Origin of the sequence: Williamsia herbipolensis (genome assembly GCF_000964005.1) — a bacterium.
In the GTDB taxonomy this organism is placed as follows: Bacteria; Actinomycetota; Actinomycetes; order Mycobacteriales; family Mycobacteriaceae; genus Williamsia_A; species Williamsia_A herbipolensis.
In genome coordinates this window covers 57,672-113,682 of the sequence record NZ_JXYP01000001.1, presented here as the reverse complement: position 1 = coordinate 113,682, position 56,011 = coordinate 57,672, and the positions used below count along the sequence as shown (strand labels likewise).

The window sequence follows — 56,011 nt, the reverse complement described above, 5'->3', positions numbered from 1 at the left end:
GGTTCGAGCCAGCAGGCGGTGTCGTTCGCCGCGCAGGGCGTGATGTCCGGCGCCTACGACGTCGTGATCGCCGCGGGCGTCGAGTCGATGGGTCGGGTGCCGATGATGTCCGACATCCGACCCGGCGCCGACCCGTTCGGCGAGGCCTTGGCGCAGCGCTACCCCGACGGCTTCATCCCGCAGGGCTACAGCGCCGAACTCATCGCCGCGCGATGGGATCTCAGCCGGACCCAGCTCGACGAGTTCGCCCTGTCGTCGCACGAGAAGGCCGCCGCCGCGACCAAGGCCGGACGATTCGACGCCGAACTCGCGCCGATCGCGGGACTCGACCACGACGAGATGATCCGCCCCGGCGGGTCGATCGACGGTCTGGCGCAGCTGCGTCCCGCCTTCTACGACGAGGCCATGGGGCGCCGCTTCCCCGACATCGACTGGCGCATCACCGCCGCCAACTCGAGCCCGCTCTCCGACGGCAGCGCGGCGCTGCTCATCATGTCCGCCGAGAAGGCGCAGCAGCTGCACCTCACGCCGCTGGCGCGCGTCCACACGACGACGGTCGTCGGCTCGGACCCCATCCTCATGCTCACCGGCATCATCCCGGCCACACACAAGGTGCTCGAGAAGGCCGGCCTCGCCATCGGCGACATCGACCTGTTCGAGGTCAACGAGGCCTTCAGTCCGGTGGTGCTCGCCTGGGCCCACGACACCGGCGCCGAACTGGCGAAGACGAACGTCAACGGTGGCGCGATCGCGCTCGGACATCCGTTGGGCGCCAGCGGCGCCCGGCTGATGACGACGATGGTCAACGCCCTGCACCAGACCGGCGGCCGCTACGGCCTGCAGACCATGTGCGAGGCGGGCGGCCAGGCCAACGCCACGATCATCGAGAGGCTGTGACGAGCTAGGCGCCCAGCGCCTTCTCGATGGGGGTGTCGCCGCCGGTGAACTCGATCATGCGACCGACGGTCGAGGGCGTGCGCAGGACGGCGGCGATCACCTCGGCGACGTCGGCGCGGGCGACCTCGGTGCCCGACTCGGCGCCGTCCTCCTTGGTGCGGATGGTGCCGGTGGCGTCGCCGTCGGCCAGCGAGCTCGGCGCGACGATGGTCCAGTCGAGGTCGCTGGCCCGCAGGTACTGATCGGCGTCGCCCTTCGCCTCGGCGTAGGCGTAGAACGAATCGTCGGGCGAGACACCGTGATCGACCGATGCCCCGAAGTACGAGACGAGTGCGAAGCGCTTGATCGAGGTGGCCGAGGCAGCGTCGACGCAGCGGATGGCGGCGTCGCGGTCCACCGCGTAGGTGCGGTCGGGGTTGCCACCACCGGCGCCGGCGGCGAACACGATCGCGTCGTGTCCCTCGAAGGATTCGATGATCTCCTCGGTGGAGGCGTTCTCGATGTCGATGATGACCGGCGCGGCGCCGGCGCCGGTGATGTCGTCGGACTGCTCGGGCTTGCGGATGAGCGAGCTCACCTGGTGGCCGTCGTCCACGAGCAGTCGCGCCAGGATGAGTGCGATCTTGCCGTGGCCTCCGACGATGGCGATCCGTGACATGTCTGCTCCCGTTCCCGCCCTCGGGCGGTGTGTGTTCGTCTCGCGACGCGTGCTGTGGGGCGTCGCGATCCGGCGATGCTCGCCGCGCGTCGGCGCCCTCCCCCGGCGGCCTGCATCACCGGACCACCCACGCTAGCAATCGCTGGCGTCGCGCCGGACTCTGCGCTAGTTTGTTTTGTGTTGCTAAGCACATACGTGTAGACCGAAACCGGGGAGCTCACCGTGACACTGTCGCTGGACCGAAACACCGACGCCGTCGACTATCCGTTCAACCGACCCGACGATCTCGAGCTCGCACCCGAGTACGGCGAGATCCGGGCGAGCAGCGGGCTGGCGCGTGTGCGACTCCCGTTCGGTGAGATCGGCTGGCTCGCCACCCGCTACGACGATGTGCGCACCGTCCTCGCCGACCCCCGATTCAGCCGCGCCGTCGCCGCCGACCACGACGAGCCGCGCATGCGCGAGGGCCGCCAGAACTCGGGGATCCTGTCGATGGACCCGCCCGATCACACCCGCCTGCGCACCCTCGTGGCCCGCGCCTTCACCCCGCGACGCATCGAGAACCTGCGTCCGGCGGCCGCCGCCATCTGCGCCGACCTCGTCGCGGACATGCGCGCCCAGGAGGGCCCGGTCGATCTGGTCGACCGGTTCGCCCTGCCGCTGCCCGTGCGGGTGATCTGCGAACTGCTCGGCGTGCCCCAGCGCGATCAACCGCTGTTCCGCCGGTGGAGCGATGCCGCCCTGTCGACGACGTCGCTGTCTGCGGCGGAGTTCGACGCCAGCCGTGAGGAGTTCCGCGACTACATGCGCGGGCTGCTCGCGGTGAAACGCGCCGAACCCGCCGACCACCTCATCTGCGCCCTGATCGACGCGCGCGACGGTGACGCGGGCACCGGCACCGACCGGCTCAGCGAGCTCGAGCTGATCGATCTGTGCAACGGCATCCTCGTCGCCGGACACGAGACCACCGCCTCGCAGATCCCGAACTTCATCCTGTTCCTGCTCGCCCACGAGGGCCGGTGGCACGAACTCCACGACCATCCCGAGCTCGTCGCGGGTGCGGTCGAGGAGCTCATGCGCCTGGTACCGCTGGGGATCGGCGCGGGCCAGGCCCGCTACGCCCTCGACGACGTGGAGCTCTCCGGTGTGCGGATCCGCGCGGGTGAGCCGGTCCTGGTGTCCATCGCCTCGGCCAACCGCGATCCGGAGGCCTTCGACGATCCCGAGCGATACGACCCGACACGTCCCCGCGCGGGTCGCGGCAACGCCGGACACATCGGCTTCGGCCACGGGGCCCACCACTGTCTCGGCGCCGCACTGGCCCGCGTCGAACTGCAGGAGGCATTGCGCGCGCTGACCGGCGCCTTCCCCGATCTCACCGTCGAGGCCGTCGACTGGAAATCGCAGATGGTGGTGCGCGGTCCCCGCGGGTTGACCGTCTCCTTCTGACGCCCTCTCCGGCCCACACCGACGCCGTCGCTCGTCCGTGCAGATGCACCGATCGACCCCGTCGCCGACGCGCACGGCCCGCGCGTGATCACTCGCCGTCGATGGGTCATCATTGCTTCGGTTCGGGTGGCGACGACGCCCTCGACGACACGGCGGGGGGCGTCATGCGCAGGAGCTCAACACTCGGTTCGATCCGGTCGGGTTCGCCGGTACGGGCAGCCGTCATCGTCGTCGTGGCGATCGCCGCGCTGCTCGGCGTCGGCGTCGTGGCGCCCGCCTCGGCGGCCACACCGGTCCGCTACGTGGCGCTGGGCGACTCGCGCGCGATCGGTGCCGGGATCATCGAGTCCTTCGATCCCCAGGGCTGCGGCCGCGGTGGCGGCGGCTACCCCGAACGCGTCGCCCGCGCACTGCGTCCGGCGTCGTTCACCACCGTCGCGTGCCGCGGCGCGGTGACCACCGAGATCACCGACCGTCGCCAGACGACGCCGCTGCCGATCGTGCGCTCCGTGCCGGTCCAGTCGGCGGCCCTGCGGCCCGACACCACGCTGGTCACCCTGTCCATCGGCGGCAACGACATCAACTGGGGCTCGCTGATCGGGCCGTGCTTCTCGTTCGTCCCGGGCAAGGACGCACGGTGCCGCACCAACGCGACCGTCGCGGCGAACATCACCGAGAAGCTCACCGCACTGAGCGGGTCGATGGATCGCGTGCTGGACGTCGTCGACGCGAAGTCGCCGCGGGCGCGGGTCCTCGTCGTCGGTCACGGCGGCTACTACGGCCTGCGCGGTTGCTACCCCGACGCGCCGTTCAGCTCGGCCGACGCGGTCTTCGTGCGGGACTTCTTCACCCGCTTCAACGGTGTGCTCTCGGCTGCGGCGCGTCGCCACGGCGCGGTGTTCGTCGACGTCGCCGGCCCCGCGGTCGGGCACGACGCGTGCACCCCGGACGGCGTGCGGTGGTTCAACGGCAAGATCCCGCGCGGCGACGGCCTGTCCGATCACCCCACGCAGGAGGGCAACGCCGCCATCGCGCGTCTCGTACTGGCGGCCATCCGCCGGTCCTGACCCGGTGCCGGATCACACGGGGCGCGTCACACCGGGACGCGGGTGAGCGCGGCCGAGTGATCGAGCCGGTCGAGCGCACGCACGGCCACGATGGTGGCCGTCGAGAGCTCCTGGGCGTCACGCGAGAGCACCTGAGCGACGGGACTGGCGTCGGCGAGGCTGTCGTCGTACTCGCCCTGCTCGCCGCGTACCACCGACCGCAGTGACATCACCGACGCCCGCACCCCGTCGGCGCCGTCGACCACCGCACGCGCGAGGTCGCCGGTGGGTCCACTCGCCGGGTCGGCCGACGCCGCGAGCATGCCGGCACGCACCAGCGCATGTGCGGCGCGATCGCAGGCCTCGAGCACCCGCACCAGCCGCGCGGTCCCGCGGCGCGCCCTGCTGGCCGGCCCCATCCCGAGAGGCCGTGCGGCGGTCTGCAATTCCTGGAGCGCGGTGTCGAGGCGACGTGCCACCGGGACGAGATCCACGCCGCTGCCGGGCTCCACGACCGAGGTGATGGAGTCGTCGATGACGTCGCCGAGAGCGTCGAGGTAGGCGTCGACCTTGTCGCGCACCGTCTCCCGCGTCCGGGTGGGCAGGATGAAGTAGGCAGCGGTGATGCCGACCGTCGCCCCCACGCAGGTCTCGGCGATACGCAGTTCGAGCACGGCGATCGAGAAGGTGCCGAGCAACCCGTAGAGCATCGCCAACAGCACGGTGATGAAGAAGACGAGCAGCCCGTTGGCCACGGTCACCAGATAGAACGCGCAGAACACGCACACCACGATCAGTGCCAGCTGCACCGGCGCGCGGTTGCCGACGACCGCGGCGAGGAGCACACCGGCGAACACGCCGCCCACGGTGCCGACGATGCGATGGCCTGCGCGGGTGAGGATCTCGCCTCGCGTGGTGGTGCCGGTGAACACCACGAACGCCGACAGCACCGCCCAGTACCACCGGTTCGGCGACACCAGCTCGCCGAGCACCGTCGCGACCGAGGTCGCGATCGCCACCTGGATCGCGGTGCGGGTGCTCGGTTCGAGTCGGTCGAACTGTGCCCGCAGGCCGCGGTGTCGAGGTGGCACGGGGCTGTCGTCGGCGGCGGTGGCTGTGTCGTCGGTTGCGGGGGCCGGTGCGGTGCCGGTGCGGGTGGGCAGCACCGTGGCGGGTTCGTGCGCCTCGGCCGTGGCCAGTGCGTGGGCGGTCACCCGGTGAACGGCGATGTGCGCGCGCACCGTTCGGGCCGCGGCACGAATCACGATCGAGTGCTGATCGCTGTCGGTCGCCGCGGCCTCGGCGCGGGTGACGATGCGGCGCGCGACCGTGAGGTCGTCGGAGGTGGGGTGGTTGCGCAACACCGACCGCACCGCGAGCAGCACCTGCGCCACCGCGGGCCGTTCGGCGAGCACCGACCGCGCCGTCCCCGCGCGTGGACGCATCGCGAACGCCAGCTGCTCGGTGGCCTGTTGGGCGTCGAAGATGCGGCGGGAGAGGTCTTTCCCGGTCACCGACACGTGTGCCGCGGCGACGTTGCGGTCGAGCCAGTCCTCGATCATGAGCGCGGTGTTCGCCAGGCGCTCGAGGGCGTGCCGCACGGCGTCACTCGACGCGGGCTCGGCGTGCCTCCCGACCGGGGTGGCACCGGGGACGTTCGTGGGGGCGATGAGATCGACCACCGCCAGCGACGACGCGCGCAGCGCACGGGTCAGGCGGGTCAATTCGGCACCGGCCCACTCGTGTTGGAACGCGAAGCGGACGGTGAGCGCGCACGCGACACCCACGAGCACCGACCCGATGAGCTCGGGGATCTGGCCCGGTGTGGCGCGCAGGAACAGGGCGAAGAAGTAGGCGATGAACGACCCCATGCCGAGCGCGAACCCGCGCGGCCCGAAGCGTCGGACCCACACCGCGCCGAACAGCACCGCCACGAAACCGACGTCGGCGAGGACGCCGTGCTGGGCGAGGAACGTCGAGACGGTCACCGCGGTGGCCGCGGGCAGGGCGATGAGCGCCGTGGTGAGCAGGCGGCCGCGGGCGGTGCGGTCCTTCACCACGAACGAGGAGAACATCGCGACGACAGAACCGAGCATCGCGACGGTGATGGCCTCGCCGAGAAGGCGCGTCATCGCGACGAGCACGCTGAGCGCGAGCACCAGGGTCAGCGTGGTCTGACTGGCGCTGCGCAACCGCAATTGCCCCGGATCGGACACCACCAGGAACCGCAGTGCGCGATCGATCGCCGGGCGCACCGAGTTGGTCATGATGGCTACAGACTACGGCTCCCCGCGTGCATCGGGGACGCGGTGACGGCGGCCGTGTGACCGGCGTGGGTCAGGAACCGAACGGGACCCCACCGATCGAGATGGCGCGGGTGAAGGTGAGCCGGTCGAACTCGCGGCCGTATTCGTCGATGGCCGAGATGTCCATGCGGCTCTTGGTGATACCCGGGATGCCGGGGACCACGTCGATGCTGATGAACGAGTAGTTGCGGAAACGCACCCGCGACCACTCGACGCTCTCGGCCTGCTTCTTGCCGTCGGCGGTCCACACGTAGCTGTTGGGGACGGTGTTGTCCTTCACCACGTTGCCGCGGTAGCTCTCCGACTCGCCGGGCTGGAAGCCGTAGCGCGGGCGTCCACCGCCGCCGACGGTGTAGTAGACGGTGCCGTCGGTCTTCGCCGAGACCGTCGAGCCGTCGGGAGCGGGCTTGCGCGCCTGGTTGTTCCGGATCGGGTCGGTGCGCTCGAAGATGTGGTTGTGCGCCTGGAACACGGCGTCCACCTGGTACTGGTCGAAGAGCTTGCTCCACGCCGCCCGCACGCCGCCGTCGCTGGCGTGGGAATCGGTGGTCGAGTACGCGCAGTGGTGGAAGAACGCGACGATGAAGTCGATGTTCGGGTCGGCGCGGAACTTCGCGAGCGTGCTCGCGACCCAGCCGGTCTGCCGCCCGCCGCTGTAGCCGGTGTTGGCGGTGATCTCGTACGAGACGTCGTTGGCGTCGAGGGAGAGCACCGCGACGTTGCCGTAGACCACCGAGTACACCGAGGGGCAACCGGCCGGGCCGTTCGTCGGCTGGTCGAGGCGCGCGGCGTGACCGCCGTACCCCTGCGGGCCGTACAGGGCCTCCATGTCGTGGTTGCCGGTCGCGAACATCCACGGGGTGCGCGAGGCGGTCTTCTCGATCGCCGCGAAGTAGCCGTCCCACACGTACGGGTTGAACTTGTCGAAGCCGCTGGGTGCGCTGCCGCTGGGCACGAAGTTCGGCGGCTTGCCCGCGCCCGACGGGTCGGCGTAGGCGATGTCGCCGGCGAGGATGTGGAACGCGCCGTTGCGGGCGGCGATCTGGTTGACGATGTTGGCCGCGTGCTTCACGTTCGGCTGGTTGTCGGCCTTGTAGTACAGGTCGTCGTAGTCGCCGGCCTTGAGACCCGGCGGCTGCGTGGGGGTCTCGTCGACACCCTGGTCGCCCATCATGGTGAACCGGAACGGTGCGCTGCGGCCGCGGCCCAGGGCCGGCGCCGCGCTGCGGACGTCGGTGGTGCGTCCGTCGGCGGTGCGCCAGCGATAGAAGTGCGGGACCCGCGACGGCAGACCGTCGACCGGGGCGTGCACGTAGAACTGCTCGGCACCGAGGATGCCGCCGCTGCTGATCGGGACCTGGCTCACGAGGTTGCGGACCTCGGCGACCGTCGTCGCCCCCAGCGCCGGGGTGGGGCCGTGGTCGAGGAACACCTTGGTGGCGCCCGGGTTACGCGACAGCTGCGCGGAGAACCGGAGCTGGCTCGCGGCGTCGGAGCCGAAGGACACGTGACGACCACCGACGGCGAGCGGCGCGTCGGCGGCGTAGGCGATACCCGAGAACGCGAGGTTCCCGACGCCGGCGGCGGCCGCCGCCGCGGCGCTGCCCGCGAGGAAGTTGCGACGCGAGACCGAGTGTCGCTTCAGGTTGTTCTGATGCCACTCGAACTGCTCGGCGGTGGTCATGTTCGCGGCGACCGAGCGTGGGATTCCGGTGTCCACGGTCTCGCCCGCCGGATTGACCCTCGACGTACCACTGCTGAACGGATTCACGACCATGCATGTAGATCACGGCACCAGCCCGGCACGGCGGTGATCGTCGGGTGTCGCGCCGGTGAACGACGCCTGAACGCTCCTGCCGATACGGGCAACCCGCCCATCGGCCGTCGTCGATGAGGCGGGCTCAGGCCTTCTTCGGCGGCAGGGGGATGAAGTAGCTGGTGCGCTGCTGGTACTCGCGGTAGCCGGGCCGCTGCTCCATGTGCTGTTCGAGGAGCCTCGCGCCGGTCGCGAACACCAGGAAGTACGTCATGGCGATCGGCGACAGGAACGTGACGACGGTGGGCCAGAACGTCATGCACACGAGGAAGGTCCCCCACCACACGCAGGCGTCGCCGAAATAGTTGGGGTGCCGCGTGTAGCGCCACAACCCCTTGTCCATCACCGTGCCCTTGTTCGACGGATCGGCCTTGAACCGGTCCATCTGCAGGTCGCCGACGGTCTCGAACGTGACACCGAGAACCCAGACCAGTACGCCGACCACGGCGAGGTACCAGAGCGTGCCGTGCGCGACCGACGACACCTGCAGCGGCAGCGAGACGAACCACAGCGCGGGACCCTGCGTCGCGTAGATCTTCGTGATCGCGGTCAGTGCGCGGTTGCCACCGGCGTCGTCGAGGAGCTTCTCGTACCGCGGGTCCTCGCCCTTGCCGCGCGACCGTCGGAACATCGACGTCGCCAGCCGCAGACCCCACAGGCCGATCAGCACCAGCACGAGCAGGCGTCGCCACAGATCACCGTTGCCGAGGATCGCGGTGATCACCGCGATCACGACGAAACCGAGTCCCCAGGTCACGTCGACGACGTTGTGCCGACCGATCGAGAACCCGATGGCGGCGGTGATCGCCAACAGGATGATCACACCGGCCAGGCTCGCGCCGGTCACGATGCCGAATTGGCTCCAGTCGAAGGTCATCTCACCAGCCTGTCAGACGTCGCCGATCGGCGAAATCGCGAACTGTCAGAATTCGCGAACCGGGGGCATCGACGAGCGACCGCGGGCGTCGGGCCGCACCGACAGGATCTGGTCGACACCCATCCGACCGTCGCGGAACGCCATGCCGCCGCCGACGAGGTAGAGCCGCCAGACGCGCGCGGTCTCCTCGCCCACCATCGCGACGACGTCGTCCCACCGCTTCTCGAAGGTGTCGTACCAGACGTCGACGGTGCGGACGTAGTGCTCGCGCATCGCGTGGACGTCGCGGACCTCGAGTCCGGACTCCTCGATCATCGCGACGGTCTCGCCGACCGGCCGCATGAACATGTCGGGGGCGATGAACTGTTCGATGAACGGGCCGCCACCGGGGTTGTCGCCCTTTTTGCGCGACATCTGCTGGATGAGCACCCGACCGCCCTCGACGACGTTGTCGTGCAACGCCTTCGTGTACGTGGGGTAGTTCTCCTGACCGACGTGCTCGCCCATCTCGATCGAGGCGACGGCGTCGAACGGGCCGTCGGGGATCTCGCGGTAGTCCTGGATGCGGATCTCCACCCGGTCACCGAGGCCGCGCTCGGCGATGCGGGCGTCGATGAACGCCTTCTGCTCCTTCGAGATCGTGACGCCGGTGACCTTCGCGCCGTACTCGGCCGCGGCGAACAGGCTCAGCGAGCCCCAGCCGCACCCGACGTCGAGGAACCGCATGCCCGGTCGTGCGTCGAGGCCGATCTTGCGGCACACCATGTCGAGCTTGTCGCGCTGCGCCTGCTCCAGCGTGTAGTCCGGTGCGTCGGAGGTGAAGTAGGCGCTCGAATACGCCATGTTCGGGTCGAGCACCATCGAGTAGAAGTCGTTCGACAGGTCGTAGTGGTGGCTGATCGCGGCGCGGTCGCGGGCCAGGGTGTGCAGCTTGCCCTTCACCACGGCCTGGCTCGCAGGCGCCGGAAGCGGCCGCCCGAGGACACCCAGCTTCGACACCGCGCGCACGAGCTGCGCGACGCGGGTCGGGGTGATCGCGATCCGCGACAGGTTGCGTTCGCCGATGACGCGCCACACGTGGGTGAGCGCCTCGTTCAGGTCGCCGTCGACGTCGATCTCGCCGGTGACGTAGGCCTGCGCGGCGCCGAGTTCGCCCGGGCTCCACAGCAGGCGACGCAGCGCCTGCGGGCTGCGCAGGATCACCTTCGGCGCATCGGTGGGGCCGGCGGTGCTGCCGTCCCACGCCGTGAGGTGCACCGGCAGCTCGCCGCCCACATACGGCGCGAGCAGGTCGGCGACGGTGCCGGCCGCCCCGGAGGTGGTGCGACCGCGCACGGTGGAAGTGGTCGTCATCGTCGGTTCTCCTGTCGAGCGTTGTCGTCGTCGTGTGCGGATGCGATCCGGGCGAACGCCGCGCCGACGGCGGCCACCGTACGGCGGGTCCACACCCACGATCGCATCAGCATGAAGTGTCCCGCAGGCCCCATCGACACCCACCGGGCGTCGACACCCCGGTCGGCAGCGCGGACCGTCGCCTGCAGCGACAGGCGTGGACTCGTCCACCGGTCCATGCGACCGTGCAGCACCATCAGGTGCTGGCGGGTCGAGAGGGTGTCGGTCTCGGTGCCGTCGGGCCACCACGGCGCCAGCGCCACGATGGAGTCGACCGACGGGTCGTCGGCCACCGCGGCGGCGGTCCGTCCACCCATCGAGTGTCCGAGCAGGATCACCCGGGTGTCGCCGAAGCGGGTACGGATCTCGTCGAGAGCCCATCGCGCGTCGGCCACCGGGGACCGGTCGGCGCCGTTCCAACCGCGCATCCGGTACTGCAGCATCACCACCGCGGCGTCGGGCATCTTCTTCGCGACCGCGCGGGCGAACGGGCGCAGGCGGGCCGCCGACAACTGGCTGGTCTCGGCCGGGGCGGTGCTGGCGACCTTGCCGCCGTGCAGCACCAGCACCACCGCCGTCGGCGCGGGTGGGGTCTGTGTCCAGTGCAGCGCAGGCCGCATCGCCCCCGGGGTGTCAGAACTCATGACGGTGATTCGACACCGAGGCCGGTACGGATCTGTCACCGGACAGTGGCACCCGCCACCCGCGGATCGGGTCAGGTCTGCGGGCGGACGAAGGGGAAGGTGAGCGTCGGGCGGATGGGTACGCCGCAGAGCATCATCACGAGGCGGTCGACGCCGAGGCCGAGACCACCGGTCGGGGGCATCGCGTAGCCGAGGGCGTGCAGGAAGTCCTCGTCGAGCGCCATCGCCTCCGGGTCGCCGCCGGCCGCGGCCAGCGACTGCCGGGTGAGCCGCTCGCGCTGATCGACCGGATCGGTCAGCTCCGAGTAGGCCGTACCCAGTTCGGCTCCGAACCCGACGAGGTCCCACTGCTCGGTGAGTCGCGGATCCGACCGGTGCTTGCGCGCCAGCGGCGACACCTCGATCGGGAAGTCGCAGTAGAACGTCGGGAACCGGGTCTGCTTCTCCACGAGCGCCTCGTAGAGCTCCATCACCATCTTCCCGGCGGGCATGTCGCCGGTGGTCTCGACGCCGTGCTCGTCGCACACCGCGGCCACCGCGGCGGCGGTGCTCGCTGACGACAACGATGTGCCGCACGCGCGCGACACGGCCTCGTGCACCGTCATGATCGGCCAGGTGCCGTCGAGGCGCACCTTCTCGACATCGCCGGACTCACTGCGCTGCAGCGCGACCGGCTCGCCGTTGACCGCGACGGCCATCGCGAGGATGAGTTCGCGGGTCAGTTCGCGCATCGAGTTGTAGTCGCCGTAGGCCTGATACGCCTCCAGCGAGGTGAACTCCGGGTTGTGGGTGGCGTCGGCACCCTCGTTGCGGAAGTTTCGGTTGAGCTCGAAGATGGCGCCCATACCGCTCACGCAGAGCCGCTTGAGGTAGAGCTCGGGGGCGATGCGCAGGAACAGCTTCTGGTCGTAGGCGTTGATGTGGGTCTTGAACGGGCGCGCCGAGGCACCGCCGTGCACCGTCTGCAACATCGGCGTCTCGACCTCGAGGAACGCATGTGCGTGCAGGGTGTCCCGCAACGCACGCACACCGCGGGATCGCTTCTGCAGCAACTCGACCGCCGACGGGTTGGTCAGCAGGTCGAGCGGACGGTCACGGACCCGGACGTCGTCGCTGAGCTCCGCGGTGAGCTGCGGCATCGGGTTGAGGCACTTGCCCGCCATGGTCCAGTGCGCCATCGCCACCGACAGCTCGCCGCTGCGCGAGGCGATCACCTCACCGGTCACCGCGATCAGATCGCCCGTGTCGACACTGCGCCGGAAGCGTTCGTGCTCACCGGATGCGGCGATGTCGGCGTCGGAGACGATCTGGATCCGGGCCCGGTCGTCCTCGAGCACGGCGAACTCGACGCCACCGAGGTCACGGATCGCGCGGACCCGACCGGCGATCGACACCGTCTCGCCGGTACGCGCGCCCGCCGCGAGACCGGTGTGCGCCGAACAGATCTCGGCGACGCGGTGGGTGCGGTCGACCGACACCGGGTACGCCTCGTGGCCCGACCCGCGGATGGTCTGGAGTTTGTCGAGGCGGGTGCGCTGCTGGTCGTTGAGCTTGGGTGCCGGGGCGCGGGCCACCAACAGTTCGCGTTCGAGATCGGCGACGGCGCGCACGAAATCGGGGTCGTCGCGGACGGGCTGCTCGTCGGGGGTCTTGGTGCCCACCAGGAACTTCGGGCCCATGTGGGGCAGGAAGCCCTCGGCGACACCGACGGCGACGGCGGCGCGCATCACCGTCAGCGAGGGGTGGTAGCAGAGCATCCGGGGTACCCACTGCGGGTGGTATTTCTGGTTCGACCGGTACAGCGACTCGAGTTGATAGAACTTCGAGGCGAAGCTGAGCACGGCGTCGCTGATACGGGTGACCGGGCCCGCGCCCTCACGTTCGGCGCCGGAGAACACCGACCGGAACACCGCGAAGTTCAGCGACACGCGTCGGATGCCGAGGTCGCCCGCCGCCTCGATGAGCCGCGCGACGAGGAACTCGTTCACACCGTTCTCCGCGGCACGGTCGCGGCGCATCAGGTCCAACGACACCCCGCGCAGGCCCCACGGCACGAAGGAGAGGAAACCGCGGATGGTGCCGTCGGCGTCGTGCGCGGCGACCAGCAGGCATCGGCCGTCGACCGGGTCGCCGACGCGGTTGAGCGCCATCGAGAAGCCGCGTTCGGTCTCCTCGCCGCGCCACGCCTCGGCCAACCGCTCCACCTCGGCCAGTTCCTCGCGCGACAGTTCGCCGTGGCGGCGGATCGAGGTGGTGTACCCGGCGGCGGTGACACGGTTGACCGCCTGACGTACCGGCTTCATCGAGGTGCCGCGCAGGGTGAAGTCGTCGACATCGATGATCGCCTCGTCGCCGATCGACAACGACTTGAGACCCGCCGAGCGGTAGACCTTCGACCCGGCCTCGCTCGCCGCGAGGACCGCCGCGTGCAGGCTGTGGGTGCGGCAGTTCTGCAGCCACGCCTGTACCGCCGCCGGCCACGACTCGACGGCACCGATGGGATCGGCGCTGGCGACGCTCACGCTGCCGACGGCGCGGAACGTGACCGCGGCCTTGCCGTCGGGCGAGAAGACCACCGACTTGTCGCGACGGGTCGCGAAGTAACCCAGCGAGTCGTCCTCGCCGTTGCACAGCAGCAGCTGCCGCACGCGCAGTTCCTCGTCGGCGTCGACGAACTCGTTGTCGCGGTTGGCGCGGTAGAGCGTGACCAACGCCAGCACCAGGGCGAGCGCCGACATCCATCCGGCCAGCACGTAGATCGGGTGGTGGCCCTGATGGCCCTGCAGCAGGGCGTCGCTGATGCCGGCACGGTCACCGAACGTCGAGCGCAGCGCCCACTGCGCCTTCTCGTCCCACCCCTGCAGGGTGTGCGGGAACGCGACGGTCAGCACGAAGGTGACGACGAACGAGAGGGCGAGCCCTCCCACGAGCACGCCGAGAGCGGCGCGCACCGAGCGGTGGGCGAGTTCGGCGGTGAAGACGCGGCGCGAGTACATGAACGCGACGAGCACCACGAGACCGATCACGAGCACCACCGAGGCGGTCACCGGCGAGGTCGCGAACGCGTCGTAGTCGCTGGAGGTGTCGATGTTCTCGATGAAGGTGCTGAGCAGGACGAGGACGTCGTCGATGACGGCGAGCACCATCACGGCCAGCAGGGCGGTGTGGGCGGCCTTGAACCGTCGACGCACCGCGCCGGCCAACGCCAGCACGAGGAGGATGACGAAGATGCTGGGGTCGGCGGGAACGTTGAACGCGCCGACGAGATCGGTCAACGCGTCGACGAAGCGGAAATGGCGGAACGGGATCGCGATCAGCGAGACCACCGCGGCGATGGTCAACAGGCGGCTCGACCACTGCGCGATGCGCTCGGCCATCGCGACCCGCCGGTCCGTCGACGCCGTACGGGCCTTCTTCGGACGCGGGCCCGGCACCGGTGACGGCTTCGGACGGTCGGCCTCTGCGCGTTCGACCGAGGGGGCTGCAGACATAAAGTCCGAGCGTAGCAGCGCGGCGAGATGGCCGAGGGCGCACGACGATCCGCCCGCGGGGCGCCACCGAAGACGTTCCGGACGACGCACACCGGGCCCTCCGGCAGCCCTCCCCGTGCTGTCCGTTTTGTCGTTGTCGCAGTGTCGATCTCGGCCATCGGCGCACCATCTCCAGGTGGTCGTGGCCTAAGCTGACGCTCGTCCGCTCCGATCGTGATCGAGCGCCGTGTCGCAGGAGGAAGTCACCGTGTCCGACCGCACCGAGCCCCACGTCGTCGGAAGCCCGGCGGAGCGCGCAGGCATCGAGCTGTCACGCAACGTCCCCGAATCGGTCGGGTACGCCGCGAAACGGCTCCTGCTCGGCAAGCCGATGATCACCGACGAGCTCAAGAACGAGCGGCTGACCAACCCGGTCGCGCTCGGTGTGCTCGCCCCCGACGCCATCTCCTCGACCGCGTACGGCAGCGAGCTGATCCTGGTCGAGCTCCTCCCCTACGCCGGTCTGGCCGCGTTCTCGCTGCTGCTGCCGATCACCGGGGTCATCCTGTGCATCCTGATCCTGGTCGCCGCCTCGTATCGCCAGGTGGTGATGGCCTACACCCGGGCGGGCGGGTCGTATGTGGTGGCGCGCGAGAACTTCGGCCCGCGGGTCGCCCAGATCGCGGCGGCCGCCCTGCTCATCGACTACGTCGTCACCGTCGCGGTGCAGGCGTCGGCGGGAACCGTCGCGGTGGTGTCTGCGATCAAACCGCTCGGCCCCTTCAGCCTCGAGATCACCATCGCCGTGGTCGTGCTGATGTGCTGGGCCAACCTGCGCGGACTGCGCGAGGCCGGCCGGCCGTTCGCGATGCCCACCTATTTCTTCACCGGGATGGTGCTGCTGATGATCGTGGTCGGTGTGGTCCGTGAGGCCACCACCGGCCTCGCGAAGTACGTGCCGTCGGAGCTGCCGGGCACGGTCGAGGTCCATCAGGGCAACGGACTCATCGCCGGCGCGACCCTGCTCATCCTGCTGCGCGCATTCGCCAACGGCGGCTCGTCGCTGACCGGTGTCGAGGCCATCTCGAACACGGTCGGGTCGTTCCGCAAGCCCGAGGGCCCCAACGCCCGGCAGGTGCTCACGGTGATGGCCTGCGTGCTGGGCATCCTGTTGACCGGTGTCGCCTGGCTCGCCTACGAGACCCACGCGACGCCCTACGTCGACGGCTACCCCTCGGTGCTGTCGGAGATCGCGCGACGGGTGTTCGGCGGTGGCGCGCTGGGGTCCACGCTGTACGTCCTGTTGCAGATCGCGACGGCGGCCATCCTGTTCACCGGCGCCAACACCAGCTTCAACGGTTTCCCGGCGCTGGCCAATTTCGTTGCCGCCGATCGGTTCCTGCCACGACAGCTCGGCAAACGCGGCCACCGACTGGTGTTCTCCAACGGCATCATCGTGCTCGCGCTGCTGGCCATCGTGCTGCTCGTCGCGACCGGCGGCTCGGTCAACGCACTGATCCCCTTCTACGCGATCGGCGTGTTCACCGGGTTCGCGATGGCGGGCTACGGCATGACCAAACACCACCTCACGCACAAGGAACGCGGCTGGCGGCGTCGCCTCGCCATCAACCTCGGCGCCGGCGTCGTGTCGACGGTGGTCGTGGGGATCTTCGCCATCGCCAAGTTCACCGAGGGCGCCTGGCTGGTCGTCGTGGTGTTCCCGCTGCTGGTGTTCGGGTTGATCCGCCTGAACCGTGAGTACCGGGCCGAGGCGGCGATCCTCGAGGAGTTCCGCTCGAACCGCCCCGAGCAGGTGAACTACGCCCGGCACACCGCGTTCGTACTGGTCAGCGCGGTCGATCTCGCCGTCCTCGAGGCGCTGCGCTACGGGCACGGTCTGCGCGCCGACGAACTCACCGCGGTCCACCTGATGGTCGATGCCGAGCAGGCCCGCAAACTCCGCAAGCGCTGGGAGCACTACGGGTTACGGACACCGCTGACGATCATCGACTGCCCCGACCGCCGCCTCACCCGGGGCGTGCAGCGGCTGGTGGTCGAGTCGCTGGGGGCGGCACCGCGATCCCATGTGACCGTGTTGCTGCCGCGGCGGACCTACGCACCCCTGTTGGGTCGGTTGCTGCACGACCGCAGCGCCGACAAGATCTCCCGCGCGGTCAGCGAGATCCCGCACGCCGCCGCGACGATCATCCCGTTCGATGTACAGGCCGAGATCCGCAAGGCGTTCCCCGATGTCGTCGAGGAACGACTCACCCGTCGGGTCGAGCAGTTGCAGGCCCGCATCGCCCGCGACGACGAGTCCGCACGCCGTGAACACGATGAACCGGCGGCCGCGTCGACCCTGGCGATCGGCGGGTTGCTGCCCGGTCACCGCGGCACGGTGGAAGGACGCGTCCGCGACACCTTCGACCGCACCATCGACGACGACGAGGTGCACATCGTGGAGATCACCGACGACAGCGGTCTGCTACGACTGCGGTTCGCCCCCGACGACGACCATCCCGCCGGCGGGACCGACATCGTCCCGGGTCAGGTGGTGCGCGCGAGCGGCAAGGCCCGCCAGGGTCGCAAGGGCGTCATCATGATCAACCCGGAGTACGAGATCGTCGGTGGCAGCGACGGCAGTACAGACGGCGACGGGAGTACGGACGGCGACGGCGCCGACGGGTCCGCCGACACCGATCAGGGGTAGGGACGCCGGGCGGTCTCGGGATCGCCGTAGGTGATGGCGCGTTCGCCGCGGCTGCCGCCGATGATGGTCGACGCCCAGCTCGCCAGCGTCCACACGCGGTTGCGGCTGCCGGCGAGGAAGAAGATGTGGATGCCTCCCCATCCGAGCCAGCCGAGGAAACCCGAGAGCCGTAGGGGCCCGGACTCCAGCAGGGCGTGGTAGCGCGAGATGTAGGCGGCGGTCCCCAGATCGCGGTACCTGAAGGGGCTGTCGGCCTTCGCCTTGCCGGCCACCACCCGCGAGATCAGCACGGCGGCATGGTGTCCCGACTGCATCGCGACCTCGGCCACACCGGGCAGCTTGTCGAGGCTCATCACGTCACCGACCACGAAGATGTTCTCGTGCCCGGCGACGCGCAGATCGGGTCCGACCGGGATCGTCCCGCCACGTGCGGGCGTGACACCCGTCGCCTCGGCGACCGCCCCCGCGAACGGGACGGCCTCCACGCCGGCGGTCCACAGCACGGTGTGGGTGTCGATCTGCTCGGTCGCCTTGGTCTTCTTGTCGGTGGTGATCACGTGGTCGCGCGTCACGTCGGTGACGTGGCGCCCGAGGACGGTGGTGACGCCGAGCTTGTCGAGCGTCTTCTGCGCCTTGCCCGACAAGCTCGGGTGGAACGACTCCAGCACCCGCTCGCCCCCGTGCACCAGGATCACCTGCGCCTCGGCGGGATCCATCGAGTCGAACTCCTTCGACAGCGCGCGGATCGCGAGTTCGCGTATCTGCCCGGCGATCTCGACACCGGTGGGGCCGCCGCCGCTGATCACGAAGGTGAGCCAGGGTTTGCGCAGCGCCGGCGTCGGGAGGGTCTCGGCGATCTCGAACGACGAGATGATCTTGCGTCGGATCGCGAGCGCGTCGTCGACGGTCTTCATCCCCGGCGCGAACTGCTCGAACTGTTCGTTGCCGTGATACGACTGCCGCGCCCCGGCGGCGAGGATGAGGTAGTCGTAGTCGATGTCGAAGGTCGACCCGTCGAATCGTCGCGCCGTCACCGTCTTCGCGGTGACGTCGATGTCCGACGCCTCCCCGAGGAAGACGCGCAGGTTGCGGCAGCGCCGCAGCAGGTGTCGCAGTGGGCTGGCGATGTCGCCCTCCGACAGCAACCCTGTGGCGCACTGGTAGAGCAGCGGCTGGAACACGTGTGAGGTGCCACGGTCGAGCAGGGTCACCGACACGTTCGCCCGCTTGAGGCGCCGAGCGGCGAACACGCCGGCGAAACCTCCGCCGATGATCAGGACATTCGGTCTATCACCAGCCATGGCTCAATTCTGCCCTACCGGCCGGCGCGGTCGACGGCGGTGCGGGTCAGGCGTTCGATCTGTGTCGAGTAGGCGACGAGGCTCACCAGATCGACCGACACCTCGGCCTCACGTACCGCGCGAACCTGCTGTGCGACAGCGTCACCGACCGGCCACCCGTAGGAACCGCCGGAGATCAGCGGGAAGGCGACCGACTCTGCGCCCAGCGAGCGCGCCAACAGCAGGCATCGCGCGTAGGCCAGGCGCAGCACGTGCGACCGGTCGTGGGTGGAGGAGTGGCGCGGGCCGACGGTGTGGATCACCCACCGCGCGGGCAGCGCCCCGGCCGTGGTCGCGACCGCCGCACCGGTCGCCAGGCCGTCGGGCAACGTGGTCGCCCGGATCAGGCGGCATTCGTCGGTGATCGCGGCACCACCCGCACGGTGGATCGCGCCGTCGACGCCGCCTCCGCCGAGCAGAGAGGAGTTGGCCGCGTTGACGATGACGTCGCTGCGGAGGGTGGTGATGTCGCCTCGGACGACGTCGATGACGGTCATGGGGTCTCCTTCGGGGGCGTGGTGTCGGCGCCGGTGATGCGGTAGGCGGTGGCGACGAGGTCGGTGGTGGTCAGGCCGGGGTACCCGTGGAGCAGGCGCGTCCACTCCTCGGGGATTCCCGCGGTGCCGGCACAGGCGCCGACCAATCCGCCGGCGATGGCCGCGGTGGTGTCGGTGTCGTTGCCGGCGCGCACGCAGCGTTCGAGCGTCGCGGCGACATCGCCGTCGGCGCCGCAGATCGCCCACCAGGCCGTCTGCAGCGCATGGACCACCCAGCCGTTGTTCGGGAAGTCGGCGGGCGTGCCGTACTGGGCGGCGTCGAGCAGCGGGTGCCAGTGGTCGCGGACGTCGGCGGGCGCGGCGTCGAGCCAGATACGCACCCCGTCGCGGGCACCGGTGCGCACGCCGTGCGCGATCCCGGCCGACCACATCTGGCACGCCTCGCGGGCCCGCACGTCGGCGTGGGTGAGGTCGCTGATCGCCCCGGCGGCGCGCACACAGCCGACCGGGTCGTCGAGGAAGGCCAACGCGACCGGGGCGGTGCGCATCAACGACCCGTTGCCCCCGGTGCGGCCGGGCACCGCCGCGGCCGCCGCGGTCATGGCCGCCGCCGACGGACTACGACGGCTCAGCACCGATCGTGTCTGGTTCCCGATGTCGGGTGGCGAGGTGTCGTACCAGCGCACGAAGGCCGCGGCGATGGTGTCGAGGTCGGCGACACCGGGCGCGAGCCCCTCGGCCACGCACATCGCCATCGACGTGTCGTCGGTCCCCCGGCGCCCAGTCGAACGGGCCGCCGCCGATCATGTCGATCACGACATCGTCGGCCGGATGGGTGAACTCGTAGCCGGCGCCCAGGGCGTCGCCGGCCGCGCTGCCGATCAGTGCCGCGACCGCACGGTCGCGCTGGTCGGTGGTCAGGTGCATGGCGACCTCCTCGTCGACGCGGTCCGGGTGTCCGATCCGCTTTAGATCAACTCTGCGCTAAAGATTAGCGCAGGATCGCGCTATAGTCCAGCGATGGTGTGGCGCGACGACCTCGGCAGGGCGCTGACCGATCATCCGCGGCCATCGGTGGCCGTCGACGTCGCGGTCCTCACCGTCGTCGACGACCGTCTGCACGTCGTGGCCGTGGAGGGCCCCCACGGGGTCGCGCTGCCGGGGACGTTCCTGCATCCCGGCGAACGCCTCGCCGACGCCGCGGTTCGCGCGCTGCGGACGAAGGTCGGGGTGAGCGACCTCGACTTCCACCAACTCGCCCTGCACGACGACCCCGATCGCGACGACCGCGGATGGGTGCTGTCGATGGCACACGGCGCCGTCACCCCCGCGGCCGCATTACCCGCGGGCACCCGACTCGTCGCCGTCGTGGACGGCCGCCCCACACAGCGCCTCGCCTTCGACCACGACGCGATGGTCGCCCACGCCGTCGACGACCTGCGGGCCCGGTACGCCGACCGTCCCGACCCCGATCACGTTCTCGGCGAACGGTTCACGCTGCTCGATCTGCGGCGCCTGCACGAGGCCGTCGCCGACCGGGAACTGCCCAAGGACACCTTCCGGCGTCGCATGCTGCCCTTCCTGTCGGGCACCGGCGAGTTCTCCACCGCCGACGTCGGGCGCCCCGCCGAGCTCTTCACGCCGCGGCCGCCGGACTGATCTCGTCGCCACGAAAGCACGCGAACCGGACACGCCGAGAATCGGACGGGCGGTTCGGTGTCGGGGCGAAACCTCGCCGGGCTAGCGTCAGATCATGAGCATGACAGACCTGAGCGTGTTGCGGACCAAGACGGTCGAGGCCATCGCGCGCGACGCCGCGGCCGGTGAGGGCGACGGCGAGGGTAGCGGCCTGCGCAAGTCGCTGCGCACCCGCGACCTCGTCGGCTTCGGCGTCGGAATCGTGATCGGCACCGGCATTTTCACGCTGACCGGCATCCAGGCCAAGGAGAACGCGGGACCGGCGGTGGTCATCTCGTTCCTCATCGCCGGCGTCGTGAGCATGCTCGCCGCGCTCTGCTACGCCGAGCTCGCCTCGGCGGTCCCCACCGCGGGCAGCGCCTACACCTACGCCTACGCGACCCTCGGCGAGGTGTTCGCATGGATCATCGGGTGGGACCTCGTGCTCGAGTTCGCCCTCGGCGCCGCGGTGGTCGCGCGCAGCTGGTCGGGGTACCTCGCCGACCTGTTCGACCTACCGCCGTCGCTGTTCACCGAGGAGTCGACGGTGAACGTCGGCGCCGTCGCCCTGGTGCTGGTGCTCGGCGTGATCGCCGCGGTCGGGGTGAAGGAATCCGCGCGCGTCACCAACACCCTGGTCCTGGTGAAGGTCGCGATCTCGGTGTTCATCATCATCGTGGGCGCGTTCTTCATCAAGAAGGCCAACCTGATCCCGTTCATCCCGAGCGCGGAGAAGACGACCACCGAGGTCAAGACGTTCGATCAGCCGCTGCTGCAGTGGATCGGCGGATTCGAACCGGCCACGTTCGGCATCTCCGGCGTCTTCACCGCCGCCGCCGTGGTCTTCTTCGCCTACACCGGTTTCGAGGCCGTCGCCAACCTCAGCGAGGAGACGAAGAACCCCGCGCGCAGCATCCCGCGCGCGATCCTCATCGTGCTCGGGTTGTGCACCACGCTCTACGTTCTGGTGGCGTTCGTCGTCACCGGCATGGTGAAGTACACCGACCTCGACTCCAGTGCGCCCATCGCGAAGGCGTTCGACGCCAACGACGCCAGCTGGGCGGGCACCCTCATCGCGATCGCCGCGGTCGCCGGACTCACCTCGGTCACGTTGGTCGACATCATCGCCATGAGCCGTATCGGATTCGCCCTGGGCCGCGACGGCCTGCTGCCGCAGTCGGTCGCGAAATCGTCGCCGCGGTTCGGCACCCCGTTCCGCTTCACCATCGGCACCACGATCTTCGTGGCGATCCTCGCCGGACTGGTGCCGCTGACCGACCTGTCGGAGATGGTCAGCATCGGCACGTTGTTCGCGTTCCTGATCGTGTCGATCGCGGTGCCGATCCTGCGCCGCACCAAGCCGGATCTGACGCGTCCCTTCCGGGTTCCGCTGAGCCCGGTGGTCCCGATCATCTCGGCGCTGGCGTGCATCTACCTGATGCTCAACCTCGTCGTCGCGACCTGGGCACGGTTCCTGGTGTGGCTTGCCCTCGGGCTCGCCATCTACCTGTTCTACGGCCGTCGCAACGCCCGACTGGCCAAGGCGCAGACAGCCGAGCCCACCGTCACCGGCGAGAAGACCCTGGGCTGAATTCTTCTGGGCTGAACCGTTCTCAGTTGGTGCGGATGTGCATCAGGTCCACGTTGTACGAGGTGTAGGTCGTGGCCGTGAAGTACAGGTCCTTGTCGGTCGAGAACGGGTGGATGAACCCGCCGTAGAGCTGCGGGTACCTCGCGCTCGACATGAGGTTCGTCGGCTCCGACCACAGTCCCTGCGGGGACCTCGACTGCCGCAACACGATCGCGCCGCGCAGCACGTCGAGGTAGGTGGCCTGCCATAGGCCGGACTTCTCCTCATAGCGCACGGACAGCTCACCGGTGGGGCCATTGAAGATGGGTGACGCGTTCTCGCCGTTGTTGGTGGGGACCCACTTGCCGTTGATCCAGTACTGGTAGGCCGACTTGTTCAGCACGTCGGCGGTGGGCACCCGCGCCAGGCCCGTGCTGCCGAGCCGACCGTTGGGGGTGCCGAACATGTAGACGTAGTCACCCTGCGGGACCATCGACGACACCTGGAAGTTCGCGAGCCCGAACATGTTGTCCCAGCGCGCGTACTGCGAGTTCGTCCATGTGGATCCGCCGTCGTCGCTCCACGCGAGACCGCCGTAGTTGGTGAACCACTGACCGGGCAGCGTGAAGCTGTTGATCGACATGTAGCTCATGTACTGCCGGTTGCCGATGGCGAAACCCGAGGTCGGGATCGTGGTCTGCTCGGCGTAGTTCACCTTGCGGCTGGCGATGAGTTCGGCTGCGTGACAACGGCTGTCCTGCACCATCGTGTCGATGGACATACCGTCGGCGAGCTTCGTGTCGGCGCTGAAACCGAGGGTGTTCGAGCGCCAGTCGCCACCGTTGGCACCCGGCGGGCGGAACCCACGACCGAAGGTGTCGCCGAACGCGACGGCGACCTTGTTCGGGGTGGCCTTCCACATGATGCCGAGGTCGGTGCCGTTGACCTGGAAACGCTTGTCGGTGCGGCTCGTCGAGCCCTTGCCGGTAAGCTGTGCGACGTAGTTCAGACCGCCGGCGCGCGGGTTGGGCAGCTTCGGCGTCACCGATCCCGGTGTGGTGCCGGGGATGAGGCGCGGCGGACGGGCCTGTCCCGGCGGCGGGGTGCCACCGGGCACGGGCACCGGCAGCGTGAGGAACGGCCGCGGGGTGATGGTGATCTTCGGGATGGGGATGTTCCCCGAACCGGTGGGGACCTGCGCGGCGGGCTTCGGCGGATCGGTGATGTCGGGGCACGGGTCCTTGCAGGGATCCTTCGGCGCCGGCTGCGACGGGATGCGCTTCCGGGAGTTCTGCGGCCCGAACTGAGGCACGGGCTGCAACTTCAGGTACGGGACATTGAAGTCGATCCGCGGCGGGACCTGCGGCAGCGGGCTGCCCGGACTCGGGGGTTGGGGGAGGTCGTTGGCACACCCCGAACTCGGCAACACCACACGGGGCGCCGGTGCGGCGAGTGCTGGGGCCCCGATGGCGATGGGTGCCAGTGCACATCCGGCGACGACGACCGTGAGAACTCTGCGCAGCACGGAATGGTTCCTCTACATCAGGTGACAGACGAGTGAATTTAACATGTGTACAGCAGCGATCACGGATACATCGCGGTCGCTGTGAGGTCGACGCACGTTCGAGACCACCCGGTGACGCCCGGCGCGACTCCCCCGTTCACCTGCGAGTTCGGCGGTGCGACCCCGCGCGGGACCGCGGAGCGGACATACTCACAGCCATGGGTGTGCTGGTGACGGTGATCGTCGTCGTGGTCGTGGTGGTCGCCGTCGGGGTGGTGATCGCCCTGGTGCGGGCATCGCGGGAGAAACCGCCACCCATCCCCGAGGGGTGGTATCCGGATCTGCACGACCCGTCGATCGAGCGCTTCCACGACGGCGCGGCGTGGACCGATCAGACGCGGCCCAATCCCGAGGAACTCGACCGCTAGCAGAGATCTAGCAGCGGCCCAGATCCGACGACGGCGGACGGACCGCGCCGGGACCCGCGGAGGCTCCCGCGGTGAGCTGCCTGGGCATCGGCGTGCCCGGCGAGGTGTCGAGGCGGGCGAGCAGCCAGTCGTAGACCTCGTCGTGGTTGAGCAGGGTGAAGTGGTTCGCCGCGGTGATCGCGAAGCCGTCCTCGTCACGGAAACCGATGTGGCGCTTCTTGTCGCGACCGTTGGCGCTGGGCACCAGCACCAGGCCGTCACCGATGATGCGACCGAGCGGGTGGCGTGGGTTGCGGGTCACCGACGCCGAGACGAAGCAGTGGGTGGCGCCCTCGAGCAGCGGGACCTCCTGTACGGCCGCGACCCGCAGCGCGTCGAGGTCGCGTCCCGACCAGTCCTCGTCGACCAGCGATCCGTGGAAGAGGTCGCGCACGCCTGCGCTGCGGCGACGCAGCAACCGCGCGAACGGCCGCGACTCGGGCAGCTTGTCCAGCGCCGCGGAGAGGTAGTGCACCGACCGCGCCATCGGGGCACCGAGGTGCGGGGTCCCCAGCGACACGACGTGACGGACCCGCGTCACCCACTCGTGACCGTCGGTCGCGGCGCGGAAGCAACCGCTGCGCACCACGAGTCCGCCCATGGAGTGGCCGACGAGCGCGATCTCGTCGACGGGCAACGGCCAGTTCGCCACCACCTCCGACAGCAGGTCGTCGAGTTCGCGACCGTTCTCGGAGATGTGGCGACCGGTGTTGAACCGGACCTGGACCTCGGTGGCGGCGAGGTCGTCGCCGAGGCGCTGCCCGTAGGTGGGCCGACCGCCGATCCGCCAGGCGAGTTCGGTCTCCATCAGTCCGTGGAGGAACACGACGATGCGGCCGGTGGCCCGCGGGAACGCCTCGGCCAGGTCCCCGCGGGTCGGGGCGATCGGGACGCCGTCGACACGGATCGTCATGCCCTCGGCGAGCGGGCTGCCCTGCGCGTCGAGGTGGTCGCCGATGAGGCCGTTGACCGCGGCGATCGCGAACGCGCCCTTCGAGGTCTGCGACGGCGGGCGTCCCCACCCGTCGGCGGTCTGCCCGGCGATCTCCGACGCGGTGTCACACACCGCGGTGATCACCGAGTACGTGCCGGCCGCGATCGAGTCGTGGAGGATCTTCGACGGCGTGACGAAGTCACCCAGGCCCAGGCGCAGCCCGGCGAAGATGTGTTCGGAGAAGGCCGAGTGGACCTTCGCGATGCCGGCGGTGGCGTCGCCGAGTTCGGCCAACGCGAGTCGGGAGAGCTCACGGACCTCGGTGCGCCGCTGCTGAGCCAGATCGTCCATGGGGCTCAGTGTACGACTGTGCACTGAAGTTGTCCGGGACATGTGACGTGGTCGTCGCCCACCGATCGTGGCCGCGTTCGGGCACGATCGTGAAGGTGACCACCACCCGAGAGGCCCCGACCCGCTCGTGGCCGCGCAACGCCGCACGCGGCCTGCTCGGCGGATTCCTCGTCTTCGCCGGCACCGCGCACCTGTTCTTCGCCCGCGACACCTTCCAGGCGCAGGTCCCCGACTGGGTGCCGCTCGACAAGGATCTCGTGGTGCTCGCCTCGGGTGTCGTCGAGATCGTGCTGGGCGTGGCCCTGGTCGCTCTGTACCGCCACAAGGCGATCGTCGGGTGGATCGTCGCCGCGTTCTTCCTGGCCGTGTTCCCCGGCAACATCTCGCAGTACGTGACCGGGACCGACGCGTTCGGCCTCGACACCGACTCCGCGCGACTCATCCGACTGTTCTTCCAACCCCTGCTCATCGCGTGGGCGTTGTGGTGCACCGGCGCGTTCGCGGCCCTGCGGGCGCGGTCTCCTCAGCCGAGGTAGCGGCCGAACCAGTCGAGCACCTGGCCGTAGACCTTCGCCGCGGCCTCGGGCTTGTAGCGCGTGCCGGTGTCGTTGAAGAAGGCGTGGTCGACGTCGGGAACGGTCTCGATCTGGTTGACGAGTCCGGCGGCCTTCAGGGCCGCCTCGGCCTGCGGGCGGGATGCGTTGACGCGCTGGTCGAGACCCGCGTAGATCGCCAGCACCGCGGCCTGCTTCGACCCGGCGAAGTCCGCACCCTCGGGCAGCGGACCGTAGAACGGCACGGCCGCGGCGATGTCGGTGTCGCCCGAGGCCAGCAGCGACCACACCTGTCCCCCGCCGAAGCAGAACCCGATGACGCCGATCTTCTTCCCCGGGACCCGCTGGGCGAGTTCGGCGATGCCGGCCTTCATGTCGGCCACGAATCGGGCCTGCGGCACGTTGCCGAGCGCCGCGGTCGCCCGCGCGGGGTCGGCGAAGGTGCCGGTGCCGCCCTCCTCGGAGAGCAGGTCGATGGCCAGCGACGAGTACCCGGCGCCGGCGAGGCGGCCGGCGATCGTGCGGATGTGGTCGGTGAGGCCCTTGTTCTCGTGGATGACGAGCACGGCGCCTCGGGGATCGGCGGCCGCGGCGAATGCGCCCTGCAGGGTGCCGCTGGGCCCGGCGAAGGTGATCGGTGCGGTCGCGACGGCGGTCGACATCCCGGGCGCACCGGCGGTGAGCGAGGACGACGTGCCCGCGGCGTTGGGTGTCGCTGCCGAGGCGTTGCCCGATGCGGTGTCCGAGGAGGTCGCCGAGGCGGTGGCCGAGTCGCTGCCGTCGGTGCTGCAGGCGGCGAGCACCGCCGTCGCGGCGGTGGCCGAGAGTCCCAGCAGCCCGAGGCGTCGCATCGCCTCGCGACGTCCGAACATGCCGTCGGCGTGGTCGATGGCGATCTCTTCGGCGATGTACTGCTTGAACTCGGTCATCTCGGTCCTCGCGACGGTGGCGTGATGGGGGCTCCCCCACTATGCCTGCGGTCGATGAACGATGTCCGAATTTACCGCGGGGACCGCCGACCATAGGTCGATATACGTTCGTGACCTACTTCGAGGTATCGACACGGTTGTGCGTCACCCGCGCGGATGACGCGCCTTCGACCGTCGCGCGGTGCTACACCGAGGTGCACACGAAATACGAAGTCTCTCGGGGCGTTCAACAGTGAGATCCCCTTCCTCGCCGCGGTCGGCACGTCCGACCGTCGCGAATCTCGAAGGAGCTCACCATGTGGACTGTCATCTCCGCCGTCATCGGCGGACTCATCATCGGCGCCCTCGCCCGTCTCGTGTTGCCCGGAAAACAGAACATCGGCGTCATCATGACGATCGTTCTCGGCATCCTCGGAGCCCTCATCGGATCGTGGCTCACCTACCAGTTCGGCTACAGCAACGACAACGGCGGCTGGAAGGTCGTGCCGTTCATCGTCGGCATCATCGTCGCCGCGGTGCTGATCTTCGCCTACGTCTCGATCACCGGACGTCGCAAGGTCGCGCGCTGATCTGACCCGAAACCAGACGGCGCCTGTCGCCGTCCACCGAGGGGCCGGCGGCTTCTGCACATCGCGGAGACGCCGGCCCGTGGTGTTTCCCGCGCACCGACCTCCTGACAGTTCGCTGTGCGTCGACACGCGAAAACCCCTGTCGATTCGGGCATCTCGCACATCTCGCCGATGACGTTGGTCACCTTCGGCACATCCGCACCCTCACCCCTGGCCCGACCCGCGAACCGGTCGTACCCTCGGTCTTTAGCACTGCTCAACATCGGGCGTATCCGACACCCGATCACCGCAACCGCGAGGCCGCACACGATGACCACCAGGCACCCGATCGCCTCCCCCGAGATGGAGGTGACGCTCGACCGCACGCCGCCGCATCCCACCCTCGACGTGGTGATCCCCGTCTACAACGAGGAATCCGACCTCGAGGGGTGCGTGCGTCGACTCCATGCACACCTCGCCACGACACCGTTCTCGGCGCGGATCACCGTCGCCGACAACGCCAGCACCGACCGCACCCTCGCCGTGGCGCGCGGTCTCGCCGAGACGCTCCCGCGGGTGCGGGTGGTGCACCTCGAGCAGAAGGGTCGCGGGCGCGCGCTCAACGCCGTCTGGCGCGAGAGCGACGCCGAGGTGGTCTGCTACATGGACGTCGACCTGTCCACCGACCTCAACGCGCTGATGCCGCTGGTGGCGCCGCTGCTGTCGGGTCACTCCGACATCGCCATCGGCTCGCGACTGTCGCGGTCGGCCCGGGTCATCCGGGGAACCAAGCGCGAGTTCATCTCCCGCGGGTACAACCTCCTGTTGCGCACCGCGATGCACGCGCGTTTCACCGACGCCCAGTGCGGCTTCAAGGCCATCCGGACCGACGTCGCGCGCCGCCTGCTGCCGCACGTGGAGGACACCGGCTGGTTCTTCGACACCGAGATGCTCGTCCTCGCCGAACGGGTGGGGCTGCGGATCGCCGAGGTGCCCGTCGACTGGATCGACGACCCCGACTCGAAGGTCGACATCGTCAAGACCGCGACCGAGGACCTCAAGGGGTGCTGGCGGGTCGCCCGGGCCCTGGGCAACGGCGACCTGCCCATCGCGGAACTGCGAGCCACCATGGGACGCAACCGACTCGACGAGCCCGAGGTGTCGGGCGTGCCGCGCGGCATGATCGGCCATCTCGTGCGGTTCGGGATCATCGGCGTCGCCTCGACCATCGCGTTCGCACTGCTCTACCTCGCGCTGCACCCCCTCGTCGGCGCACAGCCCGCCAACTTCCTCGCCCTGCTCGTCACGGCCGTGCTCAACACGTGGGCCAACCGTGCCTTCACCTTCGGGGTGCGGGGTCGCGAGGGCGCCGTCGGTCACCAGATCCAGGGCATCGCGATCTTCCTGGTGGGCTGGGCGATCTCGGCGTTGGCGCTGTACGTGCTGCACGCCGATTTCCCGCACGCCGACAAGCACGTCGACCTCGCCGTGCTCATCGGCGCCAACCTGCTCGCGACCGTCGTCCGGTTCGTATCGCTGCGCTGGGTGTTCGGCCGTCATCTGCAGAAGGAGTCCACCGCATGACCGCCACCGTCGGGATACCCGAGGACACCGCGCCGACCGTCGGACACGACACCGACGGTGGCAACGCCTCGGCGGGTCGAGGGCATCGACTCGCGTTCGCCGCGCTGCTGATCGGCACCGCGGTGCTCTACCTGTGGGACCTCTCGATCAACCGCTACGCCAACGACTTCTACGCCGCGGCCGAACAGGCCGGGTCGCAGTCGTGGAAGGCGTGGTTCTTCGGCTCGTCCGACGCCGCGAACTCGATCACCGTCGACAAACCGCCGGTGTCACTGTGGATCTCCGGAATCGCGGTGCGCGTGTTCGGCCTGAACTCGTGGTCGATCCTGGTGCCCCAGGCCCTGATGGGTGTCGCGGCGGTGGCGCTGATCTACCTCATCGGCCGACGCATCGCCGGTCCCCGGGCCGGTCTCGTCGCGGGTGTCGTGCTGGCCCTGCAGCCCGTCGCCGCGGTGATGTTCCGGTTCAACAACCCCGACGCCCTGCTGGTGCTGCTGCTCATCGCCGCCGCATGGGCGACACTGCGCATTCTCGACGACGGCCGACTGCGGTGGGCCGTTCTCGCCGGCGGACTCATCGGCCTGGCGTTCCTCACCAAGCAGCTGCAGGCACTGCTCATCGTGCCGCCGATCGCGGTCGCGTACCTCGCCTTCGGGCCACCGGCCGTGCGGACCCGCATCGTCCATCTGCTCGCCGCGCTGGGCGCGGCCATAGTGGGCGCGGGGTGGTGGGTGCTGACGGTGGAACTGTGGCCGGCCGGTTCGCGGCCGTACATCGGCGGCACCGAACACAATTCGATCATCGAACTCACCCTGGGCTACAACGGACTCGGCCGCCTCACCGGCGACGAGGGCTCGGGACTGGGCGGTGCCGGTGGCCCGCGCGGCGCGGGCGGCGCGGGCGGCTCGGGTGAGGGCATGAACCGGATGCTCGCGGCGTTCGGTGGCCAGACCGGGATCCTGCGGATGTTCTCCCCCGCGGTCGGCGGACAGGTCGGGTGGCTCATCCCCGCCGCGCTCATCCTCGGCGCGGCGGCGATCGCCCTGCGCGGGCGCGCGACGCGCACCGATCTCGAACGCGCCGTTGCGGTGTTCGCGTGGCTGTGGCTGTTCTCCAACGCCGTGTTGATGAGCTTCATGGCCGGCATCTTCCACCCGTACTACACCCTGGCCCTGGTGCCGCCGATCGCGCTGCTCGTCGGGATCGGTTCGGTGCGCGGGTGGCAGCACCGCGAGACGCTCTGGGTGCGTGCGGTCCTCGTCGTCGCGGTGGTCGTGACCGCCGTGCTCGCAGTCGTCGTTCTCGGTCGCACCCCCGACTTCCAGTCGTGGTTGCGACCGTTCGTGATCGTCGTCGCGGTGCTCGCGGTCGCCGGGCTCGTCGTCGAACGGTTCCGCCCCGGGCGGTGGACCGCCCGTGCGGTCGTCGCCACCGCCGTCGTCGTGGGGCTCACCGGCCCGCTGGCATACAGCATCGACACCGTCGCGACGTCCCGCGTCGGGGGACTCGCCACGGCGGGCCCGAAATCCGCCGCGGTGCGCGGGTTCGGCGGCCTCCCGAGGGAGATGTCGCCGGGCGCACTGCAGGCCGCCAAGCGCATGTTCACCGGTGAGGCACCCCCGCGTGCGGTCACCGATCTTCTCGCCCGCGACGCCGGGAACTACCGGTGGGCGGCGGCGACGGTGAGTGCGTTGTCGGCGTCGGGGTATCAGCTCGCGATCGAGAAGCCGGTCATGCCGGTGGGTGGCTTCTCCGGCGGTGACCCGTCACCCACGCTCGCGCAGTTCCAGCGCCTCGTCGCCGGGCACCAGATCCACTGGTTCATCGCGTTCGCGAGTCCGATCCCCATGCGCGAGAACACCTCCGCCTCGGCACAGATCACCAGCTGGGTGGTAGCGCATCACCGCCCGCAGATCGTCGACGGCGTCACCCTCTACGACCTGAACCCCTGACCCCACCCGCCCGTTGGGCACATAACGACCGCAGTTGGGCACGTAAGGCCCGCAGTTGGGCACGTAACGACCGCAGTTGGGCAGGTAGCGGCGGTCAGCCCAGACGCTGATCCGACTTGAGGTCGCGCAGACGCGACATCGCCGGGACCGCGGCGGCGAGGGCGGCGCGTTCGTCGTCGGTGAGTTCGTCCAGCACCGACACCACCGTGTCGGCACCGGCACGTCGGCGGTGCTCCACGTAATCGCGGCCGAGGTCGGTGACGCTCACCAGCGACGCCCGCTTGTCGCTCGGATCGCTGCGCCGTGTCACGTGGCCCGACCGTTCGAGCGCTGTCACCAGCGCCGTCATCGACGGCTGCGTCACGCCCTCGGACGCCGCGAGGTCGGTCACCCGCCGCGGGCCGAGTCGGTTCAACGTCGAGAGTGTCGCGACCGAGGTCAGACTCATGTCGCGGGGCATCCCCCGAACGAGTTCGGTCATCAGGGCGTACACGGTCTCGCCGATCTCGCGAGTGATCGCCGGGGCGTCGACGGTGCTCGGTGACGTGGTCATGTCGCCCAGCATAGAACGATCCGAGGGATTGCATAGAGGATTTATATAGAGTACCTATGGATAGGCGGGCGCCGGAACGCGCCAGACCGATCGACGCTCCACCAGGAGGAACCGTGGCACACACGCACAGCTCCGGGTCGTTTCTCGACTCGTTCCGTCAGCCGAAGGCGGTGTGGGCGGTCGCCTTCGCCTGTGTCATCTCGTTCATGGGCATCGGTCTCGTCGACCCGATCCTCCCCTCGCTGTCGTCGCAGCTCGACGCAACGCCGTCGCAGGTGACACTGCTGTTCACCAGCTACCTCGTGGTCACCGCGGTCGCCATGCTCATCACCGGCTGGTTCTCGAGCCGCTTCGGCGCCAAGCAGACGCTGGTCGTCGGCCTCGTCATCATCGTGGTGTTCGCGGCCCTGGCCGGCGCCAGCGGCAGCATCGCCGAGATCGTCGGCTTCCGCGCCGGCTGGGGTCTGGGCAACGCGCTGTTCATCGCGACGTCGCTCGCGGTCATCGTCGGTTCGGCGACAGGCGGTTTCGGCGGCGCGATCATCCTGTACGAGGCCGCGCTCGGCGTGGGTATCGCCTCGGGTCCGCTGCTCGGCGGCGTGCTCGGCAACATCAGCTGGCGCGGACCCTTCTTCGGCGTCGCCGTGCTCATGCTCATCGCACTGGTGGCCACCATCGTCTTCGTCCCCTCGACACCGAAACCCGCCGAGAAGTCGTCGATCCTCGAACCCATCATGGCTCTGCGGCATCGCAGCCTCGCGACCACGAGTGTGACCGGCCTGCTGTACAACTGGGGCTTCTTCACCATCCTCGGGTACGCACCGTTCCTCATGAACCTCTCGGCGCTCAAGCTCGGTGCGGTGTTCTTCTGCTGGGGCATCCTCGTCGCGATCTTCGCGGTCTTCGGCGCCCCGATGCTCAAGTCCCGGTTCGGGACCCCGAAGACGCTCTACGGCGCGCTCATCGGCATGGCCCTGGCGTGCCTCGTCATCGGGATCTTCTCCGACAGCCGGTCGGTGGTCATCGGCGCGACCATCGCGTCGGGCATCTTCGTGGGCCTCAACAACACCCTCGTCACCACCGCGGTCATGAGCATCGCACCGGTGCAGCGGTCGGTCGCCTCGGCCACCTACGGGTTCGTGCGGTTCATCGGCGGCGGCCTGGCACCGTTCGCGGCGGGCAAGCTCGTCGAGCACTACAACGATCACGTGCCGTTCGTGCTCGGTGCGGTGGCCGTCGTGATCGCCGCGGTGGTCCTCTCGACCGTGCACGGTGCGCTCACCGACGCCGACACCGAGGAGCAGCAGACCGAGTCGCACGAACGCGCCGACGCCGAGAGCGCGGTCACCGAGATCCCCGCAGTCGAGGGCGAGGCCGTGATGGCCGAGACCGCCCTGCGCGAGGACCGCGCCGTCGCCCAGCGCCGCTGAACGGGCGGACCCCGCGATGGCCGCGCCGAACCCCGTCCCGATCGATCGCCGAACCCTGCTCGTCGGGGTCGACGGATCCGACACCTCCTGGCGCGCATTGTTCTACGCGCTCGGCCAGGCTCGGCGCGATTCCTCGGCGGTGATCGCCGTGAACGTCGTGCCGATCACGGTGGCCACCACGAGTGCCACCGTCGCGGGCTGCGCGGCCCTGGTCGACGCGGCGCAGGGTATCGAGTCCGAGATCGCCGAACTGCGAGCACAATCCGACGTGGACATCCGCTTCGAGACCACCGTCGGCGATCCGGCGGGGTCGTTGGTGCGCCTCGCCGGTGAGCACCACGCCGACGGCATCGTGATCGGTGCGAGCACCACGCTCGCGCACCGCATCTTCGGGTCGATCGCCGGGCGCGCGGTCCGCAACAGTCCCTGCCCGGTGACCGTCGTCCCCTGACACCCGAACCGTCAGGCAGGATCCGGGCGTTCGATGTGCTCGACCATCGTGCGGTGCAGGTCGGCGAGGAACGCCTCGAACTGCGCGAGGATCTCGGGCGGATAGTCCGCCATCATCGCGTCGATGCTCTCGCCGAGGGGACCGAAGAACGCGTCGGCGTGGTCGTGCACCGACCGGCCGCTGCGGAGGGTGACCACCCGGCGGTCGGAATGCTCACGCGTGCGGACGATGTGGCCCGCCGCCTCCAGGCGGTTCAGCAGCGACGTCGTCGCCCCCGAGGTCAGATGGATGCGCTCGGCAAGACGCGCCGGTGACAGCGGCGTGCCCTGGTCTTCGAAGTACACGATGTCGATCAGCGCCTCGGCGTCGGTGGTGTGCAGACCCAGCGAATCGGCGAAGCGGCGACCGAACTGGTTGAAATCTGCTCCGTACCTCTGCAATCCGTCGAGCAGGCGCTCGCGGTGACCGCTCGCATCGTTCGTCACAGCGCACCTTCCCGTCCATCGGCGTTGACAACCGCGCCATCCGTCAATACCTTGATCATCAAGTTACTTCACAGGGAAGCCTACTACGCGATGACAGGACGATGGCGATGACCACTGTATTGATCTCCGGCGCCAGCATCGCCGGACCCACCGCGGCCTACTGGCTGGCGCGCGCCGGCGTCGAGGTGACGATGGTCGAGCGCTTCTCCGAGCTGCGGCCCGGTGGGCAGTCGGTCGACGTGCGCGGCGCCGGTCGGGAGGTGGCGCGTCGCATGGGCGTCGAGGACGCCATCCGCACGGCCGGGACCGGCGAGAAGGGCCTGCAGTTCGTCGACACCCACGGAAAGGTCAAGGCCGCGTTCGAGGCATCGGATTTCGCCGACGGCAACGGACCGACCGCCGAACTGGAGATCCTGCGCGGCGACCTCGCGCGCATCGTGTTCGACGCGGCCACCGACGCCGGCGCCGAGACCGTCTTCGGCGACACCATCACCGACCTCGAGGACGACGGCACCGCCGTGCACGTCACTTTCGCGAGCGGCGCGACCCGCAGTTTCGACCACGTCATCATCGCCGAGGGGATGCGTTCGCACACAAGGCGACTCGTGGCCGACGACACCGACGCCATCCGGTCACTGGGCATGTACACCTCGTACTTCACGATCCCGCGCGCCGCATCCGACACCCAATGGGCCTCCTGGTGTTCGTTCCCGGGCAGCCGCTCGGCGCTGATCCGCCCCGACACACACGGGACCACCCGCGCAGCACTGTCGTTCATCAGTCGCGAGAAGGGTTTCGACGCACTCGACACCGCCGGGCAGAAGGCGCAGCTGCGGGCCCGCTACGGCGACGCCGGGTGGGAGATCCCACGGGTTCTCGACGGCATGGACGCCTCGACCGACTTCTACTTCGAGGGCATCGGTCAGGTGACGCTGCCCACCTGGGGGTACGGACGCGTCGTCCTGCTGGGCGATGCGGCCTACTGCGCGTCACCGGTCAGCGGTATGGGGACGAGCCTGTCGTTGGTCGGCGCCTACGTCCTGGCCAACGAGATGATCGCCGGCGGCGACGCGCTGCGCCGCTACGAATCGATCCTGCGGCCGTACGTCGCGCAGGCACAGAAGCTACCGCCCGGCACGCCCCGCATCGCGAACCCGAGGACACGCCTCGGTGTGCGTGTTCTCAACGCCGCTGCCGGGGTCGCCGCCTCACGACCGGTCCAGTCGATCGCGTCGAGGTTCTCCTCACCGCCCGCCGATGCCATCGACCTGCCCGACTACCCGTCACCGGTGCGTCCCGGCTGACCTGTCGGACGTCGGTCGTACCCTTCTCCGACGAGCGGCCACCATGCGGCGGCGGGCGCGACGGGAGGAGGCAGGCGTGGACGACATCGACTTCGACTCCGCCGTCGAGTCCGCGTGGCGCACGTTCCGCATCGACCTCGCCGATCGGCTGGCCCGACTGGAGCCGGGCGACGAACTGCAGATCGCGCAGTCGACGCGCGAGTTGCCCGACGGCCCCCACGGTCGCCTCACGTTCACGGTGACCACCCGGCGTCGCATCCGATGCACCATCGATGCCGCCGATCTGCACACCACTCCCGAATGCCACCTCGACCAGGTGCACCGACTCGAGGCGGCCGGGTGGCAGTGGCTGCGTGGTTCCCACGGTCGACATGTCGTCGAATGCGGCCGACGTGGGGTCGATGCCCTCGCCCTGCAGGCGCAGACGGCGTTGCGGGAGATCTGGGAGGTGCTGCACCCCGACTTCCTCGAGGGCGCCCGCACCCCGACACCCAGGGAATCGGAGGTCGCGATCGGCGTGGTGGTCCGCACCGTGGACCAGCTGCGCGCCCTGGCCGTCGAGGCACTCACCGAGGCGGCCGAGTTCGAGGTGGTGGTCGATTCCGACGACGACATCCAGGTCCCCGCGGGAAGCATCGGATCGTGGCTGCGGGTGTGCGACGACGAACCGCACCTCGAGTTCTTCGCGTGCATCGTCGACGAGGTGCCCGACGTCGCGGGCGCGGCGGTCTACCTCGCCACTCATGCCGCCCGCTGGCCGAGTGTGGGTCTCCGCCTCATCGACACCCACATGTACGCGACCCTGCGGCTGGGGTGCACGACCTTTCACAGTGCGAATCTCGTTGCCGCGCTGCGCACCTGGACCGAGTTCCTCATCGACGACGTGCCGGCGATCGAGGCCGCGCTCTCGGCGACACCGCCCGTCGTTCGCGACGGGTCGATCCCGGCCGCCCTGGAGCGGGTGCATCACCTGTCCCGGTACGGCCCGCCGCCGGGTCCGCTGACCGTGATGGGGTTGTGTGGAGACAACCGGCGGACGGCCATGAACTACATCAGGGCCTCGTTGGAGCAGGTGAAGTCCCTGAACGCTTCGGCGGAGCGGGCCACCGCCGAAGGCGACATCGATGAGGCGAGAGCCTGTCGTGACGAGGCGAGGCAGTGGCGCGCGACCATGAAGCTGATCACCCAGTCGCTGCGGGTGGCCCTGCGCCGCGAGAGGTCGCGCCGCGACACCCCGGACTAGAGGCGGTCGGCGAGATCCACCAGCGATGTGACCTCGATGTCGGGTGCGCCGAAATGCGCGGGATACGTTGCGCCGGTGCGGTTGATCCACGCCGTGCGCATACCGACGCGGCGGGCACCCTCGAGATCCCAGGGGTGCACCGCGACCATCAGAGCCTCGACACCGGCGACGCCGGCCGAGCGCAGTCCGTGTCGGTAGGCGGCCGGTGACGGCTTCCAGCCGCCGGCGTCGTTGGCCGACAGATACGAATCCATCGCCGCTGCGGCCGGAGTGTCGCCCAGCAGTCTTCGTGCGACGTCGGTCGACCCGTTGCTCAGCGTGATGACGCGAACGCCGACCTCGTTCAGCGCAACGATCCCGGGCACGACATCGGGGTGTGGTTGTGCGGCGACCATGGCCGTCATGATCGACTGTGCCGCCGCGTCGAGATCGGCGTCGGACCGGTCGGGATGGGCTGCGTGGATCATCGATCGCGCGACGTCGGTGCCGATGGCGGCGTAGGAGGCGTTGTCGCCCAACACCGTCGCCGCGAAACCGTCACGGAGCACCGAGAGATACCAGGCGCGAACGTCCTCGGCGCGCAGGCCCGCATCGACGAACGCGCCGCCCACCGACCCGAGATCGGAGAGGGTGTCGTTCACATCGAGGAACGCCGCGACGGGTCGCCCGGTCACGAGAACGCCCGGGTGTTGTTGAGCGCGGTCACCATTCCCGAACCGATGGGCCCGTGCACGTCGTAGAGGGTGGTGGTGCCGACGGCAATTCCCTCGGTGTCGATGTGGGAGTCCTCCCGCACGCCCACCCAGTCACCCTCGGGCAGACGCGACAGCGCGACGGTGAGATCGCCGTTGATGTACCCGACCCACTCGGCGCCGAGGTTGGTGACGAGGCTGGTCCACTCGGCGGTCGTGACGGCCCGAACGTAGGGGCTCGGCGGTCGGTCGGCGGTCATCGGGAGCACGTTCCACCACGCGGTGCTGCGGTCGGCGTTGAGGTGCTTCTCGAGTTCGCTGGTCCATCCGACGCGGTCGGAGTGGTACCAGGTGACCGCCCCCGGATCGGTGTCGACGGGCGGCGCGGGGACGGTGGCGTCGGGACGCCAGCGGTCGCCGGGCGCGTTCTCCGACATCCGGTACTGCACGTACATCGCCGTCGCGACGAGGGTGTCGTTCTGGAACGCGTCGGCACGGGCGACCTTGATTCGCGAACCGGTACGGATCGTCTCCGTGCGCACGATGGTGGGCACGGTCTTGAACGCACGCAGCAGTTCGAAGGTGGTGCGCGCCGGCATGAACCCCTCGACGTGCTGTTCGTCCTCGAGGACCTGGGCGAGGAGACCGACCACCGCGGGCCCGGCGACGTGGTCGTCGCCCCAGGCGCTCTGTGCGTGCTCGTTGGCGCGGTAGGCGACCTCACCATCGTGGGAGACGACCTCGAAGAACGGCTTCATCGATTCACACTCTCACAGCGCCGCTGCCGAACCGCGCCCGCTGTCGGACCCCGGCCGTATCGTCGACGACCCCAGACTCCCAAACCCACCGACCATCCGAGGAGCTCGTGATCATCGATCGTCCCACCGTCGACCCGCACCGCCCGGTGCATGTCGTGTTCGCCGCGCCGTGGCAGTCGATCGACCGTCACGGGCCCGGCCGCACGACCGACGAGACCTGGTGGACGTTCCCCGACGACGTCGCCGACGGCGACACCGTCGTGACGGTCGTGCAGGGACGCGAGGCCGCGGTCCTGGGGGTGTCGGTGCTGCGCATGGGGACCGATCCCGACGACTGGGATCTCGAGCCCGCCGATCCCATCGTGTCCGAACCACTCTCCGCAGCCGCGATCTCGCGACGCGCCGGTACCGCGGTCACCGTCGACCCCCGGTCGCTGCATCACACCGAGGGCGCCGCCGTCATCGCTGCGATCGAGGGCGAGTGCGACGCCCCCACCCCCTGGTTCGCGCTCCCCTCCCCCTGCGCCGACGTCGACACGATGGGCGTGAGCGCGGTCGAGAGTTCCTGGGGATGCACCGGCTGCGGCCGACGCTGGGCGGGCAAGACCAGCCCGCGTCTGCAACGACACAAGACGGTCGAGGTTCCCTACGACGACATCGGCTGGGTGGCGCTGTGCCCGAGCTGCCACGACATCGTGCATCAGCCACTCGGGCCGAGCGTCGACGAGCTGATGTTCGGCAACCGACCGGCGTGCCCGGCGTGCAACGAGCACCGCACGTTCCGGGTGCTGTGGGGTATGCCGGCCTCGCCGCCGCCGTACGGCACCGTGGGCGCGGGATGTGTCGTCATGGGCGACACCCCGACCCGTCGTTGCGGGGCCTGCGGGCACGAGTGGTGACGGCGTCACCGATCGGTTCGCGCGGGTGGACGATCCATCGACCACAGCGGTGTCCCGTCGGCGAGCGTGAACTCGTCGCGGACGGCGAACCCGAAGCGTCGGTACAGGGCGACGTTCTCGGCGCGGGTGCACACCAGGTGCGCCGGGTACCCACGGGCGTCCACCGTGGCGAGACGGTGCTCGAGCAGGATGCGCGCGAGGCCGCGCTTCTGCGCGGCGGGCGTGACGCCGAGATTCACCAGCGTCCAGTGCCGGTCCGACGGTTCGTGGGCGTCGAGGCGACGCCGTACATCGATTCCTGCACCCACCCGACCGCCGAGCGCGGTCAGCGTTCGGGGTGCCGCGCGCAGGGTGCGACCCAGGCCGGCCACCGGGCCCCCGCGGTCGGGGCCGTCCCACGCCGCGACAGCTATGGGGCGTCCAGTGTGGTCGGCGAGATGGTCGACGACACCGATGCGGCCGTGTTCGAATCGCAGGCTCGCGGTGAAGTATCTCGGCAGCGCAGCATGCCTGCAGTGGGCGTCGGGCCAGAGGAACGACATGAGCGGGTCGTCGGCGAAGGCCGCTGCCAGCGCGGTGGCGCAGGCGTCGAATTCCTGTCTCGCCGCCGCGGTCCGCACCTCGGGTGGCGCATCCGACATCACGGGTCGGATTGTGCCGTACCCACCGATCCGCCGCTCACGGCCAACTCGTTGCCGAGACTCACGTAACTTCTACTCATGGCGAGTGTCGAGTGGGTGCTCGCGGATCTCCGCGAACCCGGACGGCCGACTGTCCTGAGCCGCGAAGGCGTGCCGCGGGCACGGACGTCACTGAGTCGCGCCCTGACAGATCCGTTCGGTGCTCGACGCGCTCGATCGATCGCCGCCGAACTCGATCGATGGTCGCGTGCCCCGCGTGGCGAGAAACCCCGCGAATTCGTCTCCGACGGCATCCGGTGCGTTCCGGTCCCCGGTACGACGGCCGAGGTCGCAGCCGCGTGGGTCGCGGCGGGATCGGCGGAGGGCGCCGAGCCGCCGGCCGCGGCCGCGTTCACCTGGGACTCGGATGAGCGCAGGTTCTGCGTGCCCGCGGAATCTGCGGCACTGGTCGGTCGACGTGTCGTCGGCGACGAGCCCTCGACGGTGTTGAGTGCCGATGCGCTGCGGTTCGTCGAGGTCGACGACACCATCGGTCTGGTGCAGGCGTTGCTGGTCCCCGAACGCGGTCCGTGGACGGGGACGGCGACACTGCGACCGGGATCCGACGACTTGATGCGCGCGTCGGTGAGCATGCTCCCGATCGGACCGTCGGCGCTGTCCGGCGTCATCTTCGAGGCACCGAACCTGCCGGTGACCATGCGGGTCGAGTCGCTGGCGATGGACTCGATCGCGCGGGTGTCGAACATCCACGTCGTGGTGATGGACGTCGAGAAGATGCGGGTGTTGCGGTGGCTCACCGATCCGCCGAGCGGAATCGCGTGGAAGGGGCGCCGCGACAACCGCGACACCCCGCACCCCGACGACGTCCGCCGGATCTTCCGGGTTGCGAGCGGTGTGTTCACCGGGGAGGAACGCCGGGCCGCGCTCGACGGGATCCGTTGCGACGCCTCGAGGGCGGATGGCTGGTGGTCGATGCCGCCGGCGAGATCGTCGACGGGTCCGATCCACCGCTGGTGATCATCCAGATGGTGGCGCGCGGGGTGTCCGACGAGCCCGACCCGGTGCCGTCCGACGACACCGGTCACCCGGGCCTGTGAGAGGCCCTGTGGAATTCTGCTTTGCGGCCTGACCTGGACTTCGTTACCGTCATGAACATTCCTGATGCCAGTCCTCGACGGCGTCGGACGGAAACGATCTGCCCACTCGCGTCGCCGGTTCCTTCTCGTCGGCGACGTTCGACGCGCGATTCGAGGTCCGACCATGACTGTGACGAGCACCGAGACCGGTGGTCCTGACCGTTCGGCCGTCGACGCGCCCTACGACGGCTCCGACGAGGCGACCACGGAGTATGTCGTCCGTCTACGTGACGCCCTGGCCGCGCTCTACGACGACCCGCTGTCGCTCGAGGCGGGGCGCATCGTCTCGAAGCTCCTCTAGGCGTTTGGTCAGCTCTGGTTGAGCGCGACCGCCGCCTGGATGAGCGCCGTGAACGCCGCGCGGTCGAGCTCATCAGCGGCTTTGATGTCGACTGCGCGCCGTGTGCCGGCGTCGAGGCTGGCGTTGAACACCGACTGCGGATCGGGCAACGACGCGCCCTTGGCGAACGTGACCTTCACCTTGTCCTTGTAGGTCTCCAGGGTGCAGATCAGTCCATCGTGCGAGAACGTGGGCACGCCATCGGGATTCGACGGTTTGCGCCACTTGATCTCTTCGGTGATCCCGTCGTCGGCCCCGAGGATGAGGTCGCGGATGGTCGTCACGGTGTCCGCTCGCCAGTCTGTCGTCACGGGGTAGGAGGTTACCCGCTGCGGAGCTCGCATCGTGACCCTTTTGTCCGAATCTGAGCAGGTCAGTGACGCTACTTCGCTTTGCATAACGTATTCTGGCGACTCGATTCGCACGTATGCCCAGCAGACGCGAGAAGAGGCCCGATGTCCGAACTCAAGGTGTCGACCGACGAGGTCAGTCGCGCATCGCAGAGCGTTCGCGCCGCGGCGGACAGCCTCGACGATCGCGTGCGCTCGCTGACCGAACGTGTCGAAGGACTGCTGAACGGCGGATGGAAAGGCCAGGCCGCCGACGCATTCCGCAAAGACTGGGAGCAGTGGCTGCACGGCGCGAAAGAGGTGGTCGGTGGCCTCGACTCGACGTCGTCGTTGCTGGCCTCGAACGCGAGCACGTACTCCGACCGGGAGTCGTCGAACGCCTCCTCGGTCGGCAGCAGCGGTTCCGGCCTGTTGAACATGGACCTCTGATGGCACGGCAGTTCACGATCAACACCGAGGAACTCGCCGACATCGTCTCGGCCATGGCCCGTTTCGATTCCGACGCCGAGTCGGTCTGTTCCGACGTCGACAAGACCGTCGCCTCACTGCACACCACATGGACCGGCGAGGCGGCCGACGCGCAACGCGCCGCGCACGATCGCTGGACCAAGGGTGCGGCCGAGATGCGTTCGGCCGTGGCCGATCTGCGGAAGGCCGGCGACACCGCGCACACGAACTACACCGCCGCGGTCACCGCGAACACGGAGATGTGGGGCTGATGCCGACCCTCGTCGTCGATCCCGTCCAGTTCGCGCACGCCGCGACCGGCATGACCGAGGTTGCGCGGTCGACACAATCGGCCGCGAGCAGCCTGGCCGCCGCGCTGAGCGGATCCGGTGGGATGGGCGGTTCTGACAATGCCGGAGTCGAGTGGTCGACCAGCTACGACGAAGGCGCTCGGGCAGCAATGAGCGCGGTCGCGTCCGCTGTCGGCGCGGCAGGCAATGTCGCGACCCGGCTGCACGCCACCGGCGCCAACCACGCCCACGCCGATGCTGCAGCCACCATCGGTGGGAGCGGGGACGCCGCGCTTCCCGCGCCACCCTCTCCCCCGACGATGGCAGCGCCCGCACCCCCGTCAGCCGCTGGCGGCAGCGGCGGTGGGCCGCCCGGGTGGTCGTTGGTCGAGGGACTGGTCGGGTACGTGTGGCCCAACGGCCACCAGGACCGCCTGCATGCTGCGGACGCCGCGTGGCAGGCCACCGCCGCCCAGCTGCAGGCCGCAGCGAGCCCCGTCGCCGGTGCCGCATCCGCGGTGTCGGCGCAGCAGAGCCCCGAGTGTGGTGCGGCGGCCACTGCCTGCACCGACACCGGTCAGCACCTGAGCGATCTCGTGTCGGTGTGCACCGAACTGGGCGGCTCGTGCTCGGAGTATGCGGCACACCTCGACCAGGCCCACCAGGAGATCATCTCCACGCTCAAGGAACTCATCATCGAGACCGCTGCCATCGAGGCCGGCGGGGCGGTGTTGGCGTTCTTCACCGCAGGCCTCGACGAGATCGCCGCCCAGGCCCTTGTCGCGGCCCGCATCGCCACCGCTGCCGCGAAGATCCGCCGGGTCATCGAGGCGCTCATCGACGCGGCACGAGCCGTCGCCGCCGCGGTGGAGGGCTTCGCCGGGCGCGCAGCAGAAGTCCTCTCGAAGCTCGAACCACTCGCCACCGGCGCGGTCAAGACCGCGGCATCGGCTGCCGCGAAAGCTGGTCGCGCGGGAGCCTCCGCCGCCCGCTCGAGCACGCCTGCGCTCGGCAAGTACGGGAAAGCGGTCAAGGACGGCGCGATCAAGAATGCGGTGTCAGGTGCGGCGATGGAGGCCGGCAAAGAGGGCGTCGTATCCATCGGTACCGGCGAGAACCACATGGATGCGAGCAAGATAGTCGCTCAAGGCGCCTTCAGTGCCGTCATAAGCCCCATAGGTAAGGCTGCCGCTGAGGCCAGAGGCGGGGCAGATACGAGCAAGAGCCTGCCTCAAACCCTCGCGAAGTACGGGACAGCCAAGGTCACAAACGCGGCCATCAATTCGACTCAGCAAGAGATACACAGTTTGCTCAGTCCCGACACCGCAGATGACGTTAAGGGAACGTCGATGCTCGACGTCGCGCGGGAGGCGCCGGATGCTGTCCGAAATGCGCCGTCGTTCGCAGCCGAGGTGCAAGAAAAGATGGCCGAGGCTGACAGTCCAGCCATGAGCGACAACTACATTCAGGGTCCGCCGCCGACCCCATCAGACCGAACCTCACAAAGCGGCGGTGGTCAACCATGACAGATCAGTTGCCTAAGCATCTAGAGCGTGCGCGGCGTGGCAAGCGCGGTGGATCGCGACTGCGTCGCGAGACGCAGCCACCGCATCTTCGTGTCATGTGCGTCGGCGACAAAACCGAATTTCTTCCGGCGCTGGGACACGATGGCGCAACTGATCTGCGAGAACTATTTTGGATCGGCCACCCCGCCGAGCCCCGACGCATCCCTGTGACGGTCTCGGCAGCTCAAACTCCTTCCGATCACGAGTACCGGATCAGCCCCGGAGATGGCGACCGCGAAGCAAGCGTTGTCGAGAACATGGCGGGCAAGGTTTGCGTGAGCGCGATACCGGAAAGGCGATGGTTGCGTTCGTCGTGGACCATCAACACTCCGGACCGCTCATCGGCTTACACATTCACCGAGCGGCGGCGAGATGGTCTGTGGCGCCGATCTGTTGCCCCGTTCACCAAACTGCGCGATCCTGCATGGGAGATGATCGGGCTCGTCGTCCTGTTGTTGTTCTCGCCGGCAATGCTCAAGCCTCCGCTGAGAATGCGGATCACGGACCGAGACGACAATCAGATCGGCCTCCTCACCTTCTGCTCGACGGGTAACCGACCCCGCGAAGACTTCTGCCTCTACCTGTACGACACGCCGTATCCCCTGCGAGAGGACACCCTCGCGATGGCTGCACTCGCGATAGTCCAACGGATGAAGTGAATGGTGGTAACTCCGCAGCCGTTCGCCGCGGTCGACAGCGCCGTGCAGTGTTCGGGAGTTCCGCGCCAACTCCCCACCTTCTTTGGGGGACAGAGAGCATGCCTCTGGGTGACCACCGCGACACAGGGTTTTGAGTGACCACTGATGCGAAGGGGCAAGCGGACATCGAGTAGCCGCTCTACCTTCGCGTCATTGCGCCGTGATTGACCGCCTCACGGCCTCAGCGGCACTGCGACATTCGAACTAAGACGAGAAAAACTCTGCTGCAGCGAAGGAAATGGAGGCTAAGCGGTGCCCACGCTCGTCGTCGATCCAGCGCAGTACGCCAAGGCCGCCTCGGGTATGTCCAGCGTCGCCGAGGCCGCTCACAGCGCAGTCTCCTCGCTGGCAGGTGAACTGGGCGGCTCGTCGGGCATGGGCGGCTCCGACAACGCTGGAGTCGAGTGGTCGAACAGCTACGACGAGGGCGCGCAAGCCGCGCTGAAGGCCGCGGCCTCGGCCGTCGGCGCAGCCGGCAACGTCGCCCTCCGCCTCCACGCGACAGGTGAGAACCACTCGCACGCCGATGCATCGGCGACCATCGGCGGCGGCGACGCGTCGCTTCCGGGACCGCCCACGCCGCCGACGCTCTCCGCACCGTCACCACCGTCCGCCGCGGGCGGAAGTAGCGGCGGGCCGCCCGGGTGGTCACTCGTCGAGGGTCTGGTCGGCTACATCTGGCCGAACGGTCACCAGGACAGACTTCACGCCGCCGACGGTGCGTGGAAGGCCGCAGCAGCCCAACTCGACAGCGCAGCAGGGCCGACGAGCGCCGCCGCCTCGGCCGCATCCGCACAGAAGAGCCCGGAAGCCGCTGCCGCCGCGCAGGCCTGCACCGACACCGGCAACCACTTACGCGAGCTTTCATCGGTGTTCACGCAGATCGGCTCATCGTGCTCGGAATATGCGGCACATCTCGATGAGGCACACCACGAGATCCTCTCCGAGCTCAACTCGCTGATCACACAAACGGTCGCCATCGAGGCCGCCGGCGCGGTCTTCGCCGTGTTCACCGGGGGCCTGGACGAAATTGCGGCCCAAGCAGCGGTTGCCGCACGGATCGCGACCGCTGCAGCCAAGATTCGCCGAATCATCGAAGTCTTGATCGAAGCGGCGCGCGCCGTCGCGGCCTCGGTAGGTCGCCTGGCGGGGCGAGCGACCGATGTGTTGAGCAAGCTCGAGCAGCTCAAGGGAATGGGAGTCGTGCGCTCTGCGGTCGCCGCTGCGGCGAAGCCTGCAGCAGCCGCGACTCGATCCGTGGACGGCGCTACGGCGGCCTTCCGCGTACCCGAGTGGGCAAGGCCGGAACTCGCGCGCGCCACCGACAGCGAAGCGCTCGGCTCACATCTGCTCTCCAAAGGTGTGCCGAAGGACATTGCCGACGAGGCGGCAGCCAGCAACCCCTACGCACGTATGTCGCCGAACAAGATCGTCGACGACTTCTTCAATTCGGAGAAGAAGTCGTGGGACTACCCGAAGAACGACGGGTTCGCCGGCGAGCCGCTGAAGTCGAACGCGATCCCCAGCGGAACTCAGATCGATAGGATCGGGGGTCCCGGAGGAAAGTTTCTCGGTGACGCAGGAGAAAATTACAGCAGCCGTGCCCTCGCGCCCGGTGCCTCCGGTGATTACAACGTCTACGTCGGGACGGGAAAATCGGTAGAGGGCTACGAGGTTCGCAGCGGTCCCGCCGCGGAAGCTTTCGGACAACCTGGAGGAGCGAACCAATGGCTGGTCGTGAATACACTCAAAGACGATGCGCAGGTATCGGTTCGCGAGCTTGTCCGACGAGGCCTCGTGAACGTCGTGCCGAAGTGAAGGCCTCATGAGCCGGTCGCCGAGAGAAGCAGGCCGTATTCCGGACGGGTGGGACCACTTTGATGATTTCGAGAAATCATGGGAGTTCTGGACGACCATCGACTCCCGATCAGGCCACAACCTGTTCGACTCGCTTGATCTGCACGACCGCACGCTGACGTTGTCGAATGGGGCGGGCCAGCCCATGAACTCTGAGGGCTACCTCCAGTACTTCATCGTGAGAAACGATTCCGGTTTCGAGACCAAGTCGTTCGAGATATCCAGGGGCGACCGGGAGGAGTTCAGTTCGGGGACATTCAGCACCTTCGCGCTGGCAGGCAAATTCGCCATAGCCACGGAGGTGTCGGAGGCCGTCCGCCAAGCCGTTGCGCCAACCCTCGGCAGTCCTACGGCCCGTCTCGACGAGATGGGTCTGAACCAGGATTGGGAGCCCGACCCCGCCTATCGAACGAGGTATCCCGAGCGAAGGTTTCGTCAGCGCGCGAATGCCAACAATTGGTTCGTCGGAGACGAGCGATTTCCTTCGACGAGCCACTACCTGTCGATGAGCTACGACGAGATCAATCGATCGTTGTCCGTCGGTATCGATCCTTCACTAGTGCCCGAACTTCCGCGCACCATCATCTGACCCGTCCCGCTGAAGCGAGGAATCAGGGGGAGCCATCCGGCTCCGGGAGTGACGTGCGTCGCATCGGGGATTGACCCCGGCCTGTCGGCGTGTTGACCCGAGCATGACCTACACGCTGAACGATGACTCCCCGCTGCTGAAGCCCTTCGACTCCGGCGTCATCCACACGCCCCACCGCGTGTGCATGGCACCGCTGACCCGCCTGCGCGCGGAGTCCGACGGCACCCCCACCGACCTGCAGACCGAGTACTACCGCCAGCGTGCGGGCGCCGGCCTCATCATCACCGAGGCCACGCAGTCCAGCGCCTCGGCCGGTGGCGCGTACATGAACACCCCGGGCATCCACAACGACGCCCAGCAGGCCAAATGGGCCGAGATCGCCGAGGCCGTCCACAACGAGGGTGGCCAGATCTTCGTGCAGACCTGGCACGTGGGTCGCGTCGCGCACCCCGATCTCCCCGGCGGTGACCCGGTCGCCCCGTCGGCCATCGCCGCCGACGGCAAGGCCCACGGCCCGAACGGCAGCGTCCCGCTCGTCACCCCCCGCGCGTTGGAGACCAGTGAGATCCCCGGCATCGTCGACGCCTTCCGCACCTCGGCTCGCCGCGCCATCGACGCCGGACTCGACGGCGTGGAGATCCACGGCGCCAACGGCTACCTGCTGCACCAGTTCCTCGGCGACGACACCAACCAGCGCACCGACGAATACGGCGGCTCGCCCGCCAACCGCGCGCGCATCGTCATCGAGATCGTGAAGGCCGTCGTCGATGAGATCGGCGCCGACAAGGTCGGCATCCGTCTGAGCCCCGGCCACAAGGCCAACGGTATGAACGAGTCCGACACCGTGCCCGTGCACCAGGAACTCCTGCGCGCCATCGCCGACATCCCGTTGGCGTACGTGCACTTCCTCATCGAGCCCACCGATCCCGTGCTCGCGACGCTGCGTCCCGAGATCACCGTGCCGTTCCTGCTCAACACCGGCTTCGCCATCGAGTCCGACTTCGCGCAGCTCGAGAAGCTCGTCGCCGACGGCACCGCCGATGCGGTCATCGTGGGCCGTTGGTACATCTCCAACCCCGACCTGGTGGAGCGTCTCAAGAAGGGCGCCGAGCTCACCGAGCCGAACCAGGCCACCTTCTACGCGCCGGGCGCCGAGGGCTACACCGACTACCCGTCGCTGGAGACCCAGAACGCCTGACACCGATCAGATCCACCGATGACGCCCACCGACCTCCGGGTCGGTGGGCGTCGTCGTCGGTGACGCGCATCAGTCCGGCGGAAGAAACAGCGCCGGTGACGCGGTCACCGACAGTCCGGTCGCGTCCGCATCCGCGATCACGTGCGAAGAGCACCGTCCGTCGGCGGCGGTGAGCAGCGCGGCGATCGGTGCATGCAGCTCGGTGCGAATCACGCGATGCAACGCGCGGGCGCCGTACCGGGGGTCGAAACCCGCATCGACGAGCGCCGATCGAGCGGCATCGGTCACCGTCGCGTGCACACCGCGGGCGGCAAGAGCCTCCACGAGGTGATCGATCTCGGCATCGACGACGCGGCGCGCGTGTGCGTCTTCGAGCGATGTGAAGGTGACGACCTCGTCGAAGCGGTTGAGCAGCTCGGGATCGAAGAAGTCGCGTACCGCGTCGAGCACCACGTCACGTTCCGACCGTGCTCTGCCCCCACCCATTCGCCGCATGACCGAGGCGGCCCACCGTGCCGGCCCTCGAACCCCCGGCCGCCGCATGTCGTGCACCTCTCGCGACCCCAGATTCGAGGTCAAAAGGATGATCGCGTTGCGGAAGTCGATCGTCGACGTCCCCGACGCCAGGCGCAGCGTGCCGGTGTCGAGGATCTGCAGGAGCGCGAGCAACACGGTCGGGTGCGCCTTCTCCACCTCGTCGAACAGCACGACTCCGGGACGCGACACCGTGCCCTCGACCGTCTCGCGGTCGAACAGCGAGAACTGTTCCTTCGAGCCGGCGTACCCGGGTGGCGCACCCGACAGCGACGCCGCGTAATGCTCCTGGGCAAGGGAGTTCATGTCGATACGGCACATGTTGTCGGCATCGCCACGCACATGACGGGCGACCTGGCGGGCGAGTTCGGTCTTGCCGACACCGGTGGGGCCGACCAGCAGGAGTGAGGCGATCGGACGTCGCGGATCGCGGAGTCCGACGGCCGCGATGGTCATCGCTCGCACCACAGCGTCGACAGCATCGTCCTGGCCGATGATCGAGTTCCGCAGCCCGTCGGCCAACGCACCAGGCGATCGCAGATCGCCGAGGCGGAACCCGGCGGTGGGGTCAAGGGCACGGAAACGCTCGTTCATGTAGCCCGACATCGCGCGCCCTCCGTTCCCTCTTGTGCGAACCTAGAGCACCCGATGATGTCGCGCAGTGCCGAAAGTCGTTCATCCACCGCGAACCTCGCGGTAACAGTGCCGACACCACAGCCGCTCTAGCGTGAGGGTGCACGCCCACCCACGGCCCCGTCAGGAGCGCACATGCGACACGGAGACATCTCCTCCAGCCCGGACACCGTCGGAGTGGCGGTGGTGAACTACAAGATGCCGCGGTTGCACACCCGCGCCGAGGTGCTGGCGAACGCGCAGGCCATCGCACAGATGGTCGTCGGCATGAAGAGCGGCCTGCCGGGAATGGATCTTGTTGTGTTCCCTGAATATTCGACGCAGGGCATCATGTACGACTCCGACGAGATGTACGAGACCGCATCGGTGATCCCCGGCGATGAAACCGACATCTTCTCCGCAGCCTGTCGGGAGGCGAAGACATGGGGCGTCTTCTCGATCACCGGTGAGCGGCACGAAGACCATCCGAACAAGCCGCCGTACAACACGTTGGTGTTGATCAACGATCAGGGCGAGATCGTGCAGAAGTATCGAAAGATACTGCCCTGGACGCCGATCGAGGGATGGTATCCGGGCGGTCAGACCTACGTCAGCGACGGCCCGAAAGGCTTGAAGATCTCCCTGATCATCTGCGACGACGGCAACTATCCGGAGATCTGGCGGGATTGCGCGATGAAGGGGGCCGAGTTGATCGTGCGCCCGCAGGGCTACATGTACCCGGCCAAGGATCAGCAGGTGTTGATGGCGAAAGCGATGGCGTGGGCGAACAACTGCTACGTGGCCGTCGCCAACGCGACCGGCTTCGACGGCGTCTACTCGTACTTCGGCCACAGTTCGATCATCGGGTTCGACGGCCGCACGCTCGGCGAATGCGGCGAGGAAGAGTACGGGATCCAATACGCCCAGCTGTCGCTGTCGACGATTCGCGACGCGCGGCGGTACGACCAGTCGCAGAACCACCTGTTCAAGCTCCTGCACCGCGGCTACACCGGCGTGTTCGCCGGCGGTGACGGCGACAAGGGTGTCGCGGAGTGTCCGTTCGATTTCTATCGCAACTGGGTCACCGACGCCGAGGCCACACAGAGGGCTGTCGAGGCGATCACCCGCGACACCATCGGCGTCGCCGAGTGCCCGGTCGGAGAGCTCCCCACCGAGAAGGTGATGGAGGCCTGACGTAGTCCTCGAACTCTCGGCGGCGAGGCCCGGGCGACGGGCGGACCGACGCCGGTCACCACGATTCCCCCGCATCGGGCAGCTCTGCCTGCTGGCGCGCGATATCGTCCGAGGGTGACCCGCATCGCGCTCGTCGGAACACTGGTCCTGCTCACCGTCGGCGCGGTGGTCGGAGGTGTTCTCGGCCCGTGGGGATGGTTCGTCGGCGCAGCGGTGCTCGGATGCGTTGCGGCAGTCGGCGTCTACGATCTCGTACAAACCCGACATTCGGTACTGCGCAACTATCCGGTGCTCGGCCACATGCGCTATCTCCTCGAAGCGGTCCGGCCCGAACTGCAGCAGTACTTCATCGAACGCAACGTCGACGGCCGTCCGTTCGACCGCGATGTCCGGTCCCTGATCTACGAGCGAGCGAAGGGAACCGCCGCGGAGCAGTCGTTCGGCACCGAACGCGATCTCGACGCCGACGGGTACGAGTACCTGGTCCACTCGATCGCGCCGGTCGACCCGCCCGACGAGCCGCCGCGCGTGCGGATCGGCGGTCCCGACTGCACGCGGCCGTACGACATGTCGCTGTTGAACGTGTCGTCGATGAGCTTCGGGTCGCTGTCGGGGAACGCGTTGCGGGCGTTGAACTCCGGGGCCGCCCGCGGTGGCTTTGCACACGACACCGGCGAGGGCGGACTCACGCCATACCACCTCGGTGGTGGTGACGTGGTGTGGGAGATCGGGTCGGGCTACTTCGGCTGCCGGACGTCGGAAGGGCGTTTCGACGCGACCCAGTTCGCGGAGAAGGCCGCGCATGACGCGGTGAAGTGCCTGTCGCTGAAGCTGAGTCAGGGTGCCAAGCCCGGCATCGGCGGGGTGCTGCCGGCCGCCAAGGTCACCGCGGAGATAGCCCGCTATCGCGGTGTCCCGCAGGGCCAGAAGTGCGTCAGCCCGGCCGGTCACGCCGAGTTCTCCACCCCCCGCGGTCTGGTGCAGTTCATCGCCCGGATGCGGGAGCTCGCCGACGGCAAGCCTGTCGGGTTCAAGCTGTGTGTCGGGTCGCGCGTCGAACTCCTCGCGATCTGCAAGGCGATGCTGGCCGAGAGCGTCACACCGGACTTCATCATCGTCGACGGATCCGAGGGCGGCACGGCCGCAGCGCCGTTGGAGTACGAGGACCACGTCGGGCTCCCGCTGACCGACGGCCTGATGACCGTCCACAACGCCCTCGTCGGTGTCGGTCTGCGCGACCGGATCCGTGTCGGTGCCAGCGGGAAGGTCGCGACTGGTTCCGACATCGTGAAGCGCCTCATCCAGGGAGCCGATTACACCAACTCCGCCCGCGCGATGATGATGGCGATCGGCTGCATCCAGTCGCAGCGGTGCCACACGAACCACTGCCCCGTCGGCGTGGCGACGCAGGATCCGGCTCGTGCCCGCGCCCTCGACGTCACCGACAAAGGCCACCGGGTGTTCCGGTACCAGCAGGCCACCGTCGCCGAGGCGATGCGGATCATGGCGTCGATGGGCGTCACCGATCCCGCCACGCTCCATCCGTCGATGCTGCGCAAGCGACTCGGCCCGGTGTCGCAGCAGGCGTATTCGGAGACCTATGAGTGGCTCGAGCCCGGCGAGCTCGTCGCCGACACCCCGGCGAGCTGGGCCGAGGACTGGCTCCTCGCCGATCCGGACACCTTCACCCCGGCCGGGCTCAGCCGCTGACCGCGGCGGGTTCGAGCTGTCGCGAACAGCACTGTGCCCGGCTGAGAGTGATCAGCCGGGCACAGCGATGGCGTGTCACCGCTTCGGGCGGCACTCCCTGTGGTGGTCGCGGATCGGCGTGCGGGCCGCATGCAGTTCTTTGAACTCCTCGCGGTGGGTCTTGCGGAAGGCGCGGATCTCGGTGCGTCGCTGATCCTTCGGCAGGGTGCGCACATGGGCGAGCTCGGCGGCGAGGTCGGGATGACGGGCGAGCACACCCGCGATCGCCGGTGCAGCCTGCGCGACGGCAGCCGCGCGAGCCTGCGGTGTGCACTGCGCCGGGGCGGCCGAGGCGGTGGCGGCGGGAATCCCCGCGGCCAGACCCACGCCGAGTGCGACGGCTGCCGCCGCACCCACCCGTCGGGTCCAGAGAGTTGTGTGTCCGGTGGCTGTCATGGTTCTCCTCAGGTGTCATCGCTGTGATGCACGGTCGAATCTCGCCCGGAATCCTGTGGCGAGCCTGAGAACGTCGGAATTGTCGCGAAGGTCTTCAGAGGTCCTTCAGGTGACGAGTTCGTAGGGGTTACACCGCGCTCCACGGCGCGTGGGCCCAGCCCACGAAGGTCCACGAGCCCAGGTTCGCCGACGGCAGGATCTGGTTGTCGGTGCCATCGCCGTATCCGGGCGCGAAGCCCTGCACTCCACCACTCTCGTAGTCGCCGTTGCCGATCGAGATGTCGACGTGGCCGCCGTCTTCTCCCTGCGAGAACACGAGCGCGCCGGGTGGCGCGGGGAGCGTGGTGTGACCCTGACCTGCCGCCGCGAGTCCGTTGTAGAACGCGAGGGCGGCGTCATGCGGGATGCCGTTCGCGGTGGTCTTCCCGTACGCGGCGTCGACGAAGTCCTCGCAGCCGTACTCGCCGAAGTCGTTGCTGTGCAACAACGTGGCGCCGCGGACCAACGCCACTCCCCCGTTCGCGATCGCCACGGCGTCGCTGATTGCGCTGTCGGCCTGCGCCGCGGGTGCGACCGCGCAGGTGATGGCAATGACCGCACCGACGGCGGTCACGACGGCGGCAATTCTCTTCGACGACACGATGCGAGGCATACCTGCACGGTCCCACCGAGTGAGCCCTCTACGGCGTCTGCGACCGATACCGACAGGTGTTTGCCACGAAGCACCCAGATTGCGGGTGCGTCTGCGCGGTTTGCCGGGCCGGCAGTCACTCTCGAAGGTGCTCACACGACAACGCCCCCGCTCCGAGAGGAGCGAGGGCGTCGCGTTCGAGCGTGTCTGTCAGGCGTTGGCCTCGTCGCGCTTGGGGAGGACCCAACCCGGTCGCACGTAGTGGCATGTGTACCCGCCGGGGTTGCGGATCAGGTAGTCCTGGTGCTCGGGCTCGGCCTGCCAGAACGGGCCGCTGGGCTCGATCGTGGTGACAGCCTTGCCCGGCCACAGTCCCGAGGCGTCGACGTCGGCGATGGTCTCGCGCGCCACCTTCTCCTGCTCGGGGGTGACCGGGAAGATCGCCGAGCGGTAGCTCGAGCCACGGTCGTTGCCCTGACGGTCCTTGGTCGTCGGGTCGTGCGCCTGGAAGAAGAACGCCAGGATGTCGCGGTAGGTGGTCTGCGACGGGTCGAACACGATCTCGACGGCCTCGGCGTGGCCGGGGTGCTTGCGGTAGGTCGCGTGGTCGTTGGTGCCGCCGGTGTAGCCGACGCGCGTGGAAATCACGCCGGGGCGGCGACGGATGAGGTCTTCCATGCCCCAGAAGCAGCCGCCCGCCAGAACGGCGGTCTCGGTGCCCGTGGCGGTGGTGAGTGCTCCGGTGTCGGTGGTCATCGTGTGTGCTCCTCTGTGCTCGAATCGGACGTGGTGTCGGTGGTGAACAGTGCGCGGTACTCGCCGTAGCCCTGGGCCTCGAGCTCGTCGACTCCGACGAACCGCAGCGCCGCGGAGTTCATGCAGTACCGCTGGCCGCCGGCGTTGCGCGGTCCGTCGCCGAAGACGTGGCCCAGGTGGCTGTCCGCGTTGGCCGAACGGACCTCGGTGCGCTTCATCAGCAGCTTGCGGTCGCTCTTGGTGGTGACCGCGGCGTCGTCGATGGGCTTGGTGAAGCTCGGCCAGCCCGTTCCACTGTCGTACTTGTCGGTCGAGGAGAACAAGGGCTCACCCGACACGACGTCGACGTATATCCCGGGCTCGTGGTTGTCCCAGTACTCGTTGGCGAACGCCGGCTCGGTGCCGTCCTTCTGGGTCACCCGATACTGCGTCGGGGTCAAGGCCGCCACCGCGTCGTCGGTCTTACGGAAACTCGTGCTCACATCTACCTCCTCGCACACCGCTGGCTGCGGCGTCTCCTACTCCAACGTACGAGGGTCGGGTTTTGGTCCCGTAGCGGTGCCGACTCTCTAAAGCGCCCACCACACTTATGCAAATGGAAGATCAGAGGCTCCGTTACTCACCGAAGTCTCCGTCATGAGTCAGGCTAAGATACCGAAACAGTACCGTTGTACGACGAGGGGACAAACGGACCGTGACGTGGCAGCCGGGCGATCTGACCGCCGCACAGATGCAGGACGAGTGGGCCGAGGAGAACGGTTGGGCCGCGCAGCCACCCGCCGCGCTCCTCGACATGTGGCGCGCAACCTCTCGGGCCGAGGAGACCTACTGGCGTTCACACGTGGCACAGGTCGACAACTCCGCCGCATCCATCGGGTCGCAATTGCCTGATCTCGCGATCATTCCCGCTCACCCCCGTGTCGACGGGACCAAAGGCTTCGACATCGAGCTTGCGACGTCGAAGGGGCACACCGTGCTCCTCTGTTTCTCCACGGTCGGAGCTCTGGTTGACATGTTGGGCAGCTATCAACCGTGGGTGGGACTGCCGCCCGCTGACCTCGCCGCCGTTCACATGGGTATCCCGATAGTGCTCGATCCGACGCCGGGAGTCGTGGATGCCGAATGGACCGCCGGCCGACTCGCCGCCCTAGAGGAGATTCTGGACAAGTGACTGATTTCAGAGTGGTTCTCGACGACCTCGGTGCATTGTCGGGACGATTCGCGAACGCTGCGCGCGAGTACGACGCAGCCGCAGAGGCGTCGAAACCGACGCTTGCCGACTCAGGTGACGGCAGCTGCAACGCTGCAATGCAGGGGGTCGTCGAGATGCTCGGAGTATTGAACCGCTCCATGTCGGCCTCGATCGAAGACCATTCGGCAAAGCTCCACGACGCTCGCGACAAGTACGACCGAACAGAAAAGGTCAACAAGAACCGCTTCCTCTGGGACAACCTCAACAAGGACTTCCGATGAGTTGGATCGGCGGGGACCTCGGAGGACTCCAGTCCGCCGGATCGACGTTGCAAAAGGCGCCGGGACTCGTAGAGCCGATCGTCGCTGATCTGACGAATGGGGTGGACAAGCTCGGTAACGATGCCAGTTGGTCGGGTGAGGCCGCCGAGATGTTCCGCAAGCTGTGGACGTCGGACGCGGTTCGAGCCGGTGCTATCGGCGAACTCGCCGGACGAGCGGGAGATGTGATCGCTGATCTCGCCGAGAGTTTGTCGGCTTTGGAGTCCGCGCTCTATGACGGCGCGCACGAAGCGCAAGCACGTGGCGCCCAGATAGGCGCCGACGGCGTTCCGCTCCCTCTCGTCATCACCGGCGATCCGACGGCACCGAACGCCGTTTCCGCGATGCAAGCTCAGATGGACTATCAGGCCGCCTACGCCGAGGCGAAGCAACTGGCTCAAGGATTTCGACTGGACGCCGCTTCCGATCTCGCCGAACTGGCCGAGCCCGTGGTTTCGGACGACAAGAAGGGGCTGACCCTGGACGGCGCGATCACCATGGGCGACTACCTGAAGTCCTTCTACGTCGT

Annotated in this window: 56 protein-coding genes (2 of these 56 only partly in view); 32 read left to right on the top strand and 24 right to left on the bottom strand. The window is 68.6% G+C overall.

All coding sequences use genetic code 11. The features are described from left to right. On the top strand, positions 1–897 hold the 3' portion of the coding sequence (locus TU34_RS00525; RefSeq protein ID WP_045820878.1) for a thiolase family protein. The gene continues 288 nt to the left of window position 1, outside the view; only the last 897 of its 1,185 coding nucleotides appear in the window; its start codon lies off the left edge, out of view; it ends in the stop codon at positions 895–897. 4 nt (positions 898–901) lie between these two features. Here the strand turns inward: TU34_RS00525 and TU34_RS00520 are convergent, their stop codons facing one another. Next, positions 902–1,555: an SDR family oxidoreductase gene (locus TU34_RS00520; protein ID WP_045820877.1), complete on the bottom strand. Its 654-nt coding sequence runs from the start codon at positions 1,553–1,555 to the stop codon at positions 902–904. Between the two features lie 222 nt (positions 1,556–1,777). Here TU34_RS00520 and TU34_RS00515 point away from each other — a divergent pair, with 222 nt between their 5' ends. Both TU34_RS00515 and TU34_RS00510 read left to right on the top strand, forming a co-directional pair. After that, positions 1,778–3,004, top strand: a complete 1,227-nt coding sequence (locus tag TU34_RS00515) for a cytochrome P450 (RefSeq protein ID WP_045820876.1) — start codon at positions 1,778–1,780, stop codon at positions 3,002–3,004. A 164-nt stretch (positions 3,005–3,168) separates the two neighbouring features. Continuing rightward, the gene (locus tag TU34_RS00510) at positions 3,169–4,071 is read left to right on the top strand and encodes an SGNH/GDSL hydrolase family protein (RefSeq protein WP_052688552.1); all 903 of its coding nucleotides are present in this window, start codon (positions 3,169–3,171) and stop codon (positions 4,069–4,071) included. Positions 4,072–4,097: 26 nt separating this feature from the next. Here the strand turns inward: TU34_RS00510 and TU34_RS00505 are convergent, their stop codons facing one another. The 6 genes from TU34_RS00505 to lysX form a co-directional block, all read right to left on the bottom strand. Further along, positions 4,098–6,317: an FUSC family protein gene (locus TU34_RS00505; protein ID WP_045820875.1), complete on the bottom strand. Its 2,220-nt coding sequence runs from the start codon at positions 6,315–6,317 to the stop codon at positions 4,098–4,100. A gap of 70 nt (positions 6,318–6,387) precedes the next feature. Further along, positions 6,388–8,133, bottom strand: coding sequence for a metallophosphoesterase (locus tag TU34_RS00500; protein ID WP_045820874.1), 1,746 nt, complete (start codon positions 8,131–8,133; stop codon positions 6,388–6,390). A 124-nt stretch (positions 8,134–8,257) separates the two neighbouring features. Next, the gene (locus tag TU34_RS00495) at positions 8,258–9,049 is read right to left on the bottom strand and encodes a DUF1295 domain-containing protein (protein WP_045820873.1); all 792 of its coding nucleotides are present in this window, start codon (positions 9,047–9,049) and stop codon (positions 8,258–8,260) included. A 45-nt stretch (positions 9,050–9,094) separates the two neighbouring features. Beyond that, positions 9,095–10,402, bottom strand: coding sequence for an SAM-dependent methyltransferase (locus TU34_RS00490; RefSeq protein ID WP_045820872.1), 1,308 nt, complete (start codon positions 10,400–10,402; stop codon positions 9,095–9,097). Next, positions 10,399–11,085 (bottom strand): alpha/beta hydrolase, encoded by a 687-nt coding sequence (locus TU34_RS00485; protein WP_150116310.1) that lies wholly within the window; start codon positions 11,083–11,085, stop codon positions 10,399–10,401. The genes TU34_RS00490 and TU34_RS00485 overlap by 4 nt, the downstream gene beginning before the upstream one ends. 71 nt (positions 11,086–11,156) lie before the next feature. Continuing rightward, positions 11,157–14,576, bottom strand: coding sequence for a bifunctional lysylphosphatidylglycerol synthetase/lysine--tRNA ligase LysX (lysX, locus tag TU34_RS00480; protein ID WP_082079706.1), 3,420 nt, complete (start codon positions 14,574–14,576; stop codon positions 11,157–11,159). 301 nt (positions 14,577–14,877) lie between these two features. On the opposite strand from lysX, the gene TU34_RS00475 reads away from it, so the two are divergent. After that, positions 14,878–17,265, top strand: coding sequence for an amino acid permease (locus tag TU34_RS00475; protein ID WP_045820896.1), 2,388 nt, complete (start codon positions 14,878–14,880; stop codon positions 17,263–17,265). Here the strand turns inward: TU34_RS00475 and TU34_RS00470 are convergent. From TU34_RS00470 to TU34_RS00460, 3 genes are read right to left on the bottom strand one after another with little or no spacing between them, the layout of a single operon-like run. Then, on the bottom strand, positions 17,256–18,566 hold the full coding sequence (locus tag TU34_RS00470) for an NAD(P)/FAD-dependent oxidoreductase (protein WP_045820869.1): 1,311 nt from the start codon (positions 18,564–18,566) through the stop codon (positions 17,256–17,258). The two genes, TU34_RS00475 and TU34_RS00470, sit on opposite strands and share 10 nt — an antisense overlap. Positions 18,567–18,580: 14 nt before the next feature. Next, complete coding sequence (locus TU34_RS00465) at positions 18,581–19,102, bottom strand: O-acetyl-ADP-ribose deacetylase (protein ID WP_045820868.1); 522 nt, start codon at positions 19,100–19,102, stop codon at positions 18,581–18,583. Next, entirely contained in the window at positions 19,099–19,857 is a 759-nt protein-coding gene (locus TU34_RS00460; RefSeq protein ID WP_338062959.1) for an ADP-ribosylglycohydrolase family protein, read from the bottom strand. The genes TU34_RS00465 and TU34_RS00460 overlap by 4 nt, the downstream gene beginning before the upstream one ends. Positions 19,858–19,933: 76 nt before the next feature. Here TU34_RS00460 and TU34_RS24165 point away from each other — a divergent pair, with 76 nt between their 5' ends. From TU34_RS24165 to TU34_RS00450, 3 genes are all read left to right on the top strand, one after another. Further along, a complete protein-coding gene (locus TU34_RS24165) occupies positions 19,934–20,074 on the top strand; it encodes a hypothetical protein (RefSeq protein WP_238981110.1) in 141 nt (46 codons plus the stop codon). 48 nt (positions 20,075–20,122) lie between these two features. After that, positions 20,123–20,761, top strand: a complete 639-nt coding sequence (locus TU34_RS00455; RefSeq protein WP_045820867.1) for an NUDIX hydrolase — start codon at positions 20,123–20,125, stop codon at positions 20,759–20,761. 94 nt (positions 20,762–20,855) lie between these two features. After that, positions 20,856–22,370, top strand: coding sequence for an APC family permease (locus TU34_RS00450; RefSeq protein ID WP_203225384.1), 1,515 nt, complete (start codon positions 20,856–20,858; stop codon positions 22,368–22,370). Positions 22,371–22,392: 22 nt separating this feature from the next. Here the strand turns inward: TU34_RS00450 and TU34_RS00445 are convergent, their stop codons facing one another. Next, a complete protein-coding gene (locus TU34_RS00445) occupies positions 22,393–23,874 on the bottom strand; it encodes a DUF4185 domain-containing protein (RefSeq protein ID WP_238981108.1) in 1,482 nt (493 codons plus the stop codon). Between the two features lie 197 nt (positions 23,875–24,071). Between TU34_RS00445 and TU34_RS00440 the strand changes: the two genes are divergently transcribed. Then, a complete protein-coding gene (locus TU34_RS00440) occupies positions 24,072–24,281 on the top strand; it encodes a DUF2510 domain-containing protein (protein ID WP_045820866.1) in 210 nt (69 codons plus the stop codon). 7 nt (positions 24,282–24,288) lie between these two features. On the opposite strand, the gene TU34_RS00435 is transcribed toward TU34_RS00440, so the two are convergent. After that, positions 24,289–25,605: an esterase/lipase family protein gene (locus tag TU34_RS00435; protein WP_045820865.1), complete on the bottom strand. Its 1,317-nt coding sequence runs from the start codon at positions 25,603–25,605 to the stop codon at positions 24,289–24,291. A gap of 95 nt (positions 25,606–25,700) precedes the next feature. On the opposite strand from TU34_RS00435, the gene TU34_RS00430 reads away from it, so the two are divergent. Then, complete coding sequence (locus TU34_RS00430; RefSeq protein WP_045820893.1) at positions 25,701–26,141, top strand: DoxX family protein; 441 nt, start codon at positions 25,701–25,703, stop codon at positions 26,139–26,141. Here the strand turns inward: TU34_RS00430 and TU34_RS00425 are convergent. Continuing rightward, positions 26,129–27,088 (bottom strand): dienelactone hydrolase family protein, encoded by a 960-nt coding sequence (locus TU34_RS00425; RefSeq protein WP_045820864.1) that lies wholly within the window; start codon positions 27,086–27,088, stop codon positions 26,129–26,131. The genes TU34_RS00430 and TU34_RS00425 overlap by 13 nt on opposite strands. A gap of 296 nt (positions 27,089–27,384) precedes the next feature. Here TU34_RS00425 and TU34_RS00420 point away from each other — a divergent pair, with 296 nt between their 5' ends. The 3 genes from TU34_RS00420 to TU34_RS00410 all read left to right on the top strand — a co-directional run bounded on the left by TU34_RS00420 (position 27,385) and on the right by TU34_RS00410 (position 31,172). Continuing rightward, on the top strand, positions 27,385–27,657 hold the full coding sequence (locus TU34_RS00420) for a GlsB/YeaQ/YmgE family stress response membrane protein (RefSeq protein WP_045820863.1): 273 nt from the start codon (positions 27,385–27,387) through the stop codon (positions 27,655–27,657). 309 nt (positions 27,658–27,966) lie between these two features. Further along, complete coding sequence (locus TU34_RS00415; RefSeq protein ID WP_045820892.1) at positions 27,967–29,220, top strand: bifunctional glycosyltransferase family 2/GtrA family protein; 1,254 nt, start codon at positions 27,967–27,969, stop codon at positions 29,218–29,220. Then, positions 29,217–31,172, top strand: coding sequence for an ArnT family glycosyltransferase (locus TU34_RS00410; RefSeq protein WP_045820862.1), 1,956 nt, complete (start codon positions 29,217–29,219; stop codon positions 31,170–31,172). Before TU34_RS00415 ends, TU34_RS00410 begins: the two co-directional genes overlap by 4 nt. 94 nt (positions 31,173–31,266) lie before the next feature. Here TU34_RS00410 and TU34_RS00405 read toward each other — a convergent pair whose 3' ends face one another. Further along, a complete protein-coding gene (locus TU34_RS00405) occupies positions 31,267–31,725 on the bottom strand; it encodes a MarR family transcriptional regulator (protein WP_238981107.1) in 459 nt (152 codons plus the stop codon). A 56-nt stretch (positions 31,726–31,781) separates the two neighbouring features. Between TU34_RS00405 and TU34_RS00400 the strand changes: the two genes are divergently transcribed. Together TU34_RS00400 and TU34_RS00395 are read left to right on the top strand one after the other, a co-directional pair. Further along, positions 31,782–33,155, top strand: a complete 1,374-nt coding sequence (locus TU34_RS00400; protein ID WP_082079704.1) for an MFS transporter — start codon at positions 31,782–31,784, stop codon at positions 33,153–33,155. Positions 33,156–33,171: 16 nt separating this feature from the next. Further along, positions 33,172–33,606: a universal stress protein gene (locus TU34_RS00395; RefSeq protein ID WP_045820860.1), complete on the top strand. Its 435-nt coding sequence runs from the start codon at positions 33,172–33,174 to the stop codon at positions 33,604–33,606. A gap of 11 nt (positions 33,607–33,617) precedes the next feature. On the opposite strand, the gene TU34_RS00390 is transcribed toward TU34_RS00395, so the two are convergent. Then, positions 33,618–34,091: a MarR family winged helix-turn-helix transcriptional regulator gene (locus TU34_RS00390; protein ID WP_045820859.1), complete on the bottom strand. Its 474-nt coding sequence runs from the start codon at positions 34,089–34,091 to the stop codon at positions 33,618–33,620. A gap of 107 nt (positions 34,092–34,198) precedes the next feature. Between TU34_RS00390 and TU34_RS00385 the strand changes: the two genes are divergently transcribed. Then, complete coding sequence (locus TU34_RS00385) at positions 34,199–35,395, top strand: FAD-dependent monooxygenase (RefSeq protein WP_203225383.1); 1,197 nt, start codon at positions 34,199–34,201, stop codon at positions 35,393–35,395. A gap of 76 nt (positions 35,396–35,471) precedes the next feature. After that, the gene (locus TU34_RS00380) at positions 35,472–36,638 is read left to right on the top strand and encodes a TY-Chap domain-containing protein (RefSeq protein ID WP_045820857.1); all 1,167 of its coding nucleotides are present in this window, start codon (positions 35,472–35,474) and stop codon (positions 36,636–36,638) included. Here the strand turns inward: TU34_RS00380 and TU34_RS00375 are convergent. Further along, a complete protein-coding gene (locus tag TU34_RS00375; protein ID WP_045820856.1) occupies positions 36,635–37,312 on the bottom strand; it encodes an HAD family hydrolase in 678 nt (225 codons plus the stop codon). The genes TU34_RS00380 and TU34_RS00375 overlap by 4 nt on opposite strands. Continuing rightward, positions 37,309–38,088: an acyl-CoA thioesterase domain-containing protein gene (locus TU34_RS00370; protein ID WP_045820855.1), complete on the bottom strand. Its 780-nt coding sequence runs from the start codon at positions 38,086–38,088 to the stop codon at positions 37,309–37,311. The genes TU34_RS00375 and TU34_RS00370 overlap by 4 nt, the downstream gene beginning before the upstream one ends. Before the next feature lie 107 nt (positions 38,089–38,195). Here TU34_RS00370 and TU34_RS00365 point away from each other — a divergent pair, with 107 nt between their 5' ends. Continuing rightward, positions 38,196–38,987: a hypothetical protein gene (locus TU34_RS00365; RefSeq protein ID WP_045820854.1), complete on the top strand. Its 792-nt coding sequence runs from the start codon at positions 38,196–38,198 to the stop codon at positions 38,985–38,987. A 5-nt stretch (positions 38,988–38,992) separates the two neighbouring features. Here TU34_RS00365 and TU34_RS00360 read toward each other — a convergent pair whose 3' ends face one another. Then, a complete protein-coding gene (locus TU34_RS00360; protein ID WP_045820853.1) occupies positions 38,993–39,628 on the bottom strand; it encodes a GNAT family N-acetyltransferase in 636 nt (211 codons plus the stop codon). A gap of 78 nt (positions 39,629–39,706) precedes the next feature. Between TU34_RS00360 and TU34_RS00355 the strand changes: the two genes are divergently transcribed. From TU34_RS00355 to TU34_RS23790, 3 genes are all read left to right on the top strand, one after another. Continuing rightward, positions 39,707–40,645 (top strand): hypothetical protein, encoded by a 939-nt coding sequence (locus tag TU34_RS00355; protein ID WP_045820852.1) that lies wholly within the window; start codon positions 39,707–39,709, stop codon positions 40,643–40,645. Further along, positions 40,594–40,725 (top strand): hypothetical protein, encoded by a 132-nt coding sequence (locus tag TU34_RS24450; protein WP_275041712.1) that lies wholly within the window; start codon positions 40,594–40,596, stop codon positions 40,723–40,725. Before TU34_RS00355 ends, TU34_RS24450 begins: the two co-directional genes overlap by 52 nt. Positions 40,726–40,888: 163 nt before the next feature. Next, positions 40,889–41,065, top strand: a complete 177-nt coding sequence (locus tag TU34_RS23790; protein WP_156377983.1) for a hypothetical protein — start codon at positions 40,889–40,891, stop codon at positions 41,063–41,065. A gap of 8 nt (positions 41,066–41,073) precedes the next feature. Here TU34_RS23790 and TU34_RS00350 read toward each other — a convergent pair whose 3' ends face one another. Next, on the bottom strand, positions 41,074–41,415 hold the full coding sequence (locus TU34_RS00350) for a DUF1801 domain-containing protein (RefSeq protein ID WP_045820851.1): 342 nt from the start codon (positions 41,413–41,415) through the stop codon (positions 41,074–41,076). Positions 41,416–41,559: 144 nt separating this feature from the next. Here TU34_RS00350 and TU34_RS22115 point away from each other — a divergent pair, with 144 nt between their 5' ends. The 7 genes from TU34_RS22115 (at position 41,560) to TU34_RS00315 (ending at position 48,098) form a co-directional block, all read left to right on the top strand. Beyond that, positions 41,560–41,883: a WXG100 family type VII secretion target gene (locus TU34_RS22115; RefSeq protein ID WP_052688542.1), complete on the top strand. Its 324-nt coding sequence runs from the start codon at positions 41,560–41,562 to the stop codon at positions 41,881–41,883. Further along, on the top strand, positions 41,883–42,173 hold the full coding sequence (locus tag TU34_RS00340) for a WXG100 family type VII secretion target (protein ID WP_045820850.1): 291 nt from the start codon (positions 41,883–41,885) through the stop codon (positions 42,171–42,173). Before TU34_RS22115 ends, TU34_RS00340 begins: the two co-directional genes overlap by 1 nt. Further along, positions 42,173–43,717, top strand: coding sequence for a WXG100-like domain-containing protein (locus TU34_RS00335; RefSeq protein ID WP_150116309.1), 1,545 nt, complete (start codon positions 42,173–42,175; stop codon positions 43,715–43,717). Before TU34_RS00340 ends, TU34_RS00335 begins: the two co-directional genes overlap by 1 nt. Continuing rightward, the gene (locus tag TU34_RS23375; RefSeq protein ID WP_150116308.1) at positions 43,714–44,415 is read left to right on the top strand and encodes a hypothetical protein; all 702 of its coding nucleotides are present in this window, start codon (positions 43,714–43,716) and stop codon (positions 44,413–44,415) included. Before TU34_RS00335 ends, TU34_RS23375 begins: the two co-directional genes overlap by 4 nt. 291 nt (positions 44,416–44,706) lie before the next feature. After that, entirely contained in the window at positions 44,707–46,272 is a 1,566-nt protein-coding gene (locus TU34_RS00325; protein ID WP_045820847.1) for a TNT domain-containing protein, read from the top strand. A 7-nt stretch (positions 46,273–46,279) separates the two neighbouring features. Then, positions 46,280–46,900 carry a hypothetical protein gene (locus tag TU34_RS00320; protein WP_045820846.1) on the top strand — a complete coding sequence of 207 codons (621 nt, stop codon included), beginning with the start codon at positions 46,280–46,282 and terminating at the stop codon, positions 46,898–46,900. A 103-nt stretch (positions 46,901–47,003) separates the two neighbouring features. After that, positions 47,004–48,098, top strand: a complete 1,095-nt coding sequence (locus TU34_RS00315) for an alkene reductase (protein WP_045820845.1) — start codon at positions 47,004–47,006, stop codon at positions 48,096–48,098. A 69-nt stretch (positions 48,099–48,167) separates the two neighbouring features. Here TU34_RS00315 and TU34_RS00310 read toward each other — a convergent pair whose 3' ends face one another. Continuing rightward, positions 48,168–49,238, bottom strand: coding sequence for an AAA family ATPase (locus tag TU34_RS00310; RefSeq protein ID WP_052688541.1), 1,071 nt, complete (start codon positions 49,236–49,238; stop codon positions 48,168–48,170). Between the two features lie 162 nt (positions 49,239–49,400). Here TU34_RS00310 and TU34_RS00305 point away from each other — a divergent pair, with 162 nt between their 5' ends. Continuing rightward, positions 49,401–50,438 (top strand): aliphatic amidase, encoded by a 1,038-nt coding sequence (locus TU34_RS00305; protein ID WP_045820844.1) that lies wholly within the window; start codon positions 49,401–49,403, stop codon positions 50,436–50,438. 114 nt (positions 50,439–50,552) lie between these two features. After that, on the top strand, positions 50,553–52,148 hold the full coding sequence (locus TU34_RS00300; RefSeq protein WP_082079698.1) for an FMN-binding glutamate synthase family protein: 1,596 nt from the start codon (positions 50,553–50,555) through the stop codon (positions 52,146–52,148). A gap of 75 nt (positions 52,149–52,223) precedes the next feature. Here TU34_RS00300 and TU34_RS00295 read toward each other — a convergent pair whose 3' ends face one another. The 4 genes from TU34_RS00295 to msrB form a co-directional block, all read right to left on the bottom strand. Then, on the bottom strand, positions 52,224–52,583 hold the full coding sequence (locus tag TU34_RS00295; protein ID WP_082079697.1) for a hemophore-related protein: 360 nt from the start codon (positions 52,581–52,583) through the stop codon (positions 52,224–52,226). Positions 52,584–52,710: 127 nt separating this feature from the next. Next, positions 52,711–53,235, bottom strand: a complete 525-nt coding sequence (locus TU34_RS00290; protein ID WP_045820841.1) for a hypothetical protein — start codon at positions 53,233–53,235, stop codon at positions 52,711–52,713. A 189-nt stretch (positions 53,236–53,424) separates the two neighbouring features. Next, positions 53,425–53,970, bottom strand: a complete 546-nt coding sequence (gene msrA / locus TU34_RS00285) for a peptide-methionine (S)-S-oxide reductase MsrA (protein ID WP_045820840.1) — start codon at positions 53,968–53,970, stop codon at positions 53,425–53,427. Beyond that, the gene (gene msrB, locus TU34_RS00280; protein WP_045820839.1) at positions 53,967–54,452 is read right to left on the bottom strand and encodes a peptide-methionine (R)-S-oxide reductase MsrB; all 486 of its coding nucleotides are present in this window, start codon (positions 54,450–54,452) and stop codon (positions 53,967–53,969) included. Before msrB ends, msrA begins: the two co-directional genes overlap by 4 nt. 212 nt (positions 54,453–54,664) lie before the next feature. Between msrB and TU34_RS00275 the strand changes: the two genes are divergently transcribed. The 3 genes in view from TU34_RS00275 to TU34_RS00265 are tightly spaced (at most 11 nt apart) and all read left to right on the top strand, a layout consistent with a single transcriptional unit that may run on beyond the window. Then, on the top strand, positions 54,665–55,141 hold the full coding sequence (locus TU34_RS00275) for an SseB family protein (RefSeq protein ID WP_045820838.1): 477 nt from the start codon (positions 54,665–54,667) through the stop codon (positions 55,139–55,141). Between the two features lie 11 nt (positions 55,142–55,152). Then, positions 55,153–55,443 carry a DUF6317 family protein gene (locus tag TU34_RS00270; RefSeq protein WP_045820837.1) on the top strand — a complete coding sequence of 97 codons (291 nt, stop codon included), beginning with the start codon at positions 55,153–55,155 and terminating at the stop codon, positions 55,441–55,443. After that, positions 55,440–56,011 carry the 5' end (the start) of a hypothetical protein gene (locus TU34_RS00265; protein WP_160298488.1) on the top strand. Its footprint extends 730 nt past the window's final position, so only the first 572 of its 1,302 coding nucleotides appear in the window; the start codon lies at positions 55,440–55,442; its stop codon lies off the right edge, out of view. Before TU34_RS00270 ends, TU34_RS00265 begins: the two co-directional genes overlap by 4 nt.

What these genes read in the sequence shown, in the direction of transcription:
- TU34_RS00340 (WP_045820850.1), top strand. Translation starts at nt 41,883, where the DNA reads ATGGCACGGCAGTTCACGATCAACACCGAGGAACTCGCCGACATCGTC.
- TU34_RS00500 (WP_045820874.1), bottom strand. Translation starts at nt 8,133, where the DNA reads ATGGTCGTGAATCCGTTCAGCAGTGGTACGTCGAGGGTCAATCCGGCG.
- msrA (WP_045820840.1), bottom strand. Translation starts at nt 53,970, where the DNA reads ATGACCACCGACACCGGAGCACTCACCACCGCCACGGGCACCGAGACC.
- TU34_RS00395 (WP_045820860.1), top strand. Translation starts at nt 33,172, where the DNA reads ATGGCCGCGCCGAACCCCGTCCCGATCGATCGCCGAACCCTGCTCGTC.
- TU34_RS00310 (WP_052688541.1), bottom strand. Translation starts at nt 49,238, where the DNA reads ATGTCGGGCTACATGAACGAGCGTTTCCGTGCCCTTGACCCCACCGCC.
- TU34_RS00315 (WP_045820845.1), top strand. Translation starts at nt 47,004, where the DNA reads ATGACCTACACGCTGAACGATGACTCCCCGCTGCTGAAGCCCTTCGAC.
- TU34_RS00415 (WP_045820892.1), top strand. Translation starts at nt 27,967, where the DNA reads ATGACCACCAGGCACCCGATCGCCTCCCCCGAGATGGAGGTGACGCTC.
- TU34_RS00455 (WP_045820867.1), top strand. Translation starts at nt 20,123, where the DNA reads ATGGTGTGGCGCGACGACCTCGGCAGGGCGCTGACCGATCATCCGCGG.
- TU34_RS00295 (WP_082079697.1), bottom strand. Translation starts at nt 52,583, where the DNA reads ATGACAGCCACCGGACACACAACTCTCTGGACCCGACGGGTGGGTGCG.
- TU34_RS00495 (WP_045820873.1), bottom strand. Translation starts at nt 9,049, where the DNA reads ATGACCTTCGACTGGAGCCAATTCGGCATCGTGACCGGCGCGAGCCTG.
- TU34_RS00370 (WP_045820855.1), bottom strand. Translation starts at nt 38,088, where the DNA reads ATGAAGCCGTTCTTCGAGGTCGTCTCCCACGATGGTGAGGTCGCCTAC.
- TU34_RS00305 (WP_045820844.1), top strand. Translation starts at nt 49,401, where the DNA reads ATGCGACACGGAGACATCTCCTCCAGCCCGGACACCGTCGGAGTGGCG.
- TU34_RS00425 (WP_045820864.1), bottom strand. Translation starts at nt 27,088, where the DNA reads ATGACCGAGTTCAAGCAGTACATCGCCGAAGAGATCGCCATCGACCAC.
- TU34_RS00410 (WP_045820862.1), top strand. Translation starts at nt 29,217, where the DNA reads ATGACCGCCACCGTCGGGATACCCGAGGACACCGCGCCGACCGTCGGA.
- TU34_RS00490 (WP_045820872.1), bottom strand. Translation starts at nt 10,402, where the DNA reads ATGACGACCACTTCCACCGTGCGCGGTCGCACCACCTCCGGGGCGGCC.
- TU34_RS00360 (WP_045820853.1), bottom strand. Translation starts at nt 39,628, where the DNA reads ATGTCGGATGCGCCACCCGAGGTGCGGACCGCGGCGGCGAGACAGGAA.
- TU34_RS00320 (WP_045820846.1), top strand. Translation starts at nt 46,280, where the DNA reads ATGAGCCGGTCGCCGAGAGAAGCAGGCCGTATTCCGGACGGGTGGGAC.
- TU34_RS00420 (WP_045820863.1), top strand. Translation starts at nt 27,385, where the DNA reads ATGTGGACTGTCATCTCCGCCGTCATCGGCGGACTCATCATCGGCGCC.
- TU34_RS00505 (WP_045820875.1), bottom strand. Translation starts at nt 6,317, where the DNA reads ATGACCAACTCGGTGCGCCCGGCGATCGATCGCGCACTGCGGTTCCTG.
- TU34_RS00510 (WP_052688552.1), top strand. Translation starts at nt 3,169, where the DNA reads ATGCGCAGGAGCTCAACACTCGGTTCGATCCGGTCGGGTTCGCCGGTA.
- TU34_RS00450 (WP_203225384.1), top strand. Translation starts at nt 20,856, where the DNA reads ATGAGCATGACAGACCTGAGCGTGTTGCGGACCAAGACGGTCGAGGCC.
- TU34_RS23790 (WP_156377983.1), top strand. Translation starts at nt 40,889, where the DNA reads ATGACTGTGACGAGCACCGAGACCGGTGGTCCTGACCGTTCGGCCGTC.
- TU34_RS00435 (WP_045820865.1), bottom strand. Translation starts at nt 25,605, where the DNA reads ATGGACGATCTGGCTCAGCAGCGGCGCACCGAGGTCCGTGAGCTCTCC.
- TU34_RS00465 (WP_045820868.1), bottom strand. Translation starts at nt 19,102, where the DNA reads ATGACCGTCATCGACGTCGTCCGAGGCGACATCACCACCCTCCGCAGC.
- TU34_RS00485 (WP_150116310.1), bottom strand. Translation starts at nt 11,085, where the DNA reads ATGAGTTCTGACACCCCGGGGGCGATGCGGCCTGCGCTGCACTGGACA.
- TU34_RS00470 (WP_045820869.1), bottom strand. Translation starts at nt 18,566, where the DNA reads ATGGCTGGTGATAGACCGAATGTCCTGATCATCGGCGGAGGTTTCGCC.
- TU34_RS00355 (WP_045820852.1), top strand. Translation starts at nt 39,707, where the DNA reads ATGGCGAGTGTCGAGTGGGTGCTCGCGGATCTCCGCGAACCCGGACGG.
- TU34_RS00405 (WP_238981107.1), bottom strand. Translation starts at nt 31,725, where the DNA reads ATGACCACGTCACCGAGCACCGTCGACGCCCCGGCGATCACTCGCGAG.
- TU34_RS00440 (WP_045820866.1), top strand. Translation starts at nt 24,072, where the DNA reads ATGGGTGTGCTGGTGACGGTGATCGTCGTCGTGGTCGTGGTGGTCGCC.
- TU34_RS22115 (WP_052688542.1), top strand. Translation starts at nt 41,560, where the DNA reads ATGTCCGAACTCAAGGTGTCGACCGACGAGGTCAGTCGCGCATCGCAG.
- TU34_RS00335 (WP_150116309.1), top strand. Translation starts at nt 42,173, where the DNA reads ATGCCGACCCTCGTCGTCGATCCCGTCCAGTTCGCGCACGCCGCGACC.
- TU34_RS00385 (WP_203225383.1), top strand. Translation starts at nt 34,199, where the DNA reads ATGACCACTGTATTGATCTCCGGCGCCAGCATCGCCGGACCCACCGCG.
- TU34_RS00520 (WP_045820877.1), bottom strand. Translation starts at nt 1,555, where the DNA reads ATGTCACGGATCGCCATCGTCGGAGGCCACGGCAAGATCGCACTCATC.
- TU34_RS24165 (WP_238981110.1), top strand. Translation starts at nt 19,934, where the DNA reads ATGGGTGAACTCGTAGCCGGCGCCCAGGGCGTCGCCGGCCGCGCTGCC.
- TU34_RS00290 (WP_045820841.1), bottom strand. Translation starts at nt 53,235, where the DNA reads ATGCCTCGCATCGTGTCGTCGAAGAGAATTGCCGCCGTCGTGACCGCC.
- TU34_RS00400 (WP_082079704.1), top strand. Translation starts at nt 31,782, where the DNA reads ATGGATAGGCGGGCGCCGGAACGCGCCAGACCGATCGACGCTCCACCA.
- TU34_RS00460 (WP_338062959.1), bottom strand. Translation starts at nt 19,857, where the DNA reads ATGGCGATGTGCGTGGCCGAGGGGCTCGCGCCCGGTGTCGCCGACCTC.
- TU34_RS23375 (WP_150116308.1), top strand. Translation starts at nt 43,714, where the DNA reads ATGACAGATCAGTTGCCTAAGCATCTAGAGCGTGCGCGGCGTGGCAAG.
- lysX (WP_082079706.1), bottom strand. Translation starts at nt 14,576, where the DNA reads ATGTCTGCAGCCCCCTCGGTCGAACGCGCAGAGGCCGACCGTCCGAAG.